This window comes from Pseudomonas syringae group sp. 26L6 (assembly GCF_032587815.1).
Classification (GTDB): domain Bacteria; phylum Pseudomonadota; class Gammaproteobacteria; order Pseudomonadales; family Pseudomonadaceae; genus Aquipseudomonas; species Aquipseudomonas amygdali.
The window spans coordinates 1-57,671 of the sequence record NZ_JAWHPJ010000027.1 but is presented as its reverse complement, the minus strand read 5'-3'; the positions used below and the strand labels follow the sequence as shown (position 1 = coordinate 57,671).

Below are 57,671 nucleotides of genomic sequence, written 5' to 3'. Positions count from 1 at the left end.
CCACGCCGAGGTCGATATCGCCCTCGGTCAATGCTTGGGCGGCCCACAGGTAGGTGGCCGCCGATGCATCCGGTTCGATATGGAAGTCCGTAGCGCGATAACCAGTGGCCGAGACTTTCCAGGCGGTTTCGCCGATGGCCTGAACCTCGGCGCCGAAGGCCTGCATAGCCGCCAGGGTCAGGTCGACGTAACCACGTGCGCCAATCTCGCTGCCGGTCAAGGCGACTTCGACCGGGCCCTTGCCGCAGGCTCCGGCCATCAGCAACGCTGACACGTACTGGCTGGACAGGTTGCCATCGATTTCAATACGTCCGGCTTCCAGACCGCCTTTGCCCTTGATCGCCACCGGCGGGCAGCCACTGGGCGCACTGACCTCCACACCCATGCGCTGCAAGGCATCGACCAGCGGGCCGATCGGGCGCTTGCGCATGTACTCGTCGCCATCGACCACAAAGTCGCCTTCGAAGTTGGCCAGTGCAGCGGTCAGAAAGCGCGTTGCGGTTCCGGCGTTACCGAGAAACAGTGCCTGCTGCGGTGCCTGCCAGTGGCCGCTGCTGGTGACCACGAAGGTGCTGTCATCCGGCTCGTCGACCTGCACGCCCATCAGACGCAGTGCTTCGGACATCACGCGGGTGTCGTCACTCTTCAGCGCGCCGGTCAGGCGGCTGGTGCCTTTGGCCAGCCCGGCCAGCAACAATGCGCGGTTGGTGATCGACTTGGAGCCCGGCGGGCTGACGCGCCCGACCAGCGGGCGCTCGACAGGCAAAACAGTGAGGGTGGCTTGAGGTCGCATGATGTCCCTGAGCGTCAGCGGAAAAATCGCGATCCTAGCACGAGCGGGATCAAGCCCGCAGTGCGGTTTTGCTGCCCCAACGAGCCAGACAGCCGTTTACTTTTGTTCAGCACCCGACAGTTGCTGCAGCTTGTCATTGGCTGCCTGCAATTGATTGCGGTTGGCTGCCACGTCGGTGACGTCATAGATCACCAGGCACACATGGCTGATCGCCCCGGTGGTTGAACGCAGCGGAAACAGCGTGGTGTTCTGGTACATGAACTCTTCGTGCCCGGTGATCGGCTGGTAATTCTTGAAGCGCACCAGATACGGCCGCTGTTCCCAGATGGTGAATGCCGGTGTGCCAAGGGTCACGACGTTATCGATTTTCTTGCTCAGCCATTGGCGGTTGACCTCCGGAAACAACTCGAAGAAGGTCTTGTCGATGGCCACATAAGGCACCACGCCAGAGCGGTTTTCCATGAAAGTATTCCAGACCGTCACCCGATAGTTCAGGTCCAGCACCACAATGCCTACGTCAATGTTCTGCGTGACGGCCAGCAACCAATGGAGCTCGTTGATTTCGATAGCGTTGCTCATGGGTCAGCTCATCATGTAGGCGAGTTTTTTGGTAAGCAGCTCGACCGAGTCTTCGGTGAACAGCATCAACAGATCGAAATGAATGTTATGGCCTTCTACGCTGTAACTGATTTCAACCGCCAGGGTCTTTTTCCAGCGCTGCTGATTAATACGAATAAGCTCGTCGATGCCACCCTGCGCGCCCAGCAACTGTGGATGGCCTTGCGAAAACGCGATGTCGATCTGCTCGGCAATACCGCTCAGGCAGGCACCGATCAGGATCGTGGACAGGTCCAGAAGCATCTCCATGTTGGAGCTGTCGGAGTTATCGTCGCCCATCAGTTTCGACATGCCGGAGATTTCCGAGTCATGGAAAATCAGCAGCGCTTCACCTGCAATGCCGCCACCGATGTAGCCCTGACACACCGCCGTCAAACGCTGATCAGCGTGGGCATCGGCCAGCGCCATGTGCAACTCGCCGACTTCGAGCATGTTGACGTTGGGCACCGGCAACTGCACGAACACGCCCAGCACCTTGGCCAGCAACGCCGCAGCGCGGCCCATGGCAACGTTAATGGTTTCGCGGAAGGCATCCTGAAAGCTGATCACCCCGCCCTTGTTGTTGAGGGCCGGCAGCGCAACAGGTGACACCGCCGGCTTGCCCAGCAGGCCCAGGCGTTCCAGCGTGCTCTTGAGTTCGTCCGGGTCGGCAGGTTTTTTCAGAAACGCCAGCGCGCCCAGCTCCATGACCCGGCGCACCGCTTCGTCCTGCACGTCACCCGACACCACAATCACCTTGGTGTCGAGGTTTTCGGCACGAATCGCCGTCAAGGTCTGGTAACCGTCCATCACCGGCATGGTCAGGTCGAGCAGCACCACCTGGCCCTGGCCTTTACGGATAGCTTCCAGACCTTCCTGCCCCTGGGTAGCGAGCGTTACCGATACATCCCAATCAGCAGGCAGGGCACGCAAAAGCTGCTTTCGCGCCATGTTCGAGTCATCGCATATCAATAGTGCAAGCGTGGACATCGTGTGGTTCTCACTGCAAAAAAATCAGGCTGACAACGGCGGACAGCACGTATACGTTCGACAGCACTATCGAAATCGACTGACACTGAGCCTATAACGCTCGATCAGCAACATTCAAACTAAACCTATAGCCTTAAGTCGGCGATGTTTGCAGTTTCTGTAATTTAAGTCGCTTTCTGTTGCTGCAAATCACTACCGCGACCACCCAAACCAGCCTATTATCAAGTGATAGATTTAATAGTAATCACTCGATAGACAGGTGTGTCCATGTCTCTGCCCATAAGCGACTACCATCCGGCCCTGCCCCGGCAGGACGATTTCTGGCAGCATCTGGGTATTCCGGCCCGTGGCACGCGCCTGTACTCGGCGCTGCACGACGGTTTGCCGTATGAAGTATTCGAGCGTCTGGCGCATTACACCGACCTGAACCGCTCGACCCTGGCCGAGCATCTGGGCATCGCTCCCGCCACCTTGCAGCGACGCCTCAAGGTGCGCCGCTTCAATGCCGAGGAAAGCGATCGTCTGTTCCGCCTGGCAGCGGTTTACAAAGCGGCGCTGGACCTGTTCGAAGACGATGCCGAAGCGACCCGTCTGTGGCTGGCCAACCCGGTCTATGGGCTGGGTAATCGCAGGCCGCTGGAAATGCTCGCTACCTCGGCCGAGGCGCAGGCAGTGCTTGACCTGATCGGCAGGCTGGAACACGGTGTCGTGGCGTGATTGCAGTCTATCGACTGGTAAAGCGCAAATGGCTGGCTCAGGCGTTCGACGGTGAAGGCGCCAAGCTCTATGGCGGACGCTGGAACAGCAAAGGCAACGCCTGTGTGTACTGCGCAGGCAGCGAATCGCTGGCGCTGCTGGAAGTGCTGGTGCACCTGGGCAACGCTGGCGTGGCCCGGCATTACGCCATGCTTGAGCTGCAGATTGGCGAAGAGCACATCCTCAATGCACGGCCGGACACCCTGCCTCCCGACTGGCGCGAAGAGCCCGCACCACCGGCAACAGCCTCGTTCGGCGACGACTGGCTTGCCTCGGGTCAGAGCCTGGCACTGGCCGTGCCCAGCGTGATCATCCCGCGTGAATCGAATTACCTGCTCAACGTCCAGCACCCGGAATTCCTGGCCGTTGTGGCAACGGCCAAGGAGCTGGAGTTTGTGGTTGATCCGCGGTTGAAATGAGATTGATACAGGGCAGCCAGTTGTTCGATAGCGTCAGGTGCGAATTTGATAGCGTTATGGCCGAAGGTTGATCACCTCATAAACCGTTTGCAGATCCCGCTCCGGGATTTCCCAGATCAGCAGCTTTGGCGGGGTCTGGCGAAAGGCCGGGTTGTCGAAATAGACGTTGGCTGCACCCGAGAACTCGCCGCCGTCCCTGGCGAAGCTGCCGATCGGTGCGCCGAGTTCGCGCTGTAGAAAACCGGTAAAGCCCGAATTGCGTGAGAAAGATGTGCCGATCAAGGCGACGTTGGGCAGGTTGCTGTCGCCAAACAGGTCGTCGAGGTTGTCGCCGCCTGACGCTGCTTCACTGGCAAGCTCGGTGACTTGCGTGGCGGCTACGCTTTGCGGCGCGGGTTGCAACGACAGCGGTAGCCAGTCGAGACCCGCTAAACGCACCAGATCACCGGGGCGCTCGGCAATCGGGGCGATGCTGGTTTGAAACTGCCGTTGCGGAGTGGCCTGAAAGCCGGCTTTGCGCAGGTGCAGTGCCAGCGCTCTGGCGGCCGCGTTGGCACCGCTTTCGCTCCAGTGTGTGTCGGTACGCAGGTAGGCTGTGTCACCCAGCGGTTGCAGGGTAGTGGTCAGGTCCAACGTATCAACACCGGCGTCCTTCAGGCTGTTGGTCCATTGCACAACACGGGCCTGCTGCACCTCGGGGCGATAAAGCCCGCACAGTTGGGCGGCAGCAATGCGGCTTTTGTCTGGCACCACGGCGACCAGCAGGTCGATGCCGCGCTTTTTCAGGCTGCGTTGCACATCGATAACCGCCTGCGCCTTGTGTTGCGCATTGGCCTGCGCGTCGCGATTGAGCCTGAATTCATCGGTCAGGAACAGCCAGCCCGGACACCCCTGACGGACCCGCGGACCGGTGTCGTGAAACAGCAACCAGCTTGCGCCACGCTCGATATTCGCTGCACGCTGCGCCAGAAAAGTCCCTGACAGTTGCTTGGCCAGTTTGTGAGTCACCTCGCCATGCAGCGCTGCATCGAGGGTCAGGGGTTTGGGCAGCAACTCGACCTTGCCGCTGGCCAGCAGCATGCACGAGGCCAGCAAGCCGACGCCGATGAAAGCCACCAGTGTGATTCCCGCCACGCCACAGGTGCGCACGGCCAGTTCGCTGGGCGGAGGCGGTACAGCAGACGGAGCAGTCATGGCCACTGACCTCAGAACTGGAAGTAAAGAAAAGGAACTGTCTCGCGGCTGGCAATCAGCGCGAACGACAACAGAAAGCCGGCCACCGGCCACAATGCGGCGCCCGCTACGAACAGAGGGTGGTTGGCGAAACGCTGCTCAACGCGAACCTGCAACAACGGCGCGAGCACACAGGCCACGCCCAGCAGCGCCGCCATGCCGTGCGCCGGGCGCAGGGTTACGGCCAGTGCATCGCCCAGCCCCAGGCCATGCAGGCCGAACTGTCCGGCATACATGGTCAGCGCAGTGGCAAAATCCGGGGCGCGGAACAGCGTCCAGGCGAGGCACACAAACAGCAGCGTCAACACGTGCGCCAATGGTTTGGGAACAGTGGGCAGGCTGGAGCGCGACCAGGCGCGATCCACGCACAGCGCCACGCCATGTGCCGCGCCCCACAACAGGTAGTTCCAGCTGTCGCCGCCATGCCACAGACCGGCGATGGCCATGGTCAGAAACAGGTTGCGATAGGTGTTCCAGACGCCATGCCGGTTGCCGCCCAAGGCAATGTACAGGTAGTCGCGCAACCAGCTGGACAGCGACAGGTGCCAGCGCCGCCAGAAGTCCTGAATGCTGCTGGCCAGGTACGGCCGGTTGAAGTTTTCGGGAAAGTGAAAGCCCAGCATCAGCCCAAGACCGATGGCCATGGCGCTGTAACCGGCAAAGTCGAAGAACAGTTGCAGCGAGTACGCCAGACAGCCGATCCAGGCATCGGCCAGAGACGGCTCGGGCAAGTGAAACGCCACATCGACCAACGGTGACAAGGTGTCGGCCACCAGCACTTTCATGCTCATGCCGATCATGAAACGGCGTGCGCCCAGAGCGAAATTCAGGCGGTTGAAATGACGCTGCACCAACTCGCGGCGCACCCAGTCATAGCGGATGATCGGCCCGGCAATCGAGTGGCCGAACATCGAGATGTAGGTCGCGTAATTGATGAAACTGCGCTCGACCGGCACGGTGTGCCTATGTACATCCACCAGATAGGAAATCGCCTGCAACACGATGAACGACAGCCCGGCCGGCAACGCCACGCGCTGCCATTGCAGCGGCATAGCTCCGTAATACGTGATCAGCTGATTCCAGCTGCCGGCGACGATGTTGGCGTATTTGTACCAGCACAGCACGGCGGTGTTGAACACGATCAGTGCCACCAGCAGACGCACCCGCCCTGTTGAGCCTTGCCGCGCCCGATCGACCAGCAAACCGCCGACCCAGGCCACGATCGTCAACACGATGTGCAGGCTCAGAAACAGCGGGCTCAGCCAGCCGTAGAACAGCCAGCTGCCGATCAACAGAACGACGTTGCGCCACGCCGCAGGGCTTGCGGCATAGGCCAGCAAAAAAGCCGGCAGGAACACCATCAGAAACTCGAGCGAGGCGAATACCATAACGACCACAGAACCCGATCAGTTGGACAGCGTGTCCGTGGCCGACAACAGGCGCGGTCCGGTGGCGGATGGCACCAGCAAAACGCTGTAGCGTTCACCGGCCTTGAGCTCCCCCAGATCCAGCGGTGCGCCGACAGTGGCGTTGGCGCAAACCAGCTGTACCGACAGGCTCACCGGATTGATCGAGCGGCGCTGCAACGTACCGGTCGGGATCGCCTTGAACAAATCAGCCGTGCGACCGGCCGGACGCAGGCTTGCCTCCACACAGCCGGCATCCAGACTGAAAAACGCCAGCGAAGCCTTCAAACCGTTGAAATCATCAGGCTGCTCACGCACTGTCACCGGCGCAAGGCTGCCATCGGCCTGCACGGTGAGGACGACGGTGGCGAACTCGCCCGGCTCGACGCTGACGTCCATCGGCAGCTTTTTCTCACTGCTGATCAATGTGCCTTTTATCGAGCTGCTGGCCTGCACCGCAAAGAACAGCGACACCGGTTTTGCCGCGTCCAGTTGCAACGGTGCCTGGCCTTCCCGGGCAACCACTTGCAGCGGCGCGGCAGTGGCATTGACGAAGCGAATGAACGCCGAATCCTGCGCCGGGCCTGTCGGGTACAGGGCGATGTCGGCCGCCTGCGCTTGAGCACCGATCAACAGGGCCGCGACGTTAGCGGCCATCAGGCGCAGGGCGATCATTGCTTCGCTCCGGCTGCGCTGACGCTGGTGACCGGGAGTTTGCCCAAGGCATCGCCAATCGCGGTGCCCCAGGATTTATAACCGGCGACGGTAAAGTGCTGACCGTCGGTGGTGATCCATTGTCCCGGTTTGGAGAAACTCAGCGAGTCGATGTACGTGCAGGGCGCCACGTTGCTGGCCAGAAACTGCGACATCAACTGGGTACGCGCATCATTCTTCTGGTACATGCCGCCCACCTTGCCCCACGCAGGGCCGACCCAGGCGCACTTGGTGCCGGTGGCCGCAATCGCCTTGGTCAGGCCGTTGACACTTTGCCATGCCCAGGCCTTTGGAAACGAAGGCTTGTCATAGGAAGCCATTGTGTCGCCGATCACGATCACCACCAGATCAGGCTTGTCGGCCGCGATCAGCTCGCCGATGGGCGTGGTCGTGGCGTCACGTCCCTTGATGACGATCTTGCCGTTGCCTTTTTGCTCGGCCCCGCAATCGACCTTTTTGGTGATCAACCAGTCACCGGCACTCGCGCCACAGGCACCGATCGAATGCACGATAGCGCCCTGCCTGGTCAAGTTGTCGTGCAGCGGTTCCATCAGATGATCGGCCAGACTCATGTGGCTTTCTCCCAGGACCAGAAGGGTCATACCGGCAAGAACGGAAGGCATCGAATTCTCCAGAAATCAGTTGGAATAAGGTGAACGGTAAGGGCTGACCGGCAGTGCCATCGGGCCGGTCATGTCCTCGAACATGTAACGCAGGTAAAGCGCGCCGCTGAACTGGCGATAGTCACGGGCATTGTCCAGGCCCAGATTGGCCCCCATGAACAGGCTGGAATCGAGCTTGTACTCGCCTGCCGCGCTCAGGTTGTAGCCAATTCCGGTTTTGCTCTGCCCTGTGTAGCGCTGGCCGGACGCGGCCTGCAGCGTGCTATCGTCGGGGAAGAATTCGGCACCGTCCTGCTTGAAGTGCTGGACCCCGACCGAACTCTTGACCTGATAGCTGAAACGCTCGGTGCGCTGTGCCCACATCACCGGCACGCCGATGGCATAGAAGCTCTGCGGGCTGAAATAGCCACCATGGCCGTAAGTGAAGTAGCTCTGGTCATTGTCATAGCTCATGCCCATCAGGCTCAGGCCTGCGGTCAGCTTGCTGTCCTCGGCATTGCGCAGGTACCAGTAAACGCCGCCACCCACTTCGCCTCGGGTATTGGATTTCACGTTGTTGCCGACCAGCTTGTGCCACGAGCCGTAGCCATAACCGCCGATGGTCTGGTCGTCATAGCTGATCTGCCCGCGGCCGCCGTTGGCCGTGACGCCGCCCCAGGACAGGCCGCTGCGCTCGTCGGTGGAACCGGCAAACGAGGTCACGCTGTCCGTCACCGGACGCCGTGACACGTTGAGGCCGTAGCGCAGGTCCGGGTTGTCACCCAACGGCCGGTCGACACTCGCGCCACCCGCGACCGTGGTGTATTTGAAGCCCATCGGCGTGGTGCCGATATCGGCCTTGAGGCCTTCTTCGGGGCGCTCGAACGCTACCGCCAGACCGACACCCTTGTCGCTCTGCGAACGTGCAGCACCGCTGGTGCCACCGCCAAAACGGGCACTTGCATCGGATTTCACGCTGCCAGCATTCAGCGACACCGGCGTGACGCGCACGGCCACCCGGTTATCACCGGCAGGCACGTTGATCTCAAGCGGGGTCTCGACCACGGTCAGTTTGCTCAGACCCGCCTCGCTGTTATTGCTACGCACGCTCAGGCCCTGACTGACGAAGCCACTGCGCTGCTCAAGAATACGATTGAGCGCCTGCTGCGCGCTGCTGGCCTGATCGCGGTCGGTGGCTGCCATGAACGGATTGCCGCGCACGCTTTGCGCACGTGCGGCAGACAGCGGCTGTTGTGCGGCGATCTGGCCGGGGTAAGCCGTGTCACGCGGTGCAGATGTTTCAAGCGCATTACTTGTTTCAAGTGCTCTCCCACCGCTCAACGACACCTGAGCCGGGGCGGGAATCGCCGAAGCCGCCGCCAGGCTACGTGAACCGCCCGCCGCAAACGGGTTGGACGACGTTATGCTGGTCGGCACAGCCTGCGCAGCCATCGCGCGCTGCTTTTCACTCTGTTCGATGGCCACGGCCTTGCGCAGCAACTCGGTGGCCGCGCCGGTCTGGCCCATGCTCTGGTAGATGCGCGCGGCCTCGGTTAGGGTCTGCGGGTCGTTGCGCTGCAACGCGCGGAACTGGCTCAAGGCCTTTTCGGCAAAGGCATAATCATGAGCCTTCACGGCTGCGTCAGCAGCCCCCAGGAGTACTTGCGGATCGTTGGGCTGACGCTGCAACAACGGTTTGTACAGCTCGAACGCGCGAGCGCTGTCGCCATTGGCGGTGTACATCCGGGCGAAGGCCGACACCGCCTGAATGTCGTTCGGACGCTGCGCCAAAGCCGGTGCCAGCGTGTCGTACGCGCCCGCCAGATCACCACCCTCACGCAGCAGATCGGCCTGGCGAATGCGGTAGCGGTACAAAAGGTCATCGAAGCGTTTGCGGGTCTGCGCGCTCATCGGCTGACCCTGCACGTTGCGCAGGATCGCATTGACCTGCACATCATCACCCGCTGCGAGCAGCAGACCGGCGTATTGCAGCATCAGATCGGCCGACGGCGCCGGAGCCTGAGCGATGGCGGCAAGGGCCATTTCCTGACCGCGCGCGGGCTCGCCCGCATCAATGTAAGCGTTGGCCAGCGTGAGTTGACGCTCCGGGCTGCCGCTGGCGACCGGTTGCAGGCGATCGAGCAGCGCCAACGCTTCCTGGCGCTGACCGCGCCGGGCGATGCCGATGGCCAGATTGATCTGCACGGTCATGGTGATTTCGTCAGCGAGCGCTTTCATGTCCGGCGTGCGCTGATCCACCGGGATGCGCGCAAACGTGGTTTGCGCGTCCTGCCACTGGCCCATTTCCACCGACAGCAGTGCGCTGGTGTAAAGCGCATCGATGTTATTGGGCTGGGCCTTGAGCAGCTCGTCGATCAGCACGCGCGCCTTGGGCGCTTCGTCGGTCTTGAGGTACAGGCGCGCCAGGTCAAAACGCGTCCAGACATTGTCCGGGTCGCTCTTCACCGCGTCTTTCAAGGCCGTCTGAGCAGCGCGAACATCGCCACGCTGCTCGGCCAGACGCGCCACTTGTGTGGAGCACAGCGCCTTGAAGCGACCGCTGTCGCCCAGTTTGGCCTGTTCGCCCGGCGACAATGTGTCGAGCAGGCGTAGCGCTTCATCGGCCTGACCACGCTGAGCCAGCACGTTGATCAGCCCGCGTATTGCTTGCGGATTGCCGCGCTGGCTCGCGAGCACCTGACGATAGCCTGCCTGCGCGGCGTCCAGTTGCCCGGCCTGCACCTGCACGTCGGCCAGGGTCAAACGCACGTCGATGTTGTCAGGGTTTTCCCGCTGCGCCTGCGCCAGCAACGCTTGAGCCTTGCCGGTCTGTCCTTTGGCCTGTAGATCACGGGCTTGTTGCAGCGAGGTCCAGAGCTGTACGTTTTCCAGCGCGTTTTTCCAGCGCGCACCGCCCGGCTGGCGCGTGGCGCGGGTCAGCAATTGTTCGGCTTCAGGCAGCCGGTTCTGCTGCTGACGCACCACGCCCAGGCCGCCCAGCGCATCGACATCGTCCGCCTTGATTTTCAAGCGGGCGGCAAAGGCTTCTTCGGCCGCCGCGTGATCATTTCTTTCCAGCGCCTTCAAGCCACGCGCCACCAACGGGTCCTGCTGCCAGCCTGAGGCAGCGCCGCTAGTGTTCTGCTGGCGGCCCTTGTTCAACTGGTCGCGGATTTCCTGATCGTCGGGATGAATCTTGAGAAACGCGTCGAACAGTGGCACTTGCGCAGCCGCAGGCGGGCCGATCCAGACCAGCGCCATGCGCCAGCTCTGATCCGCATCACCGGCGATGTCCGGGTGAGTGCTCAGGCGCGCCAGCGCAGCGATCCCTTCGGCCCGGGTGTCTTCGCGGCGGGCCAGGTGCTTGGCGAAGAACAGCGCCAGAATCGAGTCGTCCGGATTCTGCCGGATCAGGCGTTCGAAGCCTTTGCGCGCTTCGGGCCAGTCCGCGCTGTTGAACCCCAGGTTGGTGTAGTACTCGCGCCCGATCGTGCCCTCGGGCAAACGGCCGTTGAACAGTTGGCGAAAGACCCCGGTCGCCTTGTCGCGCTCACCGGCATCGGCGAGGCGTCGGGCCTCATCCAGCAAGGCCTGATTCTGCGGCTGAGCGAGGGCGATGTCCTGCTCCAGTTGCACCGACTGCCACGGCACTGGCGACAGGGCCTGCAGACGAGCCAGGTAAGTCTGCGCCTGCTGCGGCTTGTTCTGTTTGACGCCGATCAGCCCCATGCCATACAACGCGTCGATCTGATTGGGGTCGATCTGCAGCACCTTCTGCCAGACCTCGGCAGCCCGCACCGGGTTCGAGCGAGCCTGCCAGTACTGGCCCTGCTCGATCAACTGCGCCTCGGCGGTGGCGGCCTGAGCCTGAGAAACGCTGGCTGCGATCGCGGCAACCAACCCGATGACTAACGTGTGGCGGCGCGCGGGCATGACGTCTCCCAGAATAATTTGAGGGTTCCGTCTTCACGGAACTGATAGCGTTTTTCGACCCAGCCCAAGGCAAACAGGCTGAGCATGAGGTTGTAATAGGCCGGTTCAGTGCGATCTGTCGGGTCGCGGGCCAGCGCCGTGCTGACGCCTGCTTCGACCCTGCGCTGCTGCTGTTCCGCCAGCCACGTCTGGCCCTTGGCCTGGAAGTACGGCAGCAACGCTGCCGAGTAACCAAACGGAGCCTGGCCCTGGCTCATGCCACTCATCACCTGGACTTTTTCCGGGGGCGTGCCGCTGGAGGCCGTGCTGACCGCCATGCCGTCGAGACGCGCCAGCAAGCGCGCGGCCAACGGGTCGGACGCAGGCGTCATGCCCGCCCAGAGGTAGACGCGAATCGCGTCATAGCTGCCCAGCTCGCCGGTGACCGGATCGACCACGAACAGCCCGGTTTTCGGTGATGTGCCGCGATAACCCACCCAGTCGGCGATAAAGCCTTTCGGGCTGGATGCGTCGATCAGTTTTGCCGTGTTGTCGGCGATTTCCTTCCACGGGCCAGCCGGTTCTTCCTTGGCCAGACGCCGTAACAGCGGCACCGGCAGGTAACTGGCGTTCAAACGCCATAAGTGGTCAGGCTGCACGAAACCTTCCGGGCCGGGCAGGAGCATCTTGCCCAGCCCCGGCAGGTTGACCACCAGCCGTGATTCAACGGTCTTGAGCAGCGCCAGCGCATCGTTTCGATACGCCGGGTGCTGCCAGATGCGGGCGGCTTCCAGCAGCGCATAGATGATCCACAGGTCGGCGTCGGACGCAGAGTTGGCGTCCTGCAGTTTCCAGCTGCCATCTTCGCCCTGCCCCCACAACCAGCCGGGCAGGCGTGTCCTGGGGTCGGCGCCGGTCATGTTTTCGGCAGTCCACGTCCACAGCGTGTCGAAGCGCTCGCGATCATTGGCCACCAAGGCGAAGAGCATGCCGTAGGACTGGCCTTCGGAGGTGCTGTGGTTGGCTTTCAGGCTGGATTCGAGCATGCGCCCGTCGGCCTGCACGTAGCGCGTGGCGTAGTCCTGCCAGAACGGCCAGGCCGGGCTGTCGCAGGTGCTGGCCGCAAGAACCGGCGTCAGCGTCGCCGACGCCAGCACACCGGTCATCCAGCCAACAGCGCGGCGCAAATTGATTACCAGGGCCGGCATGATTTATTCATGCTCCAGTCGGCGTTTGGCAAGCGAACGCAGGGTCAGGTAAGCCACCCCGGTGACCAGCACCACACCCACGGCGACTACCAACAACAACCACAGCACGTTGCGCGACATCAGCCACTGCACGTATTTGATCGGCCCAAGATCACCGACGTAGTAATTCTGTTCGGCAACCAGTGCTTCGACGGAATCGCCGCGCACCACCACCAGACTGCCCTGAACCTTGTCGCTGTTGCTCAGCGCACGGGCCACGTCGCTCATGCCGCCGGGTTGGCCACTAGAGATCAGCACCACGCTGCGGCCTTTTTGCAGCGGCGATTCGAAGCCGGTCAGGAAGGTGCTGCGCGCATCGCTGGAGAACGCCATCGCCACCCGCGCCCGACGCAGGTTTTCATCCGGGTCCGGGCTCATCCAGTCACGCAGGCGGAACGCCAGATCGGAAAGTTCGAAGCTCTGCTGCTGACCGTTGCCGGAGGTCGGCAGGCGGTTGGCCCACAGGTTGAGCAACGGCTGATCGGGCCCGGAAGACATGACCAGAATGTCTTTGTCGGCGGCGCTGGCGATCTGTGCGGCCTGCATCACTGTGACGCCGGTCGCCGGGTAACCGGTGGACTCACCAAAACGACCCAGCACGTTCAGGTACGCGCTGATGTCTTCGGTACTCGGCTGGTCAGCCAGCACCACCGCCGTTTGCGACAGGTCAGCCAGACGCGTGAACGGGAAACCCGAGTCCTTGAACACACCCAGGTTGGGCATCGCCATGAAGTGCTCGTAGCCGCTGAAATCCAGCGTTGATTCCGGGTCGATGCTGCCGCGCATGTTGTCAATGATGATGTCGCCACATTCGCCCTGCTTGAGGTAATCGAACATGTAACGCAGTTGCAGACGCGATTGCAGCGCCACCGAATTGAGCGGCAGGTACACGTGCGCTTCACGGCTGACCGTGTCGTTGCCACCGGTCAGCCGGGCCAGGATCGAATTGCTCAGATTATCGATCGACGGCAGCGGCTCGGCCTTGATCAAAGTGTCGTTGAGGCTGACCATGATCGACGAATTGTTGGAGCGCTTCTGAGGTGTGTAGCGGTATTTGAGGTTCAGCGGCACACCGTCTTCGCGCCAGCTGAACAGGTCCGGCGGCAGGTTCAGCGGCACAGTGATGTCACCCGGATCGTAACCGGACACATTCAGTTTGTTGGCAGGCATCAGCTCGCCAAGCTTGATCGGTCGATCACTCGGCAGCCAGTTCGGCGCGTCGTAAGGCTTACGCGGCGCGAGCATGTCAACCCGTTCGATCAACGCACTGCTGCCGACCAGGCTCTGCCCGCCGACCACCAGCGCGTTGACCGCTTTTTTCAGCTCGGCGGAATTACGCCCGGTGATCACCAGCAACTTGCCGTTCGGATCGTTGGGATGGGTCACCATCGTCAGAGTCGGGCCTTTTGCCGCAGGCATGGTCAAAGCGCCCAGTTGCAGCGGACCGTCGCCTTTGAGCAATACCAGCGCATTGCCCTTGGCCGGCAGTTCGTTGAAGTGCGCCGGGAAGCTGGCCATGCGCGAGCGGGTCTTGGCCGCACCGATCCACGAAGCCAGCGCACCGGCGGCTTCCAGCGTGGCGTTATCGGGTGCCGCGCCCATCACCACCGGCAGGTTTACGTCACGGTCATCGCGACGGTCGAAGAACGGCAGCGGCAAAATGGCCAGATCGTTGGGCAACGCGAACGGCGTCACGCGGATATCCAGACGCGTGTCGTTGTTGATCCGTGCCCAGAGGCTGGAATGCTTCGGGTCTTCGCAGCTCATCGTGTAATGGCCGATGAACTGCAGGCTCAGGCGGTTGAACTCGGTGATCATCTGCGGCGGAATCTCGATCACCTGCGTCTGCGGCTTGCCGGCACCTTCCTTGGGCAACGGAAGGGTCGCGGCCACCTCGTCGTTGATCATGACGTTGATCTGCGACAGGTCCGCCAGCAACGCCGGCGAATAGCTGTAGCTCAGCGACAGGCTTGCGCCGGTCACCACCTGATCGGCACGCACATTGAAGTTGACGCTGTCGGTGGCTTCCACACCGCGCAGGTTCATCGGGTAATTGCGCCCCAGTTGTTGCAGCGTCACGCTGTAACCCTCGTTGGCACCCGTGGTTTCAGCAGCGCTTGCCCACATCCCGGTGGAGAGCACGGACAACGCACAAGCCAACAGGGCCCATGAGCGGCGAACGGCGAAGCGTTCGGCACCGAGAAAATACCGTTTAGTCATGACTACTCAATCCATCAATTTGCGGGAGGTGGGGAGATTTTTTTACGGGTCGGCAGTAACCGGCTGAAATCCTTGCGAGTGGCCTTGAGCAACTCGACGACGCCACGAACACCGATGTGGCTGACTTCGCGCAGCGCAGACAGCGGTGTGTCCGGCTTGCCGCGGCCCCAGGTCGACGCCCAGGTGTCGGCACGGCCAAAGGTCAGGCGTACCAGCTCGCTCTGCTGACGCAGCGACAGATCATCAAAACGAGTGCCCAGATAACCGTCGCGGCAGAACATCACCGTGGCAGGGAAATGGCTGGTCTGCGTACCGCGATACAGCGACACCGTGATGCTGTCGCCACTGTCGATGCCCGAATCGGCGGGCATCACCAGTCCGAGGCCGGTCTGGGAAAAATCCTGAGTCACGGCGTCGAATACCACGCCATCGGCGCGGGTAACGCGAATCGGCAGTCTGGCCTGGACCCGGGGCTCGGTGCGCACCTGACGGATCTCGCTGGCCACCGCAATCGCAGCGCTGGTGATGATGATGTTGTAGATCGTCCAGGCCATGTTGATGATGATGGTCAGGGTGATCGCATCGTTGTTCCAGCCCAGTTGATACAGGCTGTAGATACCGAGCGCGAAAACCACGGCGTTGAGCGTCAGCAGCACGATGTAGGGCCGCGCCAGCGTCCAGTCAAAGAACTTCTCCTCGACCACGCCGCCCTTGTCGGTCACGTTGAAACCACCGAACTTCGGGTTGATCAGCGCCATCAATACCGGGCCCATGATGTACCAGGCCAGCACGGCCTCGTAGACCTCGTTCCAGAACGAATGGCGGAAACGCCCCTGAATCCTGGAGTTGGTCAGGCTGGCGTGCGCCAGGTGTGGTAATACGTAAGCGGTGATCATCAGCGCCGAGGCGTGCATGACCTCGGCACCGAACAGCAGGTAGGCCAGTGGCGCAGTGAGAAATACCAGACGCGGCAAGCCATAGAAGAAGTGCAGCATGGAGTTGGCGTAGCACAGCCGCTGGCCTATCGACAGGCCCTTGCCCAGCAACGGATTGTCGGTGCGAAAGATCTGCGCCATGCCACGCGCCCAGCGAATGCGCTGGGCCACATGGCGCGACAGGCTTTCGGTCGCCAGCCCCGCCGCTTGCGGGATTGCCAGGTAAGCGGTGTTGTAACCGGCGCGGTTGAGCTTCAGCGCGGTGTGCGCATCTTCGGTCACGGTTTCGGTGGCCACGCCGCCGATTTCCAGCAGCGACGAACGCCGTAGCACTGCACAGGAACCACAGAAGAAGGTCGCGTTCCACAGGTCGTTGCCGTCCTGCAACAGGCCGTAAAACAGCTCGCCTTCGTTGGGCACACTGCGGAAGGTGTCGAGGTTCTTTTCGAACGGGTCAGGCGAGAAGAAAAAGTGCGGCGTCTGCAACATCGCAAGCTGTGAGTCCTTGAGGAACCAGCCCATGGCGACCTGCAAAAAAGAGCGGGTCGGCACGTGGTCGGCATCAAACATGGCGATGTATTCGCCATCGGTGGACTTGAGCGCTTCGTTCAGGTTACCGGCCTTGGCGTGGTAATTGTTTTCACGGGTCAGGTAGCCAACACCGACCTGCTCGCAGAACTCGCGAAAGTCTTCTCGGCGGCCGTCATCAAGTACGTAGACACGCAGTTTGTCTCGCGGCCAATCAATGGACTGCGCCGCAAAAATGGTCAGTTTGACGATGCTCAGCGCTTCGTTGTAAGAAGGGATAAACACATCCACAGTCGGCCACTGACTGGAATCGCTCGGCATGATCACAGGCTTGCGGTGCAGCGGCCAGGCGGTCTGCACATAACCCAGCACGATGACGATCAGCGTGTAGAACTCGGCGACGATCAGCCCGTAGCCCAGCAGGCTGTCCAGCCAGTTATCGAAATCCAGAGTCGAGGTCAGCCGCCAGTACATGTACCGAAACGACGCCAGCAACGACAGCGTCACCAGTGCCAGCACCGAAATGCGCCCCGGCATCTTGCGAATCACCAGCATCGCGGCAAAACAGGCCAAGGCAAAAAAGCACTGCGCGTAGAGGTCCAGAGGCACGGTGACGACCAGCGCCATCAGCAGCAGGCCGACAACAATGGCCACGGTTTTCAGTGCGCGGCGCAGGGTTCTGGACTGCTGGCCGAACCTTGCCGACAAAGCATTCAGCCACAGCGATGAGCGCGTCCGGGGTGGGGACGCGTCGAGCGACAGGTTAGTCATGACAATCGGGTCTCTTCTACGTCCTGAGTCAGCAGTTTGGTGATCAGCAAGTGACTCAGCACGCGCAGGTCCTGAGTGCCTGGGGAGGCGCTCGGAACCTGTACCGCGTTGTGTCCGTAAGCCAGCGCTTCTGCGAGCGCGTTATCCTTATGCACGATGCCCAGCAAACGCCCGCCAAGACGCTTTGCCATGACATCGCGCATGTCGCGACTGAACGTGCGCGATGCATCGAACTGATTGATGACGTAATGACAGACCGGCGGCTGCGGACCGGCCAGCACAGGCTCAAGCCAGCCCTGCATCTGGTCCAGCGTCAGGTAGCACGCCGCATCGGCGGTGAGCACGACCAGCACTTGGCTGGCGGCATTCAGTGCCCGTTCCAGCATGAGCAAATCACCACACGGCACGTCGAGAACCACCACGTCGCGCGCACTCAATTGCATGCGCGCAATCTGGCGAACCAGCCAGTGCGCGTCATTTTCCTGAAAACGCTCCAGAGAACGACGCTCGTCAAGCTGCAGCGCGCCATACGCCAGCAGCTGCGTGTCAGCAGACCCGCTCAGTAACAGGGCCCGCCAGTTCTCGCCGCTCAGGCTGGCACCACCGAGGCCTGCCACATCCGGGCTGGCGTTGAGATGGTGCTGCAAGGCGTTTTGCGGGTCGAGGTCGATGGCCAGCGTCTGCCCGCCTGGCACTTTGACCAGGCTGGTCAGCGCCGCGCTCAAGGTGCTTTTACCCACCCCGCCTTTGGCTGACACCACCGCGATGACGTGTGCCGGGGTTCTGGAAAGTTGGCCTTTGCCCATCGACTGAGCCAGTGCCTCGTTGTTACGCGCCTGCGCCTCGGCCTGCCGCGCCTGAGCAGCCTCGGCGAGCAGTTTCGCCAATGTGTCAGCGGCTATGCGCCTGGTTTTATCGGGCGCTATCAAATCAGGTGCAGTCGAGTTGTTTTGCGCCGGCAGCGTTGAACAAGGTTGCTCAAGAGACGGCTGAGAGGTCGCGCGTTGCAGTGCAGCAGACGGGGTTCTGGAAACAGACGATTCCTGATAATCCAGGCTGTTGTCTATCTCCAGATAACCGTCAGAGCTCGCGCCGAAACGTTGAAACAGATTGGCCACATCGTCAGCACGACTCATTCTGTACGACCTCAAATGGGGCCGCCAAGCACACCCCCTGTGGAAAAGCGTTAATACTAATGTGTAATGTCATTGTGACAGTGTCAGGAAACCGATATATGACGTCCACAATTTACCGATGAGCGGTAAATCACTCGTTTTTCGACATTTTATTGGCGTTAAAAAATTGTGGATCTGGACACAATCGGCGGCAAACGGGACTGAATCGAGGGTTTTTCTCACCAGCAGCTATATATCCAGTGGATCGGATATATAGCCGCTAATGGGAAGGGTCGAATTAAATCAGTGGCCAGCGGGCGCAGATACTGCATCGACAGTCTGCGGCAACGCCATACCCTTGGGCCACAGCAACCAGATATTGCCTTTCTGTTTCATGTCACCTGCCAGCTTCCCGGCCTCATCGCCAGTGCCCCAGAACAGATCAGCGCGCACTTCACCGGCAATCGCACCGCCCGTGTCCTGCGCCGCAACCGGGCGCACCACGCTGCTTCCATCCGGCCGTGTGGTGGAGAGCCAGAGCAGACTACCCAGAGGAATCACCTTGCGATCGATGGCTACGCTGTAGCCCGGTGTCAGCGGCACGTTGAGCGAGCCGCGCGGGCCTTCATTACTGTCGGGGTTACGGGCAAAAAACACATAACTGGGGTTGCTGGCCAGCAACTCGCTGACCCGCTCCGGATGCGCTTTGGCCCAGGCTGCGATGCTGCCCATGGTCACGTCTTCCTTCTTCAACTGGCCCTGCTCCACCAGCCAGCGACCAATCGCGCGATAAGGGCGGCCGTTCTGATCGGCATAGCCCAGACGCAGCTGCGAGCCATCCTCCAGACTCACCCGCCCGGAGCCCTGAATCTGCAGGAACTGCACATCCATCGGGTCGGTCAGCCAGGCAATCACCGGCGCATTCAACCCCTGCGCGTTGATCGTCGCGGCATCGTCGTAAGGCTTGAGCACCCGCCCCTCAAGCCGACCGCGCAAGCGCTTGCCCTTGAGTTCGGGATAAATGCTGTCCAGATTGACCACGATCAGATCGTCCGGAATGCCGTAAACCGGCACGTTAGCCGTGGCGGTCTGAGTCAGGCTGCCAGGGTAGACAGGCTCGTAATAACCGGTGATCAGGCCGTCGGCACTGCCGCCATCAGCGCGCAGGCTGTAGACCTGCAACTGGCTCTGCAAAAACGTACGGATCTGCGCCGCATCCGGAGCCGCCACAAGGCTGCCCGCCGCCGCACAGGTCGGTCCCCACACGGCATCAGCCTTCAGACGAGCACACGCACTGCGCCATGAGGCAAACCCGGCTTGCAAGTCGGCGTCCGACACGGCTGGCAGCGCGTCCCAACCAGCCTGGCTATAAGTGGTATGCGGCGGTGCAGGCGGCGTTACCGGCTTGTCGGACTTGTCACACGCGGTCAGCAGAGCGGCCAGTGGCAAAGCCAGCGCCAGCCCAAGGAACCATGGCTTGAAAGAGAGCATCATCAGCAGCAATCCTTTTACAGCCCACAGCAGGCTGGAGGGTAAAAGGCGTCATTGTGGCTGAAGCGGACAGAGGGGCCTAGTGGGAAGCTTCATTCATCACCAGAGTCGGGCATAGCGCTCCTTGCCAGACCTGTTCCGTCCAGACCCAGACGCATTCTGATTGTCGATACAACCCGCCATGCCTAAGGCCCGGCATTGCCCTTCCGGCTGCTGGCCTGCTTACTTTCAAGGCCGGCCCGGATGCGATTCCGGGTAGTCGCGGTTGATGTCGATTGGTTTGGCATACGGCCCATCCCATAGCTGCTCATGCAGAACGCCGATGCGCTTGGCCATTGTGCTGTCGTGCATCACCACTTCCAGGTTGCGCGAGTTGTCGAGGTAGCCGCCGAGCCAGTTACTGGTGCCGACCCATGCGACCTGATCATCAATGTCCATGGTCTTGCTGTGAATCACGCGTGCATACGGGATGAACCCCTCGGCGGCTACGGGCAGTGTGACAATGCGCACCTGCACGTTGGGCACCAGGGCCAGACTCTTCAAATAGGCTACTTCGGGCATGCCTGTGTTCCAGTCCGACACCATGAGTTTGATTGACACGCCACGGGCGGCGCCGCTGCGGATGGCGTTATCGATGACCGCATAGTAAGGCCGGGTTTTGTCAGGTCCGTAGGACAAGGGTGCGTAATCCAGCAACTGGACGCGAACCTCGCGGCTGGCTTGCGCCAGCAAACGCGGCAGTTCGGCCTGGGAGTCGAGTACCCCGGGCGGGTTATAGCGTTGCGGACTGGCGACCAGATAGTTGCCAGCAGGCAAAGCATTCTTGCTCGAGTGTGGCACCGGAATCGGTTTGCCTTCGGCAATGGCGGCCTGGGCGAGCCAGTCCTGATCGAACACGGCCTGCGTCTGGCGCACGACATTCGGCTCGTCGATGCGCAGGCCGGTTTCATGGATGTGCTCCAGAGAGCGCCAATCGAAATTCTGACTGCCTATGAACGCCTGCCGACCATCCACGACGATGAATTTGGCGTGAATGATGCCGCTGCCCGTGAGCTTGGCGTATGGCAGTACGCGCAAGGTGAGGTTGGGTATCGCCCGCAACCGTTCAAGGGTCTGCGGATCGGACATTTTCAGGCCTTTTTCCTCCAGCAGAAAACGGATTTTCACCCCGCGCTGCCCCGCTGCAGTCAGGCTTTCAAGCACCTTGTCCATCACCGAGCCGGCCTGGTCTGCGACATAGAACTGCTCGATATCGATACCCTTGCGGGCCCCATCGAACAGTTCACGCCAGACCTCGCCGGGCGCTCGCAGGTCAGGCGTCTGCAGGTCGGTTCCGAGCGGAACGGTGTGTACCAGCTCGAAACCTGGAATAGCGAAGTCGGCCTGCGCAAACGAACTCGTCAGCAGTAACGCTACGATCACGGCGCGGGAGCGTGCAAGTACCCTACGACCTGGAAGATTAAAGAACATGCGGGCCTCATCGCCGGACGCAGGCAGGAAGGCGCATGCCAAGGGCACACGCCGGCAGGTTGATCAGGCAGTGCGGTATTTCGGTTGGACCGGGGCAGCCGAATGCTCGGTTTCATCCTGCACCTGTGCGCCGCTGGAAGCGCGGATCAACAGGATCTTGAGTTGATCGTTGATGCGTTCCAGGCTGTCCTGAAAGTAGTTGTGGAAGACCACGCAGAACAAGGCGATGGCAATACCCAGCCCGGTCGCGAACAGCGCCGTGCCAATACCGGCAGAAATCTGCCCGGGATCGGACACCCCGGCACTGGCCAGCGCCTTGAACGTGTCGATGATGCCCAGAATGGTGCCCAGCAACCCCAACAGAGGTGCAGCGGTAGTGATGGTCTCGATCAGCCAGAGGCTGCGGGCCAGCGGCGCGCGAGTGCTCAGGTACTGGGTTTCGATGACATCATCCAGATCCCTGCGCGAGCCCTGAGCATTTTTTTGCGCAAGCACCGGCAGGACCATGCTCAGCGGCAAACCGGCCCGGCGTGTCAGCGTCTCCGGCAGATCCTTTTCACTGTGCACCGAAGCACTGAGTGCCGTTTGCAGCGCCCGTGCCTGACGGCGTACGTAAGCAAAGTAGATACCCCGTTCGATCGCGACAAAGATCGCTACCGCGATGGCGGCGTACATCACATAGAAGGTGATGTCGTGAAGCTGATTCATGTCCATGGCACAGACCTCTGGTCAATGAAGATTAGAAATTGGCTTCAAGAGAAACGGTAACGGTACGCTCGACGCCGACGATGTACGCCGGGTCGCCATCGCGGAAGCCGCTGTATGTACCTGCGTTGGTCTTGGTGGTGTACACGCCGTCCAGGTACTCCTTGTCGAACAGGTTGTCGACGTTCAGACGCAAGGTGGCATCCTTGACGATTTTCTTGTCCACCGGCAGATAGATGCCCGCGCCCAGATTGAAGATGGTGCGCCCCGGAATGCTTTCGTCATTGGTCAGGTCGCCATACAGCTTGCTGGTGAACTTGGCTCCGAATGTGCCGTAATAACTGCCGTCGTCGTAGCCGATGTTGGCGGCCAGCATGTTCTTCGGCACGTTGGCAAACTGCTTGCCGCTGGTAGGCAGCTCGATGGCGGCGCCGTTATTGAAAACGGTCAGGTCATCCTTCTGTTTGGCGCGGGTGTAGGTGTACGAGGTGTAGTAATTGAAATGGTGCGGCAGCAGGCCGCTCCACTCCAGTTCCAGCCCGCTGTTATCGACTGCACCGGCATTGATGTCGGCAAAGTCACCATTGATGTCTCTTGATGACACCTGACGGTCCTTGAACTGCATGTAGAACAGGGTGGCGGCCAGCGTCATGTCCTGTTCGGTAAAGCGCCAGCCCAGTTCGTGGTTCCAGCTGGTCTCCGGCTTGCTGTTGATGGAACCGGTGCCTGGGTCATAAAGGACGTAGTTCTGCGGTATGCGCATGTTGCGCGACAGGCTGTAGAACAACTGGTCACGCTCATCCAGCTGATACTTGAGGCCTACGTTCGGCAGCAGCTTGTTGTAGGTCTGGTCACGTTTTTCCGGCCGCTCGGTAAGGCTGCCGTGGTTATTGCCTTCACGCTCGACATTCATGTAGGCCAGGCCGCCGATCAGCGTCCAGTCCGGGGCGAAATACCAGGTGTCCTGAGCCCATACTTTTTGTGCAGGCGTCACGGTATAGCGATCACGGCCCTGGATCTCATTGCCGTTGGCATCGACCATGTAATCCGAGTCTGGCCAGATGCTTTCCGGCTTGCCGTTGCTCTTCAGGCGAATGAAAGGCTGAGTCTGCAACTGACGCGCGCGCTCATACCAGTAGCCGACTTGCACGCTGTGCTCGTCGTTGACATCCCAGTTGAGCTTGGTGGTGATCCCCGGACGCCAGGTCTGGGTGCGCGAAGGTCGGTAATACACGCCGGTGGTCGATGAGCCATCAGCGTTATAAGCGGCAGCCGTCGGCAAGTTGCTCAGGTCGAATACACCGTTCTGATTCGAGCCGCGGTTAAGCGCATAGGAGGAACTGTTTACTCCGCTGCCGTTACCCCAGAAGTAGTAGGGGATGACTGAAAGCGCCAGATTGTCGGCCAGTTTGAATTGGGTATTGAGCACGGCGGTGAACGTCTGGAACGGGTTTTGCGCCAGTTCGTAATAACTGGACAGCTTGCCGTTGCTGCCCCGCGCGGGCGTCGAAGGATAGGGGTCAAACTTGCGCCCGTTCTGCTGGAACTGGCTCTTGGTGAGCTGGCTGTAGCTGTTGTTATCCTGCTCGTGGTACTTGAGGATCAGGTTGGCCGTATTGCCCGAGCCCATGTCGAAGAAGCTGTTCCACTCCACCTTGTCAGCGCGCACGGCACCGTCACCGCGCCATTTCTGACCTTCGGTATGAGACATCGACAGCCAGTTGCTCAGCCCGTTGATTTCGCCGGTATTGAGCCGCGCAAAGGTTTTGTAAGTACCGTTGCTGCCTGCACTTTGCTTGACGAATGCGCCGGTTTCCTTCGTGGGCCGAATGGTGACAATACCGATGTTGCCACCGCTGGAACCGATGTGCGGGCCGTCACTCTCGGCAGAGCCCTGGGTGACGAAGATCTGATCGATGTTTTCCGGGTCGCCCAGCAGGTTGGAATACAGTGCATAGTTGCCGGAGTCGTTGATGGGCATGCCATCTACCGACATGCCGACCTGATCGGAGTTGAGGCCGCGCATGGTAAAGCGAAAGCCCGACAGGCCGGTGGCATCTTCACTGGAGATATTCAGGCCCGGGGTGTATTTGAGTTTGTCGATCGCGTTACCTGTTGCGGTCTGCTTGTCGAGCGCCTCCTTGGTCACCGTGGAGCGCGCCTTGATGCTCTCCTCCTGAACCATATAGCCACCGCCCACCGTCGCCTTCCCTTGTACGCCAATGGTGCCAACGTCACTGGCACTCGAATCAGCCATGGCCATGCCGTGGCTCATGCCAGCGGCGACCAACGCAAGGTGAATTCTGGAAAACTTCATCACTCTGTTCCTTGTCAGTGCTATTGCACGCTGTAGTTGAAAGTGGCGGTGAAGCGCTGTTCGCTACGCCCGCCGAAGGCTTGCTCGGGAAACGGTTTGACTTGCTTGATGCGTCGCAGACTGTTGGCTGCTGCGCGGTTGAGCAGCATGCTGGACGCCTGGGTCTGAATGCCGGAGTCCAGCACTCGCCCCTGGCGATCAACCAATAACCACACCACTACCTCGCCGCTTGGGCGCTCCAGCGAGGCCTGGCGTCCGGTCGGGTACTGTTTGTAGCCATCCAGATCGTTACGCAGCCCTTTGAGGTAGCCGCCTTCGAGGCCCTGCGTGTCTACTTTCGGCTGCGCCGGTGGCTGAGGCGGCGCGACGGCAGCGCTGGCCACAGGCTTACTGGGGGCCTGGACCGGCTCGGCGGGCTTTACTACCGCCGGGGCTGGCTTGGGTACAGGTTCCGGGCGCAGCTTGGGTTCCGGCTTGGGCTTGGGCACGGGCTTGGGGACAGGTTTAGGCATGGGCTTGGGCGGTGGCGGAGCAGGCTCGGCGTCTTCGCTTTCCACCACGGGCGGCGGTGGTGGCGGCTCTTCAGGCTGAACCGGAAGCGGCTCGGTCGGCACCACGGGCTCTGGCGCTGGAGGCTCAGGCTCGATCAACGCCAGCTCCACGGCTGACTGGTCATAAACCGGCTCTACCTTAAGGGCCCGCGTCTGCACCCCCATCACAATCACGATGAGCGCCACCAGCGCTGGAAGGCCTGCGAGCCACTGACGTACACGAAACAGGACATACATGGTCAGGATTTACGCGTGGCAATGGAAACCGAGGTAAAGCCACCCAGACGCAAGGTGTCCATGATCTCGACCAGACGTGCGACCTCAACGCCCTTGTCGCTGTTGACGATAATGGTGGTTTTAGTATCGGGCTTTTCCAGCGCCTTCAAGGCAGGCACCAGAGACTCGACTGTGGTCGCCTTGCCATCAAGCTGTAATTCGCCGTTGAGGCCCAGGGTCAGGATCGATTTGTTCTGCGGCTTGAGCTGCTGTGAACTGCTGGCGCTCGGCAGCTGGGTTTTCATCCCCAGAGCCGGAATCACGTTCAAGCTGACCAGTACGAAAAAAACCAGCAGAAACATCATCACGTCGATCATCGGGATCAGTTCGATGTGCGCCTTGCGTTTTTTAGGTTCGTCCCACGTTCTCATACCATCCGCCCTTCTTGTCAGAGGCCGAGAATCTAGCAACCGAATATGACCGATCAGTTAGGTTTAAATGACTGTTACATGGCCTTTGTAAGCTCTTTTGATGGCACTAAAATGTTTCTCGCAGCCGTCATAAAAACGCCATGGAAACGCGGCAATTCTTGAGTATTCAACTCAACGGAAAACCCGGGATGCGTCTCGATATGCCCAGTATCCGCACCTCACGACTATTGCTCTGCCCGTTGCGAGCCGAGCAGTCCAGCGCCTTGTCGCGACTGGCTGACGACCCCGTGATTGCGAACATGACGGCCACAGTCCCCTCGCCCTATACCCTGGAGCATGCACAGGCTTTCATTGCCGATGCACCGGAACAATTCGCCGCTGGACGAACATTGAGCCTGGGGGTTCATGCCCAGGAAACCGGGGAACTGACCGGGGTCGTTTCACTGCGCCTGTCAACCTCGCATCGCAGCGGCAACCTGGGTTACTGGATCGGTGCCGATTACCGAAATCAGGGCTACACCAGCGAGGCGGTGCAGGGTTTGCTGATGCATGGCTTCACCGTCATGAACCTCAACCGCATCGCCGGTCAGTGCTTTGCCGACAACATGGCCAGCGCCAGGGTGCTGGAGAAGTGCGGACTGTCGTATGAAGGCTGTATGAAAGAAGCATTTTTGAAGAACGGTGTTTTCAAAGACATGTTGCTGTTCGGGCTGTTGCGCTCGCAGTACGAACCAGCAGAGGCCGCGCAATGACTGACTTCAATCAGGATCGCCGACGCATCATTACCGGCGTGGCCGGTGCCACGCTGCTATCGATCCTCAGCCCGTTTGCCCGCAGCGCGGGTGTCGATTATCCGTTCACGCTGGGCGTGGCATCCGGCGACCCGCTGCCTGACGGCTTCGTGATCTGGACACGCCTGGCGCCACAGGTGATGACAGCCACGGGCGATGGCGGCCTGAAAAAACCCGTCGAAGTGCGCTGGAAAATCGCCAGCGATGCAGCGATGACTCGTGTAGTACGTACAGGACAAGCGACCGCCCAACCGCGCTTTGCCCATTCGGTACATGTTGAAGTGGGCGGTTTGCAGCCTGGACGTCCCTACTGGTATCAGTTCGAAAGTCTGGGCGCGCAAAGCGCCGTGGGTCAGGCCTGCACTGCGCCGCTGGCAACCGCCATGGTCTCGGCACGGTTCGGCTTCGTGTCATGTTCGCATTGGGAGGCGGGATATTTCAGCGCCTACAGGCACCTGGCTGCAGAGCGACCTGACATGGTGTTCTTTCTGGGTGATTACATCTACGAGTCAGACGCATCTGAAAGGAACCGGGCTCCACGCTACCACGCTACGCCTGAACCAATGGACCTGGCGGGCTATCGCAACCGATACGCCCAGTACAAGACTGACCCGGACCTGCAAGCGCTGCATGCCTGCGCGCCGAGCGTGGCCACCTGGGACGATCACGAAGTACAGAATGACTACGCCGCGCAGTGGTCCCAGGACCCGAACGTTCCGGTGGACAGTTTTCTGCGTCGCAGAGCCGCCGCTTATCAAGCGTTTTACGAGCACATGCCCTTGCGCGCGAGCAGCTTGCCCAAAGGACCGGACATGCGTATTTACCGGAACCTGGACTATGGCCGCCTGGCGCGCTTCCATGTACTCGACGGTCGGCAGTATCGTTCCGAACAGGCGTGCATCCAGGCCAACGGCAGCCGCCGAGGCTACGTAGCGCCCAGCGACTGCCCGGATCTGAGTGACCCGAAACGCACCATGCTCGGCTGGGAACAGGAAGCCTGGCTGGACCGCAGCTTCGCTGAATCACCTGGACAATGGAATGTCATTGCCCAGGACTTGCTGGTCGCTCCGCTGGAACAGCGCAATCTCAAAACGCAGGCGCTGGGCCACTGGACCGACGGCTGGGACGGCTACGCGGCGACCCGCGAGCGCATGCTGGCATCCCTGCAACGCCAGCAGACCCGCAACCCGGTGTTCTGGGGTGGCGATATCCATTCGTTCTGGACCACCGACCTGCACGCCGATGCGGGCAATCCGGACTCAGCCGTCGTCGCCACTGAATTCGTCGGCACCTCGGTGACATCCGGCGGACCGCCATTCGACGCCTTCAACAGTATTCTGGGGCTCAACCCCCACGTGAAATTCTTTGACAGCCGCCAGCGTGGCTATGTGGCAGTGGACCTCAGCCAGCAGCAGATGCTGACCCGCTTCCAAGTAGTGTCGGATGTGCTCGACCCCGCTGCCAGTGTGTCGACGCTCAAACGCTTTGCGGTGGAGGCTGGCAAGGCCGGGGCGGTTTCTGGGTAGGCGACTCGTAGGGAGGGCAGCACTTGGGACAGTATTGTCCACTGTGAAGAGACAGTAAAACGCGCGTCAGGCGCTTTTTCCCTTTCCGGTGAGCTACTAATCTGAACCCACGTTGAACGCCACACCTTACCTACCCAAACGAAAGGACTTGACCATGAAAAACGCCCCTTACAGCCGCCTGAACAAAGATGACGCCATCGTGCTGCTGATCGATCATCAGACAGGCCTGATCTCGCTGGTACAGGACTTCTCGCCGAACGAGTTCAAGAATAACGTCCTGGCCCTGGCTGACCTGGCCCGCTTCTTCGAACTGCCGACCATCCTCACCACCAGTTTCGAACAAGGCCCCAACGGCCCGCTGGTGCCGGAACTCAAGGCCATGTTCCCCGATGCGCCATACATCGCCCGTCCAGGCCAGATCAACGCCTGGGACAACGAAGATTTTGTAAAGGCGATCAAGGCGACCGGCCGCAAGCAGTTGATCATCGCCGGGGTAGTGACTGACGTGTGCGTGACCTTTCCGACCCTGTCGGCACTGGCTGAAGGCTTTGAAGTGTTCGTGGTCACCGATGCATCGGGCACCTTCAACACCACTGTCCAGCAAGCCGCCTGGTCGCGTATGACCCAGGCAGGTGCGCAGTTGATGAACTGGTTCTCGGTGGCCTGTGAGCTGCAAGGTGACTGGCGCAACGATATCGAAGGGCTGGGCAACCTGCTGTCCGAGCGGATCCCGAACTACCGTAACCTGATGAACAGTTATTCGGCACTGACTGCTCGGTAGAGGCCCGGCTTCAAATCAACTCCCACGTATCATTGGCCTGCCTGCAGAATGTGTTGTCCTGCTTTTCAGTGGTGCCACCGTTGGCTTCCAGGCTTACAGAAAGCGGTCGACAAGTAGTCTCGGCCGCTGTTTTGCCGGAGGGCAAGGAAGAGATTGAGCCCAGATCGAATGCTTCAGTCTCTTTACTGGCCGACACATTCATATCATCGAACCTGACTGAAGCAAGCCTCTTTCTGGTATCGGCATCGGACTGCGTCATCACGTAGTCCTTGTGCACGTAGCCCACGGTAACGCCCTTGCGCCCCACCAGAATCCAGTCACCGGTAGAACCCACGGCAGTGAATTGCGTATTGCCCGGCAGGCTGCCCACCTTGTCAGCGTTCATGTTCGGTGCAGAGCGCACGTTGAGGGTAGACCGGGTGACATAGGGTTGATTGATAAGCTTCATCGACGGCACGCCCTGAATGTTGGGCGTGCGTTTGACATCGATGGTCCGGACCGCCTTGAACTCCGGGCCTGGCGTGATCCGGGCGCTTGCATTGGAGTGATCGGAACGCCAGATGGCCGTGGGCTGCGCTACAGGAGATGCGGGCTGACTCAGAACTTCCTGAGTGCGCAGCGCCAGTGCCTGTTTATCCCTGTCGTCGAGCAACTGACCGATGCGGTTACCAATATAGCTGCCGATGCCTGCAACGATCAGCGCGGCTGCGATCTGACCGTTACCCTTGCCCATCGTTGCACCGACCGCCAGACCGGCGATACCGCCGATCACAGTACCCGCCTGTTCCTTGCTGATGCCCATCTGCGCGCATCCGGTGACTGAGGTGGCGATGCTTACCGCCAGAATTGATGCAACGAATTTCTTGCGCACGGGGCTTACTCCCTTTTGAAACGTTTTACTCGGCGTTGAGCAGAGGTCTGGTCAAGTTGTACAACATGGCTTCTGCAGACATCGCCCAATGAAAGACACCGGCCATGAGGGTCGGGCCGGCCTCGATGTCCTTGAACGCAGTGCGATAGCCTGGCGATTGAATGATTGCGTTACCGGCGAGCAATGGAACCATCACGATCAGGGCCACCGCTGCCGCTCTGACGGCGACAAGCCTCTTCTGTATGAACGCGCGCTGCTCGACGGTCGACAACAACAACCCGACGATATTGAGCGCGCCCATGAAAAGACCACTCAGCAACGACCAGGGTACGAACCACATGTTTTTGAGGACGCTCAGGCTCTGTGCGCCATGCACATCAGTGCGCGCAACGTCGCTGGCCATATTGCTGGCGATGCCATTGAGGTACGTGTTGAACTGACTGGGCGTGACAAGCAGGTCCATTCCTTCCACGTAGAGCGGGCCCAGAACCTGACGCGCCATGCCGCGCACCTGCGCAGTATTGGCCATCGCCTGACGGGTACGCAGGCCTGAAGGCATCGCCAACGCGTAGTCTTCGGCGCTCGGCGGGTCCTGTTGCAGGGCTGCGTTCGGGAGCGCAAGCGGTTTGCGTTTATTGCCCGCTACGCCAGAGCGCCGCAAGGCTTCTACCTTTGCGTATTCACGGGCGATATCGTCAAAGACCGGGAGGACTTCCGCTTGCAGCCGGCTGTAGAGCCTATCGGCGTTGCGTCGGGTATAGCCCTTGAAGACGGTTTGGGCGAAGCCCTGAAAATTGTGGCCAATCTGCTCGACGTACGAGCCCTGAACACTCATGAGTACGCCAAGATTGGCGATGAAGGCCTTGCCCTCGCCCTTGTCGCGATATTCCTGATAGGGAATGCCGGGTATCTGCACCGAATCGTAGAGCAGGCCTTTTTTCGTCACGTAGGCGTAAAGGCTGTAAACCCGCAGATCGGCCGGAAACGCTTCAGCAATCGCGTCCGGGACCACACCCTGAACCCACCAGGTCAGCGGGGCCAGTACCACGGTACTGAGCAGGATGGAGCGCATGAGATGCTGCTGATGTCCCCATTTCCCATGAGCCCAGATACACAGGCGCCAGGCCGCCAGGCACACGCTCACTGCGGCAAGGCTCTGCCCGTATATTTCCAGCGCCTGCAGGTTTTTGAGGGGAATATCGGCGCCTGCCTTGTTCAACAACTCTGCGTTGAACAGCAAGCCACCGATCAGGCAAAGGGCATTGAGAACGGTAAGTACAGCAAGCAGCATCCAACCAATCCTTGTCAGAGTGGAACCAGTGATTCACAACACTTGAGTGCGAAGGTGATCACTGACCAACTGCGGCGCATTCTGCCTGCCGTCCAAAAATGATGCCAGAGCTATCAGGTGTTGCCGGTCGTCCATGCCCTGCAACACCTGAAATACCGACAGTGACGTCAGCTGCTACTTCAACTGATTGGCAAACCGCCCCACCGCACCCACCACCTGTTTGGCCCCCTCCTGAATCTCGACGATCACCGCGCCGGCCTCGTTGGCCAGCAAAAGACCCTGTTCCGCCTGAGTGCGGCTGTTGGCCATGCCGCGTACCGCCTCATCGGCCAGCGACTGGTTTTGCTGCACGACGCTGACGATCTCTTCGGTCGCGGCGCTGGTGCGGCCGGCCAGTTGGCGGACTTCATCGGCGACCACGGCAAAGCCCCTGCCCTGCTCACCAGCGCGCGCGGCCTCGATGGCGGCATTGAGCGCCAGCAGGTTGGTCTGCTGGGCGATGCCGCCGATGGTCTGCACGATGGAGCTGATCAACAGGGACTGCTTGCCCAGTGCTTCGATGCCTGAGGAAGCCGACTGCATCTCTTCGGATATCTTGCGCATGGTCTGCACAGTGTTCTGCACCACATCCGCGCCGCGCTGGGCGCTGACGTCGGTCTGCTGGGAGATTTCAAACGCCACGCTGGCCGCCTGGCTGACTTCATCTTCGCGGGCGACCTGATCGGTCACCAGCGTGGCGAACTTGACGACCTTGTAGAGTTTGCCCTGAGCATCATGAACCGGGTTGTAAGTAGCCTCCAGCCAGACCTCACGCCCGCTGTTGTCGATACGCTTGAAGCGCCCTGCGACGAACTCGCCGCGGTTGAGCATCGCCCAAAACTCCCGGTACGGTGCCAGTGAAGTTTCAGCCGGATCACAGAACATGCTGTGGTGCTTGCCCTTGATCTGCGCCAGGTTGTAACCCATGCCACGCAGAAACTGGTCATTGGCCGTGAGCACGTGGCCGCCAAGATCGAACTCGATCACGGCGGTAGAGCGCAGCAATGCCTGAATGAACGCAGAGTTCTCGGCAGCGGTCTCGACTGTCTGGGTGATGTCCGACCCGTAGCATTGCAAGGTCACCAGTTTGCCCTGGTCATCCAGAACCGGCTGCCACATGGCACGAATCCACACCAGACTGCCGTTGGCATGCAGAAAACGGTAGTTGTCGATCACCGACTCGCCTTTCTGCACCGCCAGCTTGAGGTTACGGTAGCAATCGAGCTGTTTGACGTAGGACGGCACCATCTGGTCCAGATCCTTGCCCAGCAACTGGTCGGCAGAATAACCAAGCGCCCTCAGGAAGTTGTCATTGGCATGGACGATATGGTTGTTGGCGTCCAGACTCAGCGACACCATCCGCGCGTCCATCCCTTTCTGCATTTGCCGATACATAGATAACTCGGCGTGTTGTGCCTGTAATTCCTTTTTCAAGCGAGTGTTGAACATGACGGCACCAGTAGTGGGTTGTACGTATGTATCGGCCTAAGCGTAGACGGGATTAAGGCGTTTCGTCTGATGATGGCAGATTGAATTGATGTGGGTTGCCCGCATAACCGGGGCCTGCAATTGCGGAACCTTGAATGGGCAGGCTGATAACGAATGTGCAAGGCGAAACAAAATGCAGGAGCCATAGGTCACAACGGGTTGACCAGCTATTGCCTGCTAGACTCACTTGCTTGCAGCAACGCCATTAAGGACCCTCAATGATGCGACGCATTCTGATCACCGGTGCAAACGGTTTTGTCGGGCAGATGCTGTGCCGTAAGCTGCAGCACGCCGGGCACCATATTATTGCATTGGTGAGCCCTGACTCTCCCCCCTCCGCTTATGCTGCCGAATCGCTGCATTGTGACATTCGCGACGCCGCTGGCCTTGAGCAAGTGGTGTCTCAGGCAAATCCCACTCACGTTGTGCATTTGGCGGCTATTACGCATGTGCCTACCAGTTTCCAGGACCCTCTGGCCACCTGGCAAACCAACGTCATGGGAAGCGTGAACCTTCTACAGGCATTGCAACGCAAGGCCCCTCAGGCATTTGTGTTGTTTGTCAGCTCATCGGAAGTCTACGGCGAGGCATTCAAGCAGGGTATTGCGCTCGATGAAAACAGTGTCTGCAAACCCATGAACCCCTATGCCGCCAGCAAACTTGCCGCCGAAGCGGCCTTTTATGAGTACTTTCGTCGTGGCCAGAACGGTATTGTCGTACGTCCGTTCAATCACATTGGTGCCAGGCAATCGGCTGATTTCGCGACCGCGTCATTTGCTCGTCAGATCGCCTTGATAGAAGCAGGCAAGCAAGCACCACAGTTGAAAGTCGGCAACTTGCAAGCGGCGCGAGACTTTCTCGATGTGCGTGATGTGTGCAATGCCTACGTCGCCCTGCTGGACATGGCCACCAGGCAGGAAGCCTATCCTCAATGCCTGAATATCTGCAGCGGCGAGCCCGTCCGTATAGAGGCAATACTGAGTCAGCTCATGGCACTGAGCTCAGAGAGGATCGATGTGATAAACGATCCCGAACGAATGCGGTTATCTGACATCCCCTGCGCGTTCGGTGATAACTCCGCTATCCAGAAAATCACTGGCTGGACGCCCACCACAACGCTGCAGTCTACACTCACGACACTGCTGAATTACTGGCGCGATGAGATAGCTGCAACGGCTTGAGCTACCGGTTTTATGCGTGAGGGGCGTTGCGATCAACAACGCCTGAAACACCCAACCTATACCTACTAGAGTATGAAAGAGGGACGCTTAAAACGATGTTCCCTGCTGGTTACGCTTCAGATCGGCATCCACCATCAACCGGCATAGCTGCTCGAGACTGGTGTTCGCTTCCCAGCCAAGCACCTTCCTGGCTTTTTCAGGGTTGCCGATAAGCAGCTCCACTTCAGAGGGGCGATAGAATCTTGGGTTGACTTGAACAAGGGCTTTGCCCGTGGCCGCATCAATGCCCTGTTCGTTCTCTGCGCTACCTTTCCACTCCAGGTCAATATCGACAGCCTTGAAGGCCATTGCCACAAAGTCTCGAACGGTTTCGGATCGATGGGTGGCCAGTACGAATGAGTCGGGCTCATCAGCTTGCAGCATGCGCCACATGCCTTCGACATACTCCTTGGCAAAACCCCAGTCACGTCTGGCATCCAGATTGCCTAATTCCAGAAGTTGTGACATACCCAGTGAAATACGTGCGGCAGAATCGGTAATTTTGCGGGTGACAAACTCTTTTCCCCGCAGAGGAGACTCGTGATTGAACAGAATGCCGCTGGCACCGAAGATCCCATACGACTCCCGATAGTTGATCGTCATCCAGTGCGCGTAAAGCTTGGCCACACCATAAGGACTGCGAGGATAGAACGAGGTGCTTTCGACCTGTGGGACTTCTTGCACCTTGCCGAACATTTCAGAAGTGGACGCCTGATAAAAGCGTATTTTCGGGTTCACTATGCGTATCGCTTCAAGCAGGTTGACTGCGCCCAGGCCGGTAATTTCAGCAGTCGTTATCGGCTGGTCGAAGGAAACACCAACAAAGCTCTGCGCCGCCAGGTTGTAAATCTGGGTGGGCTCGGCTTTTTGCAGCAAGCGAATACTGGCACTCAAGTCAGTCAGGTCGTGTTCAACAAGGTGCAAATTCGGATGGCTGGCCACGCCAAGTTCTTCAAGACGCCAGAAGTTGACCGAGCTGGTACGGCGGTAGGTGCCGTAAACCGTATAACCTTTTTCCAGCAGCAACTGAGTCAGGTAAGCGCCATCCTGGCCAGTGATACCCGTGATAATTACAGATTCTCTAGGTGCATTCATAAATAGGGGATTCCGGTCCGGGCTGACGCGACTTCATTTATTACGCCGAGGTGCATTCATGACGCTCGGCACGCTCGCTTCGAAGGCAACCCACAGCGCTTGAGTCGAAGCATATGATCACTATAGATGCGGAATCTGATGTGCAAGCAGTCATTTTCAGTAAGTTATGTTTGCGAGCTCCTCCGAACAAATATCAGAACAGGATAAGTAGGCCGTGCGGTTTACCACTCTCACCGTGCGATTACCCTAGTGCAGATGACCAAAAGGAGAACAGCAGTCGTCCTGACGCCTTGCCGGAAAGTCGAGAGGAACCGCCGGTCGCCTTCAGGACACACACACCACACGCTGATAGCACTAAGACATCATTCATGATGTCCTAATGTCTCTCGATGTTAATGTACCGGTGTCACATGCTCGTTTCTGCCCTTGAACGCCCCAATCCTGAAGATGCACAACTCCTTGCGGAGGTAGAGCAGACGATTACTTCAGGTGTGGGTGCGTTGCGCTTCAGCCGGGTGCTTGAGCAACGCTACCAAGCGGAAACCAGACCACAGCGGCGCGAATTCTTGACGGCGGTGGGGGTTGGTGGCAGCCTGATCTACAACCTGTTTCTGATCAGTGACTGGTTGATTCTGCGGGATGTGTTTGTCTACGTGGCGCTGGGGCGTCTGTGCCTGATCACGCCGATGTTTATTGTGCTGTTAGTGCTGGCGCAACGCTTTTCCACTCGCTGGGCAATGGAAACGACCGCTGCGACCGCGACGGTACTGTGCTCGCTCATGCCCATGCTGGTGATGATTCACAGTCAGAGCCCGTATCAAATCTTTTATCAACTGGGCATGCTGTTGATCATGGTCTATTGCACCATGATCCAGCAATTGCCCCTGCGCCATGCAGCCGTCGCGATGTCATGCATGCTGATCATCCAGCTGGTGACAACCTACATTGCCAATTTCGCAGATTTTGTGATCTGGCAGGCCAATGCAGTGCTGTTCGTCTCCACGGTAGCGCTGCTGTTAATGGCTTCGTATTTTCTGGAGCGCGCCAGCCGCATGAGCTATCTGTTCGCGCTTCGCGGACGCCTGCTGCAAGTGCAGTTGATGGAGTTCGCACGCACCGATGGTTTGACCCGCCTGTTCAATCGACGCTATCAGGACGAAGTGATGACCTCGGTTTGGGAACGCGCGCGTAAAACACCGGCGGACGTGGCCATCATCCTGCTGGACATCGATCACTTCAAATCCTACAACGACAACTATGGGCACCCACAAGGTGATACCTGCCTCAAGTTGCTCTGTCAGAAAATCCAACAAAGCGCACATGAAAACGGTGCCGTGGCGTTTCGTTTTGGCGGTGAAGAGGTTCTGGTTTTAATGAATGGCGATGCCGGACAGGCCAGAGAAATGGCCGACGTCCTGCAGACCGCGGTCGCGGCACTCAAGTTGCCGCACCCGGTGCTGGGCGAAAGCGCGTTCGTTACTGTAAGCCTGGGGGTCGCGTGTGCAACCGCGCCGCAGACCACTGCCGACCATCTGATCAGCGCTGCTGACAATGCCCTCTACGCCGCCAAGCGCGCCGGACGTAACTGCGTTTGCTTTGCGTGAAATGACGCTTTGCAGGGCCTGGCTTTACCCCACATCCAGGCCGCTTTAAGCTCGTCGCGCAAACCAAGGCCAGGAGCCAGCGCATGAGCGTTCACATTGATGTCAATAACAACCCTACAGAAGAAGATCGCCTGGCGATTCTGGAACCACTGAAGCGCTTTAACGCCGAGCAAGCGGGTGACGGCAAGTCAGAGAAAGTGGCGATGTTCATTCGCGATGATCAGACCCGGGAAATTCTCGGTGGCCTGCACGCACGCATTCTTTATCAATGGTTGTTCATCGAGTTGCTGGTGGTGCCGGAGCAAACCCGGGGGCAAGGCATGGGCTCGCGTTTGATGCAGATGGCTGAGGATCTTGCGGTCGAGAAAGGCTGTGCAGGGATCTGGCTGGATACCTTCGACTTCCAGGCTCCGGATTTCTATCGCCGCCACGGTTACACCGAGTTCGGGCAGATTGACGACTATCCGCCCGGCAGCAAGCGCTTCTTTTTCCAGAAGCGCCTGCCGGTATCAGCGTCCTGACGCTTGCGTCAGACCTTGAACTTGCCTACCAGGTTGTTGAAGGAAATCGCCAGACGAGACAGCTCCTGACTTGAAGCGCTGGTCTGGTGAGCGCCAGCAGCGGTCTGGGTGGAGAGGTCCTGAATGTTGATCAGATTGCGATCCACCTCGCGCGCAACGTGGGACTGTTCTTCGGACGCGGTAGCAATCAGCATGTTGCGATCGTTGATTTCGGCAATGCTCTGCGCAATGCGCTCCAGCGACTGACCAGTGGCCTGAGCCAGGGATTGAGTATTGCTGGCAAGGGTACGGCTGTTGCCCATGGCCCGCACAGCCTGATCGGCACTGGTCTGGACGCTGCCAATCATGGCTTCGATTTCGCCAGTGGACGCCTGAGTGCGGGCCGCCAGGGCGCGTACTTCGTCTGCTACCACGGCAAAACCACGCCCTTGCTCGCCCGCTCGCGCAGCCTCGATGGCCGCATTGAGCGCCAGCAAGTTGGTCTGCTCGGCAATACCGCGAATCACATCCAGCACCTTGCCGATCTCGCGAACACGCCCGGCGAGCTCTTCAACCATCGTGGTCGAACTGCTGATCTCGTTGCTGACGTTGTTGATCGCAGTCACTGCGTCGCGAGCCTGATCACGGCCTGCGGCAGCCTCTGTGCTGGTCTGGCGTGAAGCGTCGGAGGTGGACATGGCGTTGCGCGCAACCTCTTCCACCGCAGCGGTCATTTCGTTGACAGCTGTGGCGGCCTGTTGAATTTCATCGTTCTGGCGTATTAAACCGCGGCTGCTTTCTTCTGTGACGGCATTCAGTTCTTCAGCCGCCGAAGCCAGTTGGTCTGCAGCGCTGGAAATCTGCCCGATAGTGCTCTTGAGGTTATCCTGCATGCCACTCAAGGCGACGAGCATCACACCCGCCTCGTCATGGTAGGGGCTGGCGATCGACTGGGTCAGATCACCATTGGCGATTCGCTGAGCATGAACGACCGCCGAGTTGATCGGTGTGCTGATCGCTCGGCTGATAAACATCCCCATGATAAAGGCGGCAAGAAATGAAATACCTATCCCTATATAAAGATTTTGTTGCGCTGACGCCTGCGCATGCACAGAAGTAACGGAGTCTTCAGCTGCCTGGCGATTATTGGAGTTAATGATGGTATTCAACTCATCCATAACTTTGAGATAGCCTGCGCTAACATCACGATCAATCAACGTTCTTGCTGCTGCGACGTCGCCAGACAATACGGTGGCCTTTGCGCGCTCGATAAGCGCCTGATAGGCGGGCCAGTCCTTGTCCATCTGATCCCCCGCGACACGCTCATCGTCGTCAAGGGGTGTGGATCGATAAGTAGCGTAACTTTTTTCAGCCTGAGCCCGGTTCTCCATAATACTCTTGACGATATCATCTTTGGCACGTTGCGCCTCATTGTCAGCTACCGCAGACAATAACCGATAGAGGTCGCGGTTCTGGGCGGTCACATTGGCTTTGACCTCATTGGTTTTTGTGATCGAAAGCAGGTTATTATTAAACACGTTATCAAGACTTTCAGACAAAATACTGATACCACGACTGCCTATTACACCCACTCCAAGAGTGAAAAGTGCACACAGGGCAAAAGAGATGAATAGCTTGGCGGACAGGCTTGCATTATAAAACCATTTCATAGCGAGAACCCTCGTTGGAAGACAGGGCATGGCAACCGGATAAACTCGCGGAGTTCAAAGTTTCATGCACGAGCGTGTATCGGCACTGTCACACAATCCTATAAAAGTATTTTGGAGCTTTTATTCCAATTCAATAGTTATGCAACAGATTCAATTATCTGAAAAAGTTCTGCTTGCTTGAAACGTTCCGAAACACGCTGACGTTATTTCACTCGATGTGTAACAAGAACTTTCCACGCTGACTGCGTTACTATCCGGCCTACGATCCATCAGAGCTTTGAATCAGGATGTCCTCTTCGTCCGCCGAACACTCCGCATCACTGCCATCCATCCTCGCAGGCCCGCTGTTACGCCGTCAGGAAGCCGGCCGTCTTGTGCTGTGGCTGGTAGGTTCGCGCCCGCTGAACCTGACGTTGAGTCTGCGTCATAGCGCGGCGGCTGATTCATCAAGCGGCTTTATCGATTACCTTCTGACCGGCCGGCAGTGTCAGGTTGTTGCAGTGGGTCGCCATGCGTTCATTCACCTGATCGACCTGCAACTGGAGGCAGAACTGCCCCTGGACACCTGGATCGATTACGACCTGTTGGTAGATGGCCAACCGGGCGGTATCGCCGAGTGGGCGCCGCACCTGCTGTACGACGGTGCCCGTTATCCGAATTTCGTAGTGCGCAGCAGCATTGATCAGCTCTTGCATGGCTCGTGTCGCAAGCCACATCACAGCGCGGCCGAGGGTCTGCTCTGCGTGGATCGCCTGTTGGCCGACAACCAGGACCCGTTGCAACGCCCTGCGCTGTTGATGATGAGCGGCGATCAGATCTACGTCGACGATGTCGCCGGGCCGATGCTGCGCGCCATTCATGTGCTGATCGAACGGCTGGGGTTGTTCGATGAGCAACTCGACGGTGCTGTTGTCGACGACAGCACCAGCCTTTATGCGCACCCGGCCAGCTATTACCAGCGTGCCGACCTGCTACCCGCCCTGAAAAGCAACGACACGCTGCGTGAGCGGTTCTTTGGTGGCACCAGCAAGCCGGTATTTACCAGCAGCACTGCGGATAACCATTTGGTCACTCTGGCGGAAGTGGTGGCGATGTACCTGCTGGTCTGGTCACCCACGCCCTGGACCCTGATCGAGCCAGGCAAGCCGCATCTGGAAGCCGACGAAGTCGAGCGTTATGCCAGAGAGCAGCAACTGGTCGAGGATTTCACTGCGGGGCTTGAGGGCGTGGCGCGTGCGATGGCTCACCTGCCGTGCATGATGATTTTTGACGACCATGACATCACCGATGACTGGAACCTGTCGGCAAACTGGGAAGAAACCGCGTACGGCCATCCCTTCTCGAAACGCATCATCGGCAATGCCCTGCTCGCCTATCTGCTCTGCCAGGGCTGGGGTAACAATCCCGACGCACTCAACGACCTGGTCCGGCAGGTACATGAACTGAGTGCAGCGGCTGTGCGCAAGGATAACTGGCTGGACAGCACGGCCCAGGACGCGCTGATCGATCAGTTGCTGAAGTTTCAACAGTGGCATTACGTTCTGCCGACCAGCCCGGCGCTGGTGGTACTGGATACGCGCACCCGACGCTGGCGCAGTGAATCGAATTTCAATCACCCGTCCGGCCTGCTGGACTGGGAAGCACTCAGTGAACTGCAACAGGAACTGATCGACCATAAATCGGCGATTATCGTGTCACCTGCCCCCGTGTTCGGCGTCAAGTTGATTGAGGCGATACAGCGTGTCTTCAGTTGGTGCGGCTACCCGTTGCTGGTCGATGCGGAAAACTGGATGGCGCATCGTGGCGCAGCCAATGTCATTCTGAACATCTTTCGCCACTCCAGAACTCCGGGCAATTACGTGATTCTGTCGGGTGATGTGCATTACTCGTTCGTCTACGAAATCCTGATCCGTCAGCGCAGTGGCGGGCCTCACATCTGGCAAATCACCAGCAGTGGCATCAAGAATGAATTCCCCCGTCGTCTGCTGGACACTTTTGATCGGCTGAATCGCTGGTTATACTCTCCCCGCTCACCTCTTAACTGGTTCACCAAGCGCCGCCTGATGAAGGTTGTTCCGCGCACGCCCGAGCACAGCAAGGCCGGTGAACGCTTATGGAACTCGGCAGGTGTCGGTCAGGTAATGTTCAATGAACAGGGCCAGCCGACCCTGATCAACCAACTCAATGCCAACGGTGACGCGCCTACCTGTTTCGTCGAACCGCAAGATTCCAGAGACGAGCGGTCTGACACAGATCGTGGTTTTCTGGAAAGTAACCGGGAAACAAGGGATAGTCACCGCTAAACTTATCGGCAATTGCCGGGTCGATAGTTGCTACCGGTCAGGTTTGCGGCACACCCTGGCAAGCATTATTTCCTGGAGAGCGCCCCCGTGATAACCAATCAACGCATAGCCAGACTCAACGCCTGGGGCGCGCATGGCTTCACCGCCACCGGCGTCGTCCTTGCGTTCCTGGCTACCATTGCCTTGTTCAACAACGAACCCAAAGCATGCCTGCTGTGGCTGGGCGCCGCCCTGATCGTGGATGGCGTAGACGGCTCACTGGCTCGCAAGGTCAATACCACCTCGGTACTGCCGCACTTCGATGGCTCGGTGCTGGACCTGGTCATCGACTACCTGACCTACGTGTTCATTCCGGCACTGTTCATCTATCGCTACATACCAGTGCCGGATTACACGTTGCTGCTCAGCGTATCGGTGATTCTGGTGTCGTCGCTGTTCTGCTTCTGCAACGTCGACATGAAAAGCAAGGACAACTACTTTCAGGGCTTTCCCGCGGCATGGAACGTAGTTGCCCTGTGCCTTTACATTCTGTCGCCCGCGCCGTGGCTGACGTTCATCACCATCATCGCCTTGGCATTGCTGACCCTGACCCGCATGAAGTTTCTGCACCCGTTTCGTGTGCGTCGTTTCATGCCGATCAACATCGCAGTCACCACCGTGTGGTTGTTGTCCAGCGCGCTGCTGATCATCAACCACCCACACAACGGTCCTGTGGTCATGGGGCTGTGGCTGGCGATGTCGGCGTATTTTCTCGGAATTTGTGTCTGGAGAACGTCGCTGGAGTGGCTGGGCCGGCTTAAAGCCTGACGCCGAGGCCTGAACAAAAAGCTCGCTGATCGCATTGCGCGGTCAGCGAGCTTTTTTATGCGCGCCCTATTTGCTCTCGGCCTGCACCTCGGCAGCAGGCGGGATTTTGCCGAAGTAATGCGTCGTAAAGCAGCACAACCCCAACCCGCCCAAGGCCAGCAGGCCGCCGACAATACCGACATTGGCAACCCCGAGATGGCTGCTGACCACGCTGCCGAGCAGCGCACCGCCACCAATACCGATATTGAAGATGCCCGAGAACAGCGCCATTGCCACATCGGTCGCATCCGGTGCCAGCGAGAGTACACGCGCTTGCAAGGTCAGCCCGAAGCACATGATCGCCATGCCCCAGATAATGGTCAGCGTGCCGAGCGCTGTCGCATCGCCGGAGAGTGGCAATAGCATGAGCAGGCAAACGGTCAGCGTGCCAATGGCGGTGATCAATAGCCCGTTAGGGAAGCGGTCGCTGAACAGGCTGAAGATGATCGAGCCCATGATTCCTGCACCGCCAAAGGCCAGCAGCAGAATCGTGGTCATTTCGCCGCTGAGTCGGGACACAGTCTGGGTGAACGGCTCGATATAGCTGTAGGCGGTGAAATGAGCGGTCACCACAATCGCGGTCAGCAGGTAGATCGCCATTAACCGTGGGCGTTTGAACAGGATCGGCAGGCTGCGCAACGAGCCGGAGTTCTGGCTGGGCAGCAAAGGCAGCGCGCGAGCCAATAGGAAGACTACCAGCGCAGCGATGCCGGCGATGCCCAGAAAGGTAGTCCGCCAGCCCAGGGCTTCACCCAGCACGCGGCCCAGCGGAATACCCAGCACCATCGCCAGCGACGTACCGGTCGCCAGCAGGCCAAGCGCCTGAACCTGCTTGCCGGGCGGTGCGATACGCACGGCCAGCGACGCCGTGACCGACCAGAACACCGCATGTGCAAAGGCGATACCGACCCGACTCACCAGCAGGATTGCGAAGCTGGGGGAGATTGCGGAGAGTACATGGCTGACCACAAACAGGCCGAACACGAACATCAGCAACTTGCGGCGCTCGATGTTGCGCGTCGCCAGCATCATCGGCAACGACATCAGCGACACGACCCAGGCATAGATCGTAAGCATCAGCCCGACCTGGGCCGGGGTCATCTCGAAGCTCTGGCCGATGTTACTCAGCAGACCGATCGGCACGAACTCGGTGGTATTGAAAATGAAGGCCGCCAAGGCCAGCGCGAATACGCCAAGCCAGCTACCTGCTTGCTCGTTTGGAGGTGAAGTTATCAAGAATCGCAACGCCCTGAAAATGTTCCGACCCGAAGGCCGATCGCCACGCATGAACACGCACGCCTGACACCTGTATGGAACCGCGGCTCGCCCCCACTGAAAAACCAACGCAAAAACGCTCCGCTCGACCTTCTGAATCGGGCGCAGTGTGCAAAGTGGATTATTGTGGATATGGGGAGTGAAGCCAGATGACACGAATTCTACGGACCGCCAGAGTGGATCACAACCCGTACAGTCATGACAGACTTTACAAATGACCGCCGGTCGTCAGCCGTCAAGGAAGCGCTGGCGGTTCTCGGGCGACGGCAACAGACAGTGATCATAGCGCCCGAACAGGCGATATCGGTTGAGCGCGATACGGTTGTAGGCCCAGTCCCTTAGAAAGCGTGGAAAAATACCCAGCACTTTCAGCAGCGGCCACGGCGCAGGCAGCAGCCCCATGATGTGCAGAAAGGCATCCGAGCGTACGAACACCCGATTGTTAACGATGACTGCGATGGTATGAAAATCGTCGAGCGGCAGCCCGGCCCACTTCAGCAATGCCTGCCCTTGCTCCGACTGTACGGAGGCCAAGCGCAGACGCTGATGTGGATCATGGCGAATCAGAAACTTCACCACACCATTGCACAGTTTGCAGACGCCATCGAACAGCACGACACATTCATCGGGTTTCAGATACGGGGCGGGGGTAGTCGTCGGCACGGTATTCACCTGTTCAGGAAAAACAGCCCTGGCGCGCCCGGAAACATGAACGCCCCGCCAGTCGAAGGACCGGCGAGGCGTTCAGGCTAAAGCCATTGCCCGACAGAATCAAACCTTGCGGACGAACTCGGACTTCAGCTTCATCGCGCCGATGCCGTCGATCTTGCAATCGATATCGTGGTCGCCATCGACCAGACGGATGTTCTTGACCTTGGTACCGACCTTGACCACCAGCGAAGAGCCTTTGACCTTCAGGTCCTTGATCACGGTAATGGTATCGCCGTCCTGCAGCACATTTCCCGTGGAGTCCTTGATGACTTTCACGTCGTCGGCTGCATCGGCGCCAGCAGCGTCTGCAGACCATTCATGGGCGCATTCCGGGCAGATCAGCAGGCTGCCGTCTTCGTAGGTGTATTCGGAATTGCATTTCGGGCAGGACGGTAAGCTCACAATGGTTCTCGCATCGAGGGGTAAAAACCATGAATTATAAAGGGCTTTTACACTTTCAGGTTGGAAGACGCTGATCCGCTGGTGCAAACCTGTCGACATAAACCGGATTCAGCCATTGGACAGAAGCGAATACCTGAACTAAAAAATACACCACTCTCTCCTGCGATTCCCTTCTGATCCTTCATTCCCAACGCCTGCGCCCTGCGTTGGCGGTAGCTATTGCAGCGCGCATTTATCGCCTTTCACCACTTCCTGTATCGAGCACACTTCATGGGCATTCCTCATAACCCGGCGCTCGGCTATCGACCCGAAATCGATGGCCTGCGCGCGCTCGCGGTGATCCCGGTCATCCTGTATCACGCGGGTTTGCCGTTATTCAGCGGTGGATTCGTGGGGGTCGACATCTTTTTTGTGATCTCTGGCTATCTGATCACCTCGATCATTCTTGCGCAGATGCTCAACGGCAGATTCTCGCTGATCGATTTCTACGAACGGCGCGCCCGACGCATTCTGCCGGCGCTGTTCGTGATGATGCTGGTCTGCCTGCCTGTCGCGTGGTTGACGCTCGATCCGTCTGACCTGAAATACTTCGCCAAAAGCCTGGTGGCGGTGCCGACCTTCTCCTCCAACCTACTGTTCTGGCTGGAAAGCGGCTATTTCGACGCAACCGCTGAACTCAAACCCTTGCTGCACACCTGGACGCTCGCGGTAGAGGAGCAGTACTACCTGTTTTTCCCACCGCTACTGATGCTGGCCTGGAGCATGGGTCGCAAGTGGCTGATTGTGCTGCTGATCGCAGCTGCCCTGGCAAGCCTGGCGCTGGCGGAGCTGGGGGCGCGTCATAACGCCAGTAACGCTTTTTATCTGCTGCCTGCACGCGCCTGGGAATTGCTGACGGGCTCGTTCATCGCCTTCTACTTTGTCTGGCGCCCGCGTAGCGTTGATAGCGCCAGCCATCTCGATCAGGCGGCGACGCTGTTGGGGATTTTGCTGATTGGTTATGCCGTGGTTTGTTCCGACAGCAGTACACCCTCCCTGGCCTCAACGCGCTGCTGCCTGTGCTGGGTGCGGCATTGATCATTGTCTTCGCCAATGGCCAGACCTGGGTCGGCAACGCGCTGAGTTCACGGGTAACGGTCCTGATCGGCATGATCAGTTACAGCGCCTATTTGTGGCATCAGCCCGTCTTTGCCTTCGCTCGTCAGCGCAGCCTGATTGAGCCAGGCCTGCCGCTGATGCTGGCGTTGACCGTGCTCTCGCTGCTGCTGGCCTGGCTGAGCTGGCGCTTCGTCGAGCAGCCCTTTCGCAAGGCCGGTGCATTCAACCGCCGTCAGATCTTCGCCTCGGCAGGTGGTGCTTCCACGCTATTTGTCGCGCTGGGGCTGGTCGGTTATCTCAATAATGGCTTTAGCCAGCGCTTCGCTGTCGATCCGGCGATGCATCAGGCATTTGTCGACCCGCAGATACGCGAAAGATGCGACCGGAACCTTGATAGCCAAGGCTGGAATGTCGATTTTTGCCTGTTCGGTCTTGCCGACAGCAACGTAGTACCGGAGATGGCCCTGTTTGGTGACAGCCACTCAGAGGCCCTGTTATCGACGTTTGACGCCGCTGCGCGGGATCAAGGCAGAACCGTCGCGCACATAGGTCTGGGCGGTTGCCTGCCCTTGCTCGGCGTGGACATCGCCAAGGGTAACTACCCTGCCGGGGTATGCGAGGCGCTGGCCAATCGCGAGTTTGAATACGTGAAGCAGCGGCAGATCAAAAAGGTCGTGCTGGTGGCACGCTGGACGCTGTACACCGACGGCGATTACGGCGAACGGAAGATGAGCAAGTATTTCCTGACCTCCCGCAGCCACCCGGAAAAAAATCGGGAAACCTCGCGAGCAGTGTTCCGGCAGGCGCTTGAAACCACGATAAAGGCCTACCGCGATATCGGCACCGAGGTATTCATCGTCGCGCAGGTGCCGCAGCAATTGATCAATCCCGAGAGCCTCTACTACCGCCTGGCCTGTGATGCCTGGGACAGTGATGCACAGAAACTGCAGTGGGTCAGTGAACTGTCGGTGCCAGTCGAAAAACATGCTCTGTTGCAACGCTTCACTCGCGAACTGTTCCTGCACGCCAGCCAGGCGAAGCAGATCAGGTTGATCACCTTGGATGAAGCCTTTTGTAAGGACAAGCAATGCCTGATTGGCGATATGAACTCGTACTACAAGGACTTCAATCACCTCAACGTCAAGGGCGCAGGGCTGCTTGCCGGCCAGATCAGCCATATTCTTGACCAGTGACAGGGTTTTATCAGGCGGCATTGTCTGTAATGCTGATGCCTGACCAGACGCCCGAGGACCACCGCATGACCGCCGCCAGCTTCGCCCCGTTTCAGGATCTGGCCAGCCTGCTGATCCCGCATACTCATGCAGAGAAAATCGATGGCGCGCACGACGTCTCGCACTTGCTGCGCGTCTGGAAAAACGTCTGCGCCATCCGTGACCGGGAAGGCGGCGATGCCCGCGTACTGATCGCCGCCACGCTGTTACACGACTGTGTTTCGGTCGAGAAAGACTCACCGTTTCGCTCCAGTGCTTCGCGACTGGCGGCAGCACGGGCCCGCGAATTGCTTACCGAGATGGGCTGGGACGAAGAAAGTATCGCTGCGGTTGCCCATGCTATCGAAGCGCACAGTTTCTCGGCGGCGATAACCCCGCTGACACTGGAAGCCCGAATTCTGCAGGACGCCGACCGTCTGGATTCTCTGGGCATGATCGGCGTGGCTCGAACCTTTTACGTATCAGGGCGGATGGGCAGACAGCTTTACGAACCGAACGACCCGCATGCCAGCCAGCGCCCGTATGACGACAGGAACTTCGCCGCCGACCATTTTCATACCAAGCTGCTGCACCTCGCCGACAGCTTTCAAACCGACACCGGGACACAGATGGCGAAGATCAGGCACGACCGGCTGAAGCGTTTTCTGAATGAACTGATGGAGGAAATCGGCGCGCCTCAGCCATGATGGGTTACCTGTTTCCGATATAAACATCAGATGTCATAAAGACATCACACAACTGCCCTATAAACGGCTCTCCGAGAAGGTCTGCGTGTTTATAGGGGTTGTGTGCCGTGAAAAGATTTATGCCTCGTTTCCTGCGTCGGCAATCCACAACGCCAACACTATTGCGCCGCTTCAGGATTACCCTGCGCCTGGTGATCTGTTTCGGCATCACTTCCCTGCTGATGGTCGCGCTGGGGGCTTTCTGCCTGCTGCAGATGCAGGAGATCCGCAATCAGGGCGAAGCTGTCGAGAGTGGTGCGCTGCCCAGTATCGCCATGGCCGATGCCATCGCCATCGGCCTGGTCAAACTGCGCAGCGAGACCACCCGGCTGATCGCCAATGCCGACGATCCGGGTGCGGTCATCAACAGCAAGATCAATGTCGAACAGCTCAAGAACGAAGTCGAGAAAGGTTTCTCGGAATACCTTGCGCGTGTTCAATCGGGCACTGAGCATGACTCTATCGTCGCGTTGCAGGATGCCTATAAGGCGTTCATGCCCGGCTTGCAGAATCAGATCACGCTGATCGAGCAGAACAAGCTGGATGAGGCCCGAATGCTGGCCAATACCATGCTCGCGCTGCAAGGCGACCTGATGGACATGCAGGTGCAGTTGCTGCGCGAGCTGAACAAACAGAGCGCTGCCGCCGCCGTAGAGTCAGCAGGCACCCGTTACGAGCAGGCGAGAATCATTGCGCTGAGCGCCATCGCCGTCGTATTGGCTCTGACCCTGCTGCTGGCCTGGCGTCTGAGCGTCAGCATCATTCACCCGGTCCGCCAGGCTTTGCACATTGCCAGCACCATCGCCGATGGTGATCTGACAGAGCACCGGATACCGGATGGCAAGGACGAGACCGCGCAGTTGCTGATCACCCTGGGGCGCATGCGCACCAACCTGCACGGCACGATTGATCAGATCTACGCAGCGGCAACGCAGCTGTCGCAGTCGGTTCAGGAGATGGGCACCATTGCCGAAGCCAGTGCGCTCAATCTGCAATTGCAGAACAACGAAATCGAGCAGGCCGCAGTCGCCGTCAACCAGATGAGTCAGGCGGCCATCGAAGTAGCAGGCAATGCCAGCAGCACCGTGACCGAATCACAGGCGTCGACCCAGGCGGCAGCGCAAGGACAGGAAAAACTGTCGGCGACGATTCTTTCGATCAAGCAACTGACTGAAAACGTACTGGACTCCTCGCATCAGGCTGAAGGACTGGCCGAGCGCACGCAGAGCATCAGCAGCATCCTCGATGTGATTCGCGCGATCGCCAACCAGACCAACCTGCTGGCCCTGAACGCCGCCATTGAGGCAGCCAGGGCGGGCGAAGCCGGGCGCGGATTTGCCGTGGTAGCTGACGAGGTTCGTTCACTGGCGCAACGCACCAGCGCCTCGACCTCAGAAATCGAAGGGCTGATCAGCGGTGTGCAGCAAAGCACTCAGCAAACGGCCAGCTCGTTGCGCCACACGGCAACGCAAGCCAGCCTGACGCTTGAGCAAGCTGCATCAACCGGCGAAGCATTGACCGTGATCATCCATTCAACGGGCACCATCAACGACCGCAACCTGCTGATTGCCAGTGCCGCAGAACAGCAAGCCCAGGTTGCGACTGAAGTAGACCGCAACCTGAGCAGTATCCGCGACCTGTCGAGCCAGACAGCGTCAGGCGCGCAGCAGACCACCGTGGCGAGCAATTCGCTATCGATGCTGGCGGCTGATCTGAACCTGATGGTGCAGCGCTTCGTGCTGTGATGACCTGCCTGTCGCCAACCAGCCGTCGCAAAAACAGACTGGCTGGCGATGCTGCAGCCTGAGGGCGGCTGTCAGTCCTGCGGACGCAGACGGTACTGCGGCGGCAACTGCTCGAAGCCGCTGATGGTTACGTCGAGGCTCTTCCAGCGACCGTCCTTGATGCCGTAGATGCAGCCATGCACAGACAGGCTCTGCCCACGGTGCCAGGCGTTCTGCACAATGCTGGTGTGACCGACGTTGGCCACTTGCTGAATCACGTTCAGCTCGCACAGACGGTCGACACGTTCTTCCTCGGTCGGCAGCTTGGCCAGCACTTCACGGTTTTCGTAATACAGATCACGAATCGTGCGCAGCCAGCCGTCGATCAGGCCGAACTGGCGGTCCTGCATGGACGCGCGTACACCGCCGCAACCATAGTGGCCCGTCACCAGAATGTGTTTGACCTTCAACACGTCCACTGCGTACTGGATCACCGACAGGCAGTTGAGGTCGGTGTGCAACACAACGTTGGCCACGTTGCGATGGACGAACAGATCGCCGGGCAGCATGCCGACGATCTCGTTGGCCGGGACACGTGCATCCGAACAACCGATCCACAGGAACTCAGGTGTTTGCTGGCGGGCCAGCTTGGCGAAAAACTCTGGGTCTTCCTGCTTTATCGCATCGGCCCAGCGTGCATTGTTATCAATCAGGTCTTGTAGCTCGTTCATGCTTTGACGCCTCGATAATGATGCCCAGCCTTGGACTGGAGTCGAATCCTTCAAGTCACGCCTATTTGCCACTACTGACAAAATTCACCAAAGCTCGTCGGTCAACAAAAAGGAATCTTCAAAGTCATGGCCGGTCCATTTTTTACGACCACCTGAAATGAGGATTTCCCATGAACGATTCACGCCGTCCGTTCGGTGCTGCCGAACCGGAACCCATCGACGATAACGAAGACCGTATGGGCTCCATGGAAACACTCGACTTCGACGAAGAAGATCGTGCCCGTATCGGTGATCTTATTCCTGAAGACGAACTGCAACATGAAATTCCGGATCAGCGTGTGCGTGAGGCAGGCCTGACCGGTGCCTCGACTGACGATCACCATTCGACCGATGACGATTTGTCTCCGGAAACCCTGATCCGCGAAGACGGTGCCCGTTCACCGAATGAGCAGGGCGAAGACGATCCTGCCGACCTGGAGCGGACTATAGTCGATGAAGATGACATCGGTGGTGGCAACGGTCTGGACGAGGAGGAACTGGCAATCATCGACCCGCTGGATGGCAATACCCAGCGCTGACAGCCAGCACTATTCGAAAAGCGTACAGGCCATGACCACAGCGTCTTCGCGGCCGCCGACTGCCGGGTAGTAATCGCGACGCCGGCCTATCTCGTTGAAACCGTAGTTTTCATACAGACGATAGGCTGGACGATTACTGTCACGCAGCTCCAGAAAGCATTCCCGAGCGTTTAGCTGATAAGCACGCTTCATCAGATGATCCAGCAGCAGCAAGCCAAGACCACGGCCCTGATTTTCAGGTTTGACGGTGATATTGAGCAGATGCGCTTCATCGATGATGACCTGAATCACACCGTGCCCGACCTGCTGCGCCCCTTCGAACATCAGCCAGATCTCGTAGGACTTGAGGCCATCGAGAAAGATGCCGCGTGTCCAGGGATGGCTGAATGCTGCGTATTCGATTTTCAGCACCGCATCCATATCGGCTTCGGTCATGGGGCGGAAGGTTACGGCATCACTCATCGATCGATTTCCAGCGCGTCATCAGCCGACGCATGGCTTTCCAGACATCGGCCTTGCGCTCAGGCTCGTCCATCATTAATTCAAGACCCGGCAACGCCCAGGCAGTACCCAGACCTTCGATCTGCAATTCGCGGTTATAGGATTCGGCGTCGGCTTCACCGGCGAACTTCATCGACGGCAAACCGATCAGCCACAGGCACGCACAGGGTTCGTCCTCAAGCCGGGCACCGACAAAGCCTTGCACGAAGTCGCGCGCCGCTTCCGGGCCCTGATCCATCTGGCCGCGCACCAGCAACGGCCAGCGCACCGGTTCGCCGATAATCTGCGGGCTGTCGGGCAGACCGGCAGCGCGCAGCATGTCCTTGAGCAGCAGGTAGGACGGATCGCGGCTCTGAAACGGCTGGCCGGTGGTCAGTTCTACCAGCAGCATGCAACGGCCGGCACGCAGCAATTGCAGGGCAAAACGCGGTGGCGGCACAACCGCGGCCTTGGGCGGCGCAGGCGCGGCCTCTTCGACCGGGGCAACTGTGCGCGTGCTGGCCAGTGACGGACGCGGCACCTCGACCTTCGGGCGCTCGGGCTGCCGGGCGATTGGCACAACGTTCGCAGCTTCGACCGGCGCAGCGTGCGCAGATGGCGCGGCAGCAGGCGCAATGTTCTGCACCTCGACCGGCGGCGGTAACGGCGCAAGCAGCTCCGGACGCGAGGGCGCAGCGAATGGCAGTTCTGTGCGCGGCAGCCAGTTGACCACCTGCATGGCGGTCAAATAAGCGCGGCGACGGGACTCGTTGAGCAAGGGTCAGCCACCTGTGGATAAGTTAAGCGCGCAATTCTAGCGTTGTTCGCCTTTTTGCGCTGCAGCATATCGCCCGCAGGTGAAATATCAGGCGACTGATGCAGTACAATTGCCGCTTTTCACTTGCCAACAGTCGGCCTAACGATGATCGAACCCAAGCGCGTCCTGCGCGCCCTTGCCGAGCACTGGGCGCTACTCGAGCCCTTATGCGAACACTTCGACCAGGGTACGTTGAGCCTGAGCGAGCTGCGCCTGCAATTGGGCGCTCAGCAGCAGGACAGCACCCCGCAAGACATCACCAACCTGCTGGACGTGTGGATTCGTCTGGACATTCTGGTGCCCGTCGCGAAAAGTCCGAACCGCTTTGAGCTCAACGCACAGATCCATGACTTCCTGTCCTACCTGCGCCGCGAGCACCGGCTGGGCCTGTGCCTGGAAATCGAGGCTTATCTGCGCCATCTGGAGCGCCTGGCCGGTTACATTCAGGACGCGTTCGATATTCGCGATGCCAATGATCTGGCCAGGCAGCTGCGGCTGCTGGACATGCGGGTGCGCGACGTTCTCAAGAAGCTTGCCAACGACGAACAGGCACTGGTCGCGGTCGCCGACCGGGCCAAGACCAGCGACCGGCAGATCCCTTTGCGCCAGCGGTATGCAGAAGTTCTGGCCACCTGGGACGAATACGTCGAGCCGATGATTCAACTGGTCAATGCCGACGGTGCTTTCGAACAGGGTGTGCGCAAGGTCGAGAATGTGCTGCTGCGCCTGTTGACCGAGCAACAACGCCTCGGTCATCTGGTCGACGACGACATGCTGCTGCGCACCCATGCGCGCATTCTGGAGATGCAGACCAGCGCTCAGTTGACCTTGCGCCATGCACGCGAGCTGCTGTTGCCGCTGCGCGAGGAGGCACGTCGCCATAATGCGGTGACTCGTGGCGCGGCACTGGCCTTGTCGGCGATTCGGCGCAAGGGCCTGGACGCAGTGCCACAGGCTGCCATGCCATTGTTTACCCGCCCGCAAAGTACCTTTCTGGGCAGCGCGAGCCAGGTCGAGGCTTACGTCTATGCCTTGGCGCGCTTTGAACCCAAGCCCGCGAAGTTCCCCAAGGCCAGTGGTACACGCAAGGGCGAACCACCCCGCGCGCCACGTACGGTCAAGGAAATGCTCGAGCGCTGCGAAAGCGCCCTGCCGATGCCTGACCTGATGGTCTGGTTGCTGGAGCAGGAACCAACCGGCGAAACCGACGAGCTGTTGTACTGGTTCTCGCGGTTGTCGCGGGACAAGCGCTTCGCCCGTGAACGCCTCGATCGTCGCGAATATTTCACCCGGGAGCACCGCGTCAGCCTGCGCTCCTTTGCCCTGCTCGCCGCAAAAGACGAGCAGCCAGAGCATTCCGAGAGCCCTGTTCATGCATCTTGATCTATCCGAAATGTCCCAGCTCGCGCCGATCTTTCGCGAGCTGTTCAAGGGCTATCACATCAGCCGCCGTGACCCGGAGCTGTATGCCCAACTCTCCAACTGCCAGGACCAGTACCGCGCGCTGTTCAAGGCATTGGGCTACGAACTGATCTGCGACACCCGCGGTTTCTACTATTTCGTGCCTGAACTGGCCGCCGCGCAGGTCAACAAGACCGCTCAGCGTCTGGCGCTGTTCACCTTCATCCTCGTCGAGCATCTGGCCGATCAGGGCCGTGACCCGATGGCCGTGCTGGATGGCGGCAGTCTGGGCCGTGACGAACTGCCTTCGATGCTGGAAAAGTACCGGGACCTGTTTCTTCAGGCGGAAGTGCAGACCCAGGAAGAGCTTGAAGAGAAGATCATGCGCCGCATGACGCAACTGGGTTTTGCCAGTGAAGAGGTCGGTATCTACCGCTTCCTGCCGCCGATGCACCGTTTTCTCGATGTATGCCTGTCGGTGCAACAGGACCGCGATCTGGCGGCCAGCCTGCATAGCGCCCTGCCACTGCCAACGCCTGTGCTCATCGATGACGACAGCGACGAGAAGCTGCTGGAAACCGATGACCCGCTGGACCTGGCTGAATTCGGTGAAGAAACCGAGGAAGAGGCACTTGCCCGGGCAATCGCCGATGAGCAACGACAGGAGATGGACACATGAGCCAGGAACGTTATGGCATCCGCCGCTTTGCCCTGTTGAACACCGCCGGTTACAGCCTCGGCCTGTTCCCGCTGGAAAACCCGCTGTCGGTGTACGGCGCGAATAACCTCGGCAAGAGCGCCTCGATCAACGCCCTGCAATTCCCGATTCTGGCACGCATGTCGGACATGAGCTTCGGCAAGTACAGCCTTGAGCAGTCCCGGCGCTTCTACTTTGCCACCGACACCAGTTACATTCTGGTGGAAGTCTCCCTGCCCCACGGCCCGCATGTGATTGGCGTGGTAGGCCGCGGCCCGGGTGGCGGTTTCGGCCACCAGTTCTTTGCCTATGCCGGCGAGCTGGACCTGGGTCATTACCAGAAGAACGACACCTGCCTGCGTCAGAAAGAGCTGTTCAGCAACCTGGAAAGCCAAGGCCTGAAAGCCTACGAACTCAAGCCGGACGAGTTGCGCCGCCTGCTGGTCGGCGGTCATACCTCGATCCCGCTGGACCTGACCCTGATCCCGCTACGCTCCACCAGCGAGCAGAGCCTGAAGACTTTCCGCGCGCTGTTCATCAACCTGCTGCACATGCGTGAAATCACGGCAGCCAAACTCAAGCAGCTGTTTCTCGATGCGTTCGAGCACAGCCTGCGTTCGGGCAGCGTCGACTACATCGCCGCCTGTGAAGAAGCTTTCCGCGACGTGCGGCGCATGGAACAGGATTACAACTCGCTGGTACTGGCTGGCCCGCTGGTCGAGGCACTGGCTGCCGGGGTCAAACAGCGTGATCTTTTGCGCGGCAAACTGCATCGTCTGTCGCCGATCCTTGATTCACTGCTTGGCACCTGGTCAGACTACTCTGGCGCGCGCAAGGAAGAACTGGTCGCTCAGGCCGAGCATTACCGTGCTCAGCAAGATGAGATGCAGAACGATCAGCGCAGCAGCACTCAGGAACTGATGCGTCTGGAGCGCGAGATCAGCAGTATCCAGCGCTGGGTCGGCGAGCTGTCGGTGCTGAAGAATCGTTTTGCGCTGGTCGATGACGTCAAGGTGCTGGAGCAGCAACTGCTCGCAGCCAAGGATGCTCACGATGAACTGGCCGGTGCACTGGCCCAGTCGCGGCAGTTCAGCGCCGAAGACCTGGACGAGCGTCTGCGCGATCTGGAGAAACGCCTCAAGTCGGTCAAGCAACAGCTCGACCACGCGGACAACAACAGTTACGCCCGTCTGCGTGAAGAGTTCTCCCAGCCGGACGTAGAACGCCTGATGCGCCTGTTCAACAGCGCGCTGTTCAGCCTGCCACTGGGTGAGCAAGGTATTGCGCTGGACGACGGCGACGCGTGGGTCAAATCGCTGGAGACCATTCTGGATGGCTTCAAGGGCGATCAATTCGCCGTACCCGGGCTGACCATCAACCTGTCGAGTATCGAGCCTCCTGCCCTGCAGGCGCTGGCCGATCGTGCTGCGCTGCGCGATCAGAAAGAGCGTCTGGAAAAAGAGCTCAAGCAACTGAAAACCCAGCAGGCTGTGGCCGCCGACCGTTCGGCGAGCAAGACCCAGACCGAAGCGCTGTACCAGCAGGTGCTGGATGCGCAAAAGGCACTTGAAGACTTCCGCCGTTGCCAGACCTTGAGCGCAGAGGAGTCCGGCAAGCTGGAAGAGCTGGCGCAGATGGAAGCCGCTCAGGATGAACTGAAGCGCTCCAGTGATGCGTTCACTGAGCGCGTCCAGCAGCTCTCGGCCAAGCTGCAACTGATCGCCCGTCAGATTGGTGACATGGAATCCAAGCAACGCACGCTGGACGACGCGCTACGTCGCCGCCAGTTGTTGCCTGCGGATCTACCGTTCGGCACGCCGTTCATGGACCCGATTGATGATTCCATGGATAACCTGTTGCCACTGCTCAACGATTATCAGGACAGCTGGCAAGGTCTGTTGCGCAGCGATGGGCAGATCGAAGCGCTGTATGCCCAGGTTCGCCTCAAGGGCGTGGCCAAGTTCGACAGCGAGGACGACATGGAGCGTCGCCTGCAACTGCTGATCAATGCCTACGCACACCGTACCGATGAGGCACTTACGCTGGGCAAGGCTCGTCGCGCTGCGGTTACTGACATCGCCCGCACCCTGCGCAATATTCGTAGCGACTACGATAGCCTTGAGCATCAACTGGCGCTGTTCAACCGCGAGATCAACAAGCGTCAAGTCTCTAACCTGGCAAGCTTCCGTATCGTGCTCGCGCCGAACAAGGAAGCACTCAAGCACATCGATCAGATTATCCACAGCGCCGGGCAATATGAAGAAGGCGAGACACTGTCAGTCTTCGACCTGAGCCAGAGCGCCGAGCAGGACAACAAGAACGAAGAGGCCAAGGAGTATCTGGCGCGACTTGTGGCTGCCAACCATAACCAGTTGGGCTTGAAGGACTTGTTCGAACTGGCATTCGAGATCACCAAGGTCAATGGTCAGCCGGTTATTCACACCGATATCGACGGCGCAGCTTCCAACGGCACCACGATGACCATCAAGGCATTGACCAACATGTACCTGTTGCTGCACTTGATGGATCGGGATCAGGCTGGTCGGGTGCGCTTGCCTTATTACCTGGACGAAGCAGCAGACATCGATGAGAAGAACCAGGCTGCGCTGCTGGAAACGAGCCTGCAACTGGGCTTCGTTCCGATTCTGGCAAGTGTGAAGCCACAGGTCTCGGCTCACGTTGCTATCGACCTGGAAGGCGGCAGCGGACCCAATGGCATCTACATTGATGAAGCGGACTGGAAATACATTCAGCGTCGCGATGAAGTGAAGCCAGCGGTTCCAGAGCTGGCTTCGTAAGGGTCGTTAGCTGTAGTCAGAAGGCCGCATGAGAATGCGGCCTTTTTTATTGTCTTTGAATTGGTGAGTCCCTGTTGCGGGCCTCAGGCGAGCAGAATCTTTATTCATCGAATTCATAATGAGGTGCAGCAAACACGCATACGATTACGAGACGCTGGCCTGGAGTGACCTCATGAAAACCATACTGTTGACGGTCTTGCTGACCGTTGCTGCAACAGCGCATGCAACCGACTATTACGTTGCCCCAAATGGCAATGATCACGCTGCCGGTACAAAAGCCGCACCCTTGCAATCCATCATGCGTGCACAGCAAACCGCAAAAGCCGGCGACACGGTGTATTTTCGCGGCGGAATCTACACCTACACAGCAGGCATCAACAGCTGCGCTACCCGCACAGACACCGTCAATGCCATCACCCTGAACAACAGCGGCAGCGAAAACAAACCTATACGTTACTGGGCCTATCCGGGCGAAACACCGGTGTTTGATTTCTCGGCCATGAAAGACGATTGTCGCGTCAAAGGCTTCAACGTTACCGGTAGCTGGTTGCACCTGAAGGGGCTGGAGGTAACGGGCGTGCCGCAGCAGCCGGATAACCATCTCAATCACGAGTCCTGGGGCATCTGGAACAGCGGCAGCCACAACACTTTCGAGCAACTCAACTTGCATCACAACATGGGGCCAGGCCTGTTCATTCAGAACGGCGGTTATAACCTGGTACTCAATACCGACTCGCACCACAACTACGATCCTTACACCTCAAACGGCGCAGGTCAGAGCGCTGACGGCTTCGGCGCACACATCAAGGCGGGGCATCCAGGTAACGTATTTCGCGGTTGCAGAGCCTGGGCTAATTCCGACGACGGCTTTGACCTGATCAATGCCTTCTCGCCGGTAACCATCGAAAACTCGTGGGCATGGCAGCAAGGTTACCTGCCTGGCACGCACACCAAAGTCGAAGCGGGCAACGGCAATGGCATCAAAGCGGGCGGATACGGTGGCAAGTATGTGCCCAACGGTGTGAAACATATCGTCCGTAATTCAGTTGCCTTCGACAACAAATCCGCCGGTTTCTACGCCAATCACCATACCTTGGCACTGGACTTCATCAACAACACGGCTTTTTCCAATGGCGCAAACTACAACATGGCAGGTATCGCGCCAAATGGCTCGCTGATCCCTCTCGGCCACCTGCTCAACAATATTGCCTACAGGGGACGGTTGACCGTAAACAGCGAAGGACTGGATATGGCCCACAACTCATGGGCGCTGCAAACGCCTGTAACCGACGCTGACTTTGAAGATGTCTCGGATATTGGTTGGGATGCGAAGCGCCAGCCGGACGGAAGCCTGCCAGTGCTGAGCAGCTTCCATCTGCGCCCCGGTAGCAGGCTGGCAGGCATGGGGGCGTTCAACTGAGCTAGAGGGGGAGTCTCTGACTTCAATACTGAAAGGTGTGGTTATGAGTTCAGGAGAATGCAGAGGTTTGTGGAACCCCAGACAAACAAAAACCCTCAACGCGTAAGCGATGAGGGTTTCTGGAATTTAATCTTGACG

At 59.1% G+C, this 57,671-nt stretch carries 45 protein-coding genes and 4 pseudogenes (1 of these 49 running past the window's edge); 19 read left to right on the top strand and 30 right to left on the bottom strand.

Annotated elements, in window-relative coordinates; genetic code table 11:
- The 3 genes from aroA to RYA97_RS14625 form a co-directional block, all read right to left on the bottom strand.
- Nucleotides 1-793, bottom strand: the 5' portion of a protein-coding gene (aroA, locus tag RYA97_RS14635; RefSeq protein WP_005746506.1) for a 3-phosphoshikimate 1-carboxyvinyltransferase. It extends 464 nt beyond the left edge of the window; 793 of the gene's 1,257 nt are visible here — the first part of the coding sequence; it begins with the start codon at nt 791-793; the stop codon falls past the left edge of the window.
- A 96-nt stretch (nt 794-889) separates the two neighbouring features.
- Nucleotides 890-1,372, bottom strand: coding sequence for a PAS domain-containing protein (locus RYA97_RS14630; protein ID WP_002556144.1), 483 nt, complete (start codon nt 1,370-1,372; stop codon nt 890-892).
- A gap of 3 nt (nt 1,373-1,375) precedes the next feature.
- A complete protein-coding gene (locus RYA97_RS14625; RefSeq protein WP_011167792.1) occupies nt 1,376-2,380 on the bottom strand; it encodes a response regulator in 1,005 nt (334 codons plus the stop codon).
- Nucleotides 2,381-2,647: 267 nt separating this feature from the next.
- On the opposite strand from RYA97_RS14625, the gene RYA97_RS14620 reads away from it, so the two are divergent.
- Both RYA97_RS14620 and RYA97_RS14615 read left to right on the top strand, forming a co-directional pair.
- Nucleotides 2,648-3,097, top strand: a complete 450-nt coding sequence (locus tag RYA97_RS14620; protein WP_004663867.1) for a DUF2384 domain-containing protein — start codon at nt 2,648-2,650, stop codon at nt 3,095-3,097.
- Nucleotides 3,094-3,555, top strand: coding sequence for an RES family NAD+ phosphorylase (locus tag RYA97_RS14615; RefSeq protein WP_057401296.1), 462 nt, complete (start codon nt 3,094-3,096; stop codon nt 3,553-3,555). Before RYA97_RS14620 ends, RYA97_RS14615 begins: the two co-directional genes overlap by 4 nt.
- Nucleotides 3,556-3,609: 54 nt before the next feature.
- Here the strand turns inward: RYA97_RS14615 and RYA97_RS14610 are convergent, their stop codons facing one another.
- From RYA97_RS14610 to RYA97_RS14540, 15 genes are all read right to left on the bottom strand, one after another.
- Nucleotides 3,610-4,749, bottom strand: a complete 1,140-nt coding sequence (locus RYA97_RS14610) for an alginate O-acetyltransferase AlgX-related protein (RefSeq protein WP_316892594.1) — start codon at nt 4,747-4,749, stop codon at nt 3,610-3,612.
- A gap of 11 nt (nt 4,750-4,760) precedes the next feature.
- The gene (locus tag RYA97_RS14605; RefSeq protein WP_316892640.1) at nt 4,761-6,176 is read right to left on the bottom strand and encodes an MBOAT family protein; all 1,416 of its coding nucleotides are present in this window, start codon (nt 6,174-6,176) and stop codon (nt 4,761-4,763) included.
- An 18-nt stretch (nt 6,177-6,194) separates the two neighbouring features.
- A complete protein-coding gene (locus RYA97_RS14600) occupies nt 6,195-6,869 on the bottom strand; it encodes an alginate O-acetyltransferase AlgF (protein WP_316892592.1) in 675 nt (224 codons plus the stop codon).
- Complete coding sequence (locus tag RYA97_RS14595; protein WP_316892590.1) at nt 6,866-7,531, bottom strand: SGNH/GDSL hydrolase family protein; 666 nt, start codon at nt 7,529-7,531, stop codon at nt 6,866-6,868. The genes RYA97_RS14600 and RYA97_RS14595 overlap by 4 nt, the downstream gene beginning before the upstream one ends.
- A 15-nt stretch (nt 7,532-7,546) precedes the next feature.
- The gene (locus tag RYA97_RS14590; protein WP_316892588.1) at nt 7,547-11,443 is read right to left on the bottom strand and encodes a cellulose biosynthesis protein BcsC; all 3,897 of its coding nucleotides are present in this window, start codon (nt 11,441-11,443) and stop codon (nt 7,547-7,549) included.
- Nucleotides 11,419-12,630 (bottom strand): cellulose synthase complex periplasmic endoglucanase BcsZ, encoded by a 1,212-nt coding sequence (bcsZ, locus tag RYA97_RS14585; RefSeq protein ID WP_316892586.1) that lies wholly within the window; start codon nt 12,628-12,630, stop codon nt 11,419-11,421. The genes RYA97_RS14590 and bcsZ overlap by 25 nt, the downstream gene beginning before the upstream one ends.
- 3 nt (nt 12,631-12,633) lie before the next feature.
- Complete coding sequence (gene bcsB / locus RYA97_RS14580) at nt 12,634-14,889, bottom strand: cellulose biosynthesis cyclic di-GMP-binding regulatory protein BcsB (RefSeq protein ID WP_316892585.1); 2,256 nt, start codon at nt 14,887-14,889, stop codon at nt 12,634-12,636.
- A gap of 14 nt (nt 14,890-14,903) precedes the next feature.
- Nucleotides 14,904-17,123, bottom strand: a complete 2,220-nt coding sequence (gene bcsA, locus RYA97_RS14575) for a UDP-forming cellulose synthase catalytic subunit (RefSeq protein ID WP_316892583.1) — start codon at nt 17,121-17,123, stop codon at nt 14,904-14,906.
- Entirely contained in the window at nt 17,120-18,259 is a 1,140-nt protein-coding gene (gene bcsQ / locus RYA97_RS14570) for a cellulose biosynthesis protein BcsQ (RefSeq protein WP_316892581.1), read from the bottom strand. The genes bcsA and bcsQ overlap by 4 nt, the downstream gene beginning before the upstream one ends.
- Nucleotides 18,260-18,541: 282 nt before the next feature.
- Entirely contained in the window at nt 18,542-19,732 is a 1,191-nt protein-coding gene (locus tag RYA97_RS14565) for a murein transglycosylase A (RefSeq protein WP_316892579.1), read from the bottom strand.
- Nucleotides 19,733-19,957: 225 nt separating this feature from the next.
- Nucleotides 19,958-21,199: a phospholipase D-like domain-containing protein gene (locus tag RYA97_RS14560; RefSeq protein WP_316892577.1), complete on the bottom strand. Its 1,242-nt coding sequence runs from the start codon at nt 21,197-21,199 to the stop codon at nt 19,958-19,960.
- Nucleotides 21,200-21,262: 63 nt separating this feature from the next.
- Entirely contained in the window at nt 21,263-21,913 is a 651-nt protein-coding gene (locus RYA97_RS14555; RefSeq protein ID WP_316892575.1) for a MotA/TolQ/ExbB proton channel family protein, read from the bottom strand.
- 25 nt (nt 21,914-21,938) lie between these two features.
- Nucleotides 21,939-24,221, bottom strand: a complete 2,283-nt coding sequence (locus RYA97_RS14550; RefSeq protein ID WP_316892572.1) for a TonB-dependent receptor — start codon at nt 24,219-24,221, stop codon at nt 21,939-21,941.
- 20 nt (nt 24,222-24,241) lie between these two features.
- Complete coding sequence (locus RYA97_RS14545) at nt 24,242-25,009, bottom strand: energy transducer TonB (RefSeq protein WP_316892570.1); 768 nt, start codon at nt 25,007-25,009, stop codon at nt 24,242-24,244.
- Between the two features lie 2 nt (nt 25,010-25,011).
- On the bottom strand, nt 25,012-25,419 hold the full coding sequence (locus RYA97_RS14540) for a biopolymer transporter ExbD (RefSeq protein WP_316892568.1): 408 nt from the start codon (nt 25,417-25,419) through the stop codon (nt 25,012-25,014).
- A 188-nt stretch (nt 25,420-25,607) separates the two neighbouring features.
- On the opposite strand from RYA97_RS14540, the gene RYA97_RS14535 reads away from it, so the two are divergent.
- The 3 genes from RYA97_RS14535 (at nt 25,608) to ycaC (ending at nt 28,517) form a co-directional block, all read left to right on the top strand.
- A complete protein-coding gene (locus RYA97_RS14535) occupies nt 25,608-26,171 on the top strand; it encodes a GNAT family N-acetyltransferase (protein WP_004655471.1) in 564 nt (187 codons plus the stop codon).
- Nucleotides 26,168-27,736, top strand: coding sequence for an alkaline phosphatase D family protein (locus tag RYA97_RS14530; RefSeq protein WP_316892566.1), 1,569 nt, complete (start codon nt 26,168-26,170; stop codon nt 27,734-27,736). Before RYA97_RS14535 ends, RYA97_RS14530 begins: the two co-directional genes overlap by 4 nt.
- Before the next feature lie 154 nt (nt 27,737-27,890).
- Nucleotides 27,891-28,517, top strand: coding sequence for an isochorismate family cysteine hydrolase YcaC (gene ycaC, locus RYA97_RS14525; protein WP_005746486.1), 627 nt, complete (start codon nt 27,891-27,893; stop codon nt 28,515-28,517).
- Nucleotides 28,518-28,527: 10 nt separating this feature from the next.
- Here the strand turns inward: ycaC and RYA97_RS14520 are convergent, their stop codons facing one another.
- The 4 genes and pseudogenes from RYA97_RS14520 to RYA97_RS26525 form a co-directional block, all read right to left on the bottom strand.
- Nucleotides 28,528-29,388 (bottom strand): SH3 domain-containing protein, encoded by an 861-nt coding sequence (locus tag RYA97_RS14520; protein ID WP_316892564.1) that lies wholly within the window; start codon nt 29,386-29,388, stop codon nt 28,528-28,530.
- 25 nt (nt 29,389-29,413) lie between these two features.
- On the bottom strand, nt 29,414-30,679 hold the full coding sequence (locus RYA97_RS14515) for a hypothetical protein (protein WP_005777883.1): 1,266 nt from the start codon (nt 30,677-30,679) through the stop codon (nt 29,414-29,416).
- 174 nt (nt 30,680-30,853) lie between these two features.
- A pseudogene (locus RYA97_RS26530) lies at nt 30,854-31,288 on the bottom strand (methyl-accepting chemotaxis protein); the annotation flags it as partial.
- Nucleotides 31,289-31,450: 162 nt separating this feature from the next.
- Nucleotides 31,451-32,077: pseudogene (locus tag RYA97_RS26525) on the bottom strand (PAS domain-containing protein); the annotation flags it as partial.
- A gap of 350 nt (nt 32,078-32,427) precedes the next feature.
- Between RYA97_RS26525 and RYA97_RS14505 the strand changes: the two are divergent.
- On the top strand, nt 32,428-33,387 hold the full coding sequence (locus RYA97_RS14505; protein WP_316892638.1) for a GDP-mannose 4,6-dehydratase: 960 nt from the start codon (nt 32,428-32,430) through the stop codon (nt 33,385-33,387).
- Nucleotides 33,388-33,474: 87 nt separating this feature from the next.
- Here RYA97_RS14505 and gmd read toward each other — a convergent pair whose 3' ends face one another.
- Nucleotides 33,475-34,521, bottom strand: coding sequence for a GDP-mannose 4,6-dehydratase (gmd, locus tag RYA97_RS14500; protein ID WP_005758761.1), 1,047 nt, complete (start codon nt 34,519-34,521; stop codon nt 33,475-33,477).
- Nucleotides 34,522-34,931: 410 nt separating this feature from the next.
- On the opposite strand from gmd, the gene RYA97_RS14495 reads away from it, so the two are divergent.
- Nucleotides 34,932-36,125 (top strand): diguanylate cyclase, encoded by a 1,194-nt coding sequence (locus RYA97_RS14495; RefSeq protein ID WP_316892560.1) that lies wholly within the window; start codon nt 34,932-34,934, stop codon nt 36,123-36,125.
- A gap of 83 nt (nt 36,126-36,208) precedes the next feature.
- Complete coding sequence (locus RYA97_RS14490) at nt 36,209-36,646, top strand: GNAT family N-acetyltransferase (protein WP_002552096.1); 438 nt, start codon at nt 36,209-36,211, stop codon at nt 36,644-36,646.
- Between the two features lie 8 nt (nt 36,647-36,654).
- On the opposite strand, the gene RYA97_RS14485 is transcribed toward RYA97_RS14490, so the two are convergent.
- On the bottom strand, nt 36,655-38,295 hold the full coding sequence (locus tag RYA97_RS14485) for a methyl-accepting chemotaxis protein (RefSeq protein ID WP_316892558.1): 1,641 nt from the start codon (nt 38,293-38,295) through the stop codon (nt 36,655-36,657).
- A gap of 287 nt (nt 38,296-38,582) precedes the next feature.
- On the opposite strand from RYA97_RS14485, the gene RYA97_RS14480 reads away from it, so the two are divergent.
- Both RYA97_RS14480 and pcsA read left to right on the top strand, forming a co-directional pair.
- Entirely contained in the window at nt 38,583-40,598 is a 2,016-nt protein-coding gene (locus RYA97_RS14480) for an alkaline phosphatase D family protein (RefSeq protein ID WP_316892556.1), read from the top strand.
- Nucleotides 40,599-40,685: 87 nt separating this feature from the next.
- Nucleotides 40,686-41,405 carry a phosphatidylcholine synthase gene (gene pcsA, locus RYA97_RS14475; protein ID WP_002552093.1) on the top strand — a complete coding sequence of 240 codons (720 nt, stop codon included), beginning with the start codon at nt 40,686-40,688 and terminating at the stop codon, nt 41,403-41,405.
- Nucleotides 41,406-41,471: 66 nt separating this feature from the next.
- On the opposite strand, the gene RYA97_RS14470 is transcribed toward pcsA, so the two are convergent.
- The 3 genes from RYA97_RS14470 to RYA97_RS14460 form a co-directional block, all read right to left on the bottom strand.
- Nucleotides 41,472-42,680, bottom strand: coding sequence for a sugar transporter (locus RYA97_RS14470; RefSeq protein ID WP_316892554.1), 1,209 nt, complete (start codon nt 42,678-42,680; stop codon nt 41,472-41,474).
- 267 nt (nt 42,681-42,947) lie between these two features.
- Nucleotides 42,948-43,382, bottom strand: a complete 435-nt coding sequence (locus RYA97_RS14465; RefSeq protein WP_016980938.1) for a thiol-disulfide oxidoreductase DCC family protein — start codon at nt 43,380-43,382, stop codon at nt 42,948-42,950.
- Between the two features lie 108 nt (nt 43,383-43,490).
- A complete protein-coding gene (locus RYA97_RS14460) occupies nt 43,491-43,835 on the bottom strand; it encodes a zinc ribbon domain-containing protein YjdM (protein WP_032613429.1) in 345 nt (114 codons plus the stop codon).
- A 267-nt stretch (nt 43,836-44,102) separates the two neighbouring features.
- Between RYA97_RS14460 and RYA97_RS14455 the strand changes: the two are divergent.
- From RYA97_RS14455 to RYA97_RS26515, 4 genes and pseudogenes are all read left to right on the top strand, one after another.
- Nucleotides 44,103-46,123: pseudogene (locus tag RYA97_RS14455) on the top strand (acyltransferase family protein).
- A gap of 65 nt (nt 46,124-46,188) precedes the next feature.
- Complete coding sequence (locus tag RYA97_RS14450; RefSeq protein WP_029240861.1) at nt 46,189-46,848, top strand: HD domain-containing protein; 660 nt, start codon at nt 46,189-46,191, stop codon at nt 46,846-46,848.
- A 119-nt stretch (nt 46,849-46,967) separates the two neighbouring features.
- Nucleotides 46,968-47,774, top strand: a pseudogene (locus tag RYA97_RS26520) (MCP four helix bundle domain-containing protein); the annotation flags it as partial.
- Nucleotides 47,769-48,632 (top strand): methyl-accepting chemotaxis protein, encoded by an 864-nt coding sequence (locus RYA97_RS26515; protein ID WP_371911627.1) that lies wholly within the window; start codon nt 47,769-47,771, stop codon nt 48,630-48,632. The pseudogene RYA97_RS26520 and the gene RYA97_RS26515, both read left to right, overlap by 6 nt.
- Nucleotides 48,633-48,703: 71 nt before the next feature.
- On the opposite strand, the gene can is transcribed toward RYA97_RS26515, so the two are convergent.
- Nucleotides 48,704-49,342: a carbonate dehydratase gene (gene can, locus RYA97_RS14440; protein ID WP_002552086.1), complete on the bottom strand. Its 639-nt coding sequence runs from the start codon at nt 49,340-49,342 to the stop codon at nt 48,704-48,706.
- Between the two features lie 170 nt (nt 49,343-49,512).
- On the opposite strand from can, the gene RYA97_RS14435 reads away from it, so the two are divergent.
- Nucleotides 49,513-49,920, top strand: a complete 408-nt coding sequence (locus tag RYA97_RS14435) for a hypothetical protein (protein ID WP_005777856.1) — start codon at nt 49,513-49,515, stop codon at nt 49,918-49,920.
- Between the two features lie 9 nt (nt 49,921-49,929).
- On the opposite strand, the gene rimI is transcribed toward RYA97_RS14435, so the two are convergent.
- Both rimI and RYA97_RS14425 read right to left on the bottom strand, forming a co-directional pair.
- Entirely contained in the window at nt 49,930-50,382 is a 453-nt protein-coding gene (gene rimI / locus RYA97_RS14430; protein ID WP_002552084.1) for a ribosomal protein S18-alanine N-acetyltransferase, read from the bottom strand.
- Nucleotides 50,375-51,178 carry an energy transducer TonB gene (locus tag RYA97_RS14425; RefSeq protein ID WP_117140515.1) on the bottom strand — a complete coding sequence of 268 codons (804 nt, stop codon included), beginning with the start codon at nt 51,176-51,178 and terminating at the stop codon, nt 50,375-50,377. The genes rimI and RYA97_RS14425 overlap by 8 nt, the downstream gene beginning before the upstream one ends.
- A gap of 144 nt (nt 51,179-51,322) precedes the next feature.
- On the opposite strand from RYA97_RS14425, the gene mksB reads away from it, so the two are divergent.
- The 4 genes from mksB (at nt 51,323) to RYA97_RS14405 (ending at nt 57,533) form a co-directional block, all read left to right on the top strand.
- On the top strand, nt 51,323-52,600 hold the full coding sequence (gene mksB / locus RYA97_RS14420; protein ID WP_117140514.1) for an Mks condensin complex protein MksB: 1,278 nt from the start codon (nt 51,323-51,325) through the stop codon (nt 52,598-52,600).
- Nucleotides 52,590-53,297, top strand: coding sequence for an Mks condensin complex protein MksE (mksE, locus tag RYA97_RS14415; RefSeq protein WP_002552081.1), 708 nt, complete (start codon nt 52,590-52,592; stop codon nt 53,295-53,297). Before mksB ends, mksE begins: the two co-directional genes overlap by 11 nt.
- Nucleotides 53,294-56,113: an Mks condensin complex protein MksF gene (gene mksF / locus RYA97_RS14410; RefSeq protein ID WP_117140513.1), complete on the top strand. Its 2,820-nt coding sequence runs from the start codon at nt 53,294-53,296 to the stop codon at nt 56,111-56,113. Before mksE ends, mksF begins: the two co-directional genes overlap by 4 nt.
- Nucleotides 56,114-56,285: 172 nt before the next feature.
- On the top strand, nt 56,286-57,533 hold the full coding sequence (locus RYA97_RS14405) for a right-handed parallel beta-helix repeat-containing protein (RefSeq protein WP_016980942.1): 1,248 nt from the start codon (nt 56,286-56,288) through the stop codon (nt 57,531-57,533).
- The last annotated feature ends 138 nt before the right edge of the window (nt 57,534-57,671 follow it).

Bases quoted from the DNA above. Each gene is read 5' to 3' on its own strand.
- RYA97_RS14630 (WP_002556144.1), bottom strand. From the start codon at position 1,372: ATGAGCAACGCTATCGAAATCAACGAGCTCCATTGGTTGCTGGCCGTC.
- RYA97_RS14625 (WP_011167792.1), bottom strand. From the start codon at position 2,380: ATGTCCACGCTTGCACTATTGATATGCGATGACTCGAACATGGCGCGA.
- RYA97_RS14620 (WP_004663867.1), top strand. From the start codon at position 2,648: ATGTCTCTGCCCATAAGCGACTACCATCCGGCCCTGCCCCGGCAGGAC.
- RYA97_RS14610 (WP_316892594.1), bottom strand. From the start codon at position 4,749: ATGACTGCTCCGTCTGCTGTACCGCCTCCGCCCAGCGAACTGGCCGTG.
- RYA97_RS14605 (WP_316892640.1), bottom strand. From the start codon at position 6,176: ATGGTATTCGCCTCGCTCGAGTTTCTGATGGTGTTCCTGCCGGCTTTT.
- RYA97_RS14600 (WP_316892592.1), bottom strand. From the start codon at position 6,869: ATGATCGCCCTGCGCCTGATGGCCGCTAACGTCGCGGCCCTGTTGATC.
- RYA97_RS14595 (WP_316892590.1), bottom strand. From the start codon at position 7,531: ATGCCTTCCGTTCTTGCCGGTATGACCCTTCTGGTCCTGGGAGAAAGC.
- RYA97_RS14590 (WP_316892588.1), bottom strand. From the start codon at position 11,443: ATGCCCGCGCGCCGCCACACGTTAGTCATCGGGTTGGTTGCCGCGATC.
- bcsZ (WP_316892586.1), bottom strand. From the start codon at position 12,630: ATGCCGGCCCTGGTAATCAATTTGCGCCGCGCTGTTGGCTGGATGACC.
- bcsB (WP_316892585.1), bottom strand. From the start codon at position 14,889: ATGACTAAACGGTATTTTCTCGGTGCCGAACGCTTCGCCGTTCGCCGC.
- bcsA (WP_316892583.1), bottom strand. From the start codon at position 17,123: ATGACTAACCTGTCGCTCGACGCGTCCCCACCCCGGACGCGCTCATCG.
- bcsQ (WP_316892581.1), bottom strand. From the start codon at position 18,259: ATGAGTCGTGCTGACGATGTGGCCAATCTGTTTCAACGTTTCGGCGCG.
- RYA97_RS14565 (WP_316892579.1), bottom strand. From the start codon at position 19,732: ATGATGCTCTCTTTCAAGCCATGGTTCCTTGGGCTGGCGCTGGCTTTG.
- RYA97_RS14560 (WP_316892577.1), bottom strand. From the start codon at position 21,199: ATGTTCTTTAATCTTCCAGGTCGTAGGGTACTTGCACGCTCCCGCGCC.
- RYA97_RS14555 (WP_316892575.1), bottom strand. From the start codon at position 21,913: ATGGACATGAATCAGCTTCACGACATCACCTTCTATGTGATGTACGCC.
- RYA97_RS14550 (WP_316892572.1), bottom strand. From the start codon at position 24,221: ATGAAGTTTTCCAGAATTCACCTTGCGTTGGTCGCCGCTGGCATGAGC.
- RYA97_RS14545 (WP_316892570.1), bottom strand. From the start codon at position 25,009: ATGTATGTCCTGTTTCGTGTACGTCAGTGGCTCGCAGGCCTTCCAGCG.
- RYA97_RS14540 (WP_316892568.1), bottom strand. From the start codon at position 25,419: ATGAGAACGTGGGACGAACCTAAAAAACGCAAGGCGCACATCGAACTG.
- RYA97_RS14535 (WP_004655471.1), top strand. From the start codon at position 25,608: ATGCGTCTCGATATGCCCAGTATCCGCACCTCACGACTATTGCTCTGC.
- RYA97_RS14530 (WP_316892566.1), top strand. From the start codon at position 26,168: ATGACTGACTTCAATCAGGATCGCCGACGCATCATTACCGGCGTGGCC.
- ycaC (WP_005746486.1), top strand. From the start codon at position 27,891: ATGAAAAACGCCCCTTACAGCCGCCTGAACAAAGATGACGCCATCGTG.
- RYA97_RS14515 (WP_005777883.1), bottom strand. From the start codon at position 30,679: ATGCTGCTTGCTGTACTTACCGTTCTCAATGCCCTTTGCCTGATCGGT.
- RYA97_RS14505 (WP_316892638.1), top strand. From the start codon at position 32,428: ATGCGACGCATTCTGATCACCGGTGCAAACGGTTTTGTCGGGCAGATG.
- gmd (WP_005758761.1), bottom strand. From the start codon at position 34,521: ATGAATGCACCTAGAGAATCTGTAATTATCACGGGTATCACTGGCCAG.
- RYA97_RS14495 (WP_316892560.1), top strand. From the start codon at position 34,932: ATGCTCGTTTCTGCCCTTGAACGCCCCAATCCTGAAGATGCACAACTC.
- RYA97_RS14490 (WP_002552096.1), top strand. From the start codon at position 36,209: ATGAGCGTTCACATTGATGTCAATAACAACCCTACAGAAGAAGATCGC.
- RYA97_RS14485 (WP_316892558.1), bottom strand. From the start codon at position 38,295: ATGAAATGGTTTTATAATGCAAGCCTGTCCGCCAAGCTATTCATCTCT.
- RYA97_RS14480 (WP_316892556.1), top strand. From the start codon at position 38,583: ATGTCCTCTTCGTCCGCCGAACACTCCGCATCACTGCCATCCATCCTC.
- RYA97_RS14450 (WP_029240861.1), top strand. From the start codon at position 46,189: ATGACCGCCGCCAGCTTCGCCCCGTTTCAGGATCTGGCCAGCCTGCTG.
- RYA97_RS26515 (WP_371911627.1), top strand. From the start codon at position 47,769: ATGCGCACCAACCTGCACGGCACGATTGATCAGATCTACGCAGCGGCA.
- can (WP_002552086.1), bottom strand. From the start codon at position 49,342: ATGAACGAGCTACAAGACCTGATTGATAACAATGCACGCTGGGCCGAT.
- RYA97_RS14435 (WP_005777856.1), top strand. From the start codon at position 49,513: ATGAACGATTCACGCCGTCCGTTCGGTGCTGCCGAACCGGAACCCATC.
- rimI (WP_002552084.1), bottom strand. From the start codon at position 50,382: ATGAGTGATGCCGTAACCTTCCGCCCCATGACCGAAGCCGATATGGAT.
- mksB (WP_117140514.1), top strand. From the start codon at position 51,323: ATGATCGAACCCAAGCGCGTCCTGCGCGCCCTTGCCGAGCACTGGGCG.
- mksE (WP_002552081.1), top strand. From the start codon at position 52,590: ATGCATCTTGATCTATCCGAAATGTCCCAGCTCGCGCCGATCTTTCGC.
- mksF (WP_117140513.1), top strand. From the start codon at position 53,294: ATGAGCCAGGAACGTTATGGCATCCGCCGCTTTGCCCTGTTGAACACC.
- RYA97_RS14405 (WP_016980942.1), top strand. From the start codon at position 56,286: ATGAAAACCATACTGTTGACGGTCTTGCTGACCGTTGCTGCAACAGCG.